The organism is Paenibacillus sp. E222 (assembly GCF_013401555.1).
Classification (GTDB): domain Bacteria; phylum Bacillota; class Bacilli; order Paenibacillales; family Paenibacillaceae; genus Paenibacillus.
Genome location: NZ_CP058552.1, coordinates 3,690,456 through 3,748,126 on the forward strand (window position 1 = coordinate 3,690,456; position 57,671 = coordinate 3,748,126).

Genomic DNA, 57,671 nt, shown 5'->3' on the forward strand with positions numbered 1-57,671 from the left:
TTGAGAGCGGATTGTTCTCGCTGGATGGCTATCAGATGCGTGTCGTGGAAGAACATCTGGACATGATTCAGTCTGCCCTTGCGCTGTTCCGTAAGGAAGATGGGTATATCTGCTGGGCTGAAGAGAGCGAAGACGAGACAACCTTATCGATCATGCCGCGTACCGTGAAGGAAATTCTGAACGAGCGTGTGTTCAATACAGGCATTCCAATTGTCTTCTCATCCGCAACGTTATCTGTGGACAGTTCATTCCGTTATGTGGCAGACAGTCTGGGGATTGATGATTTTGTATCGTTCTCGGTGGCTTCTCCATATGATTACGCGGACAAAATGCAGATGAAGATTACCGATGAAACCGTACCTGGTCACCCGGAAAATGAAAATCGGTTGCGTGACGCCGTGACGCTGCTTCAGGAGAGTGGGGGTCGTGCCCTGATTCTGTTCCGTACGATGGAAGAGCTGCGTGCATTCAAGCAGGACATCGTTCATGTGCCTGAGGCTCAAGGGTTACGCTTTATGTATGAAGGAGATCGGGAGATTAGTGACCTGATCGCGGCGTTCCAGCAGGATGAGGAAAGTGTGCTGTGCTCCGTCAATCTGTGGGAAGGACTGGATGTTCCAGGACCGTCATTATCCAATGTCATGATCTGGTCGCTCCCGTATCCACCACAGGACCCTGTATTCAATGCAAAACGCACAGCGTCAGCTGCACCTTATGAAGAGATCGATCTTCCGTATATGCTCTTGCGTGTGAAGCAAGGTCTCGGACGTCTGATTCGGACAAGCACGGATTCCGGTTCTGCGGTCATTCTCGATGAATCGCTGCATACGAAAAAGGAAGCCAAAGACCGCATTGCGGCTCTGCTTCCCGAAGGTGTAGAATGGACAACCCTGACACACTAATGACTGAATTCTAAATCATACAAAATCGTACTAAATCCTACATGTACATTGGATTATACGTTCTAACCGGGCCGAAATGGCTCCCATCAGAAAAAAGCTCTTGTTCTCTGCGGATGCACCATCCGTATGTGAGCAAGAGCTTATTTTTTATTGTGATGGTTCCTGCAATGTACTTCTATTCTCTTTTTTTGAGGAATTTACCCTCACTCCACATCGCTCCAACATTCTAACGAATCTACCGCACTTTATTAGGGTGATAATGAAGAGATGTAAATTCTAACGAATCTCAGTAACGTTATTCCGACCGAAAATGGCTTTCAACCTGGAAATCGACCCGAATATGGAAAAATAACGTCGCTATGATTCGTTACACGTCAGACCTGCGCAAATAGGAGTGAATAGCGTGTCTCAGGTTCATTAGAAGCAATGAGCGCTAAATGAACACTACATGAGTGAGTACTAAATGAATGCTCATAAGGGGAGGGCCTCTGTCAAGCTTATAACTTATGGGTTCATGACTTTTGGGACATGGAAGCCCCTTTTTGATGTGTACAGATTTATGCTGTGTTAAAAAATACCCATACTCAAATACCGTTCCCCGGTATCAGGCGCAATGCAGAGCACCCGGTGCCCCGGCCCCAGTTCCTTCGCGATGCGAAGGGAGGCCCACACCGAAGCACCAGAGGAAGGGCCGAGCAGCAGCCCTTCCCGGGCAGCAAGCTGCCGCATCGTATCCAGTGCATCCTCATCGGACACTTGGATTATGGCATCCCACACGTCGGTATTCAGAATGTCCGGAATGAACCCCGGACTTGTACCGACGAGCTTGTGGGGTCCGGGCTCGCCGCCGGACAGCACAGGTGAACCTTTTGGCTCTACCGCATAGATACGAATGTCCGGCAGCTGCTTGCGCAGTTCTTCTCCCGTTCCGGTGATCGTACCGCCTGTTCCCGCCGTGGCGATAAAGGCGTCCAGCTTGCCTTCCATCTGCTGCATAATTTCGGGAGCCGTGGTGATCCGGTGAATATCCGGGTTTGCCTGATTCTCGAATTGTTGGGGAATGAAGCTTCCCGGAATGTCGGCCTGGAGCTCTTTGGCCTTGCGAATCGCGCCAGGCATCCGTTCCGCAGCAGGGGTAAGTACGACTTCTGCGCCATAGGCTTTCAGGATGTTGATGCGTTCCTTAGACATGTTGTCCGGCATGATCAGAATAGCCTTATATCCTTTGGCAGCAGCATTCATCGCCAGACCGATGCCAGTATTGCCGCTGGTTGGTTCGATAATGGTTGCGCCGGGAAGCAGCAGGCCTGCCCGTTCAGCCTGAACGATCAGGTTATAGGCGGCACGGTCTTTGACGCTTCCGCTGGGATTGAAATATTCCAGCTTGACGTATACGTCAGCGGAATCACTGCCTGTAAGTCTGTTCAGTCTGACGGCAGGTGTCTGGCCGATCAGTTCGGTAACATCTGCGGCAATGCCTGTATGTGCGGGTGGTTGATTTTTAATTAAATGCAAATTCAAGTCCATGAAGTACAACTCCTTGATTGATAAGACGTTAAAAGCAATTCCAATGAACAAGACTGTCCGCCATTAATGGCAGGCAGGCTTGTTTGCTTATAGAATCCATTTTCATTGCTAGTCTGAACGGAATGTCCAGACAAGTCTATTCTATCTTAATGAACGCACCCTCCCGGGGTCAACCTGTTTCGATTAGGCAGAAGGGTGGGGAGTCTGAGAAGTAAGCGAACGAAGTGGACTAAGAAATGTGAATTCAAACGATAACGGGTACATTAAGCAGATGAATCAGCTATAACGGCTGGGTCAAATCCATATCCAGATGCCGACTAAGCTCTTTTTTGACTTCATTCCGCGCAAACGTCCACAGCATATAGAACCGCTGCAAATATCCTCTGCACAGATACTGGGTCTCGATTCCATCGACTTGCCGCTTCTCCTCCAGAACCTTGACACCACGAGTTCTCATCTGTTTGCGAAGCGTCAGCATTTCCTTGAGTACATCATTCTGAATGCGGGTTAGAGACAGAATGTAGACCTCTGGCATTTTCAGCTGCAACGTATCCAGTGTGCGAATATCCCGTTCAAGCACATCCAGCAGCAGGGTGCGTACAACCATGCTTTTAATCAATCGGTGGTCTTCATCCGCAGGGGATGGGGCGGAAGGGGATGATGACATACTTTCACTTCCTTAACCTTGAATTCGGACATGTTCTTATTTACAGAACGTATGTTCTTATATTATAATCAATATATGCAATGATGATACACAATACAACCGAGAAATATTGGAAGCAGTCCATAAGCGATTTATGCTGAGATTTGAGGAGGTGAAATAGGGACAAGCCTTCTCCAAAATAAGGTATAATTTTTGGGTTTTGCAGGAAACCTAAGGGCATAAAGAAATCGACTTAATGCATCAGAGGAAGAGATGAAGAGCTAGAGCGCTTTTAGACCGTTGGTACTAGCGAAGGTTATGAAGGAATGCGAAAGTGTTGCAACAAAAAAGCCCCTGCCTTGGGTGGCGGGGCTAGATGATCTGCCGAACCAGACGGCAGAGTTGTATATGAGCATGAAGCGGTTAAGCCAGATACTGAGGCTTCTCATAAAGAGCCTCTTTTTCCAGAATCACTTTGTAAGGTCTTTCCTTACCCTTCAGCGAAGGGCCAATCGTAGTCAGCGGTACGGCCGGTTTGTGGAAACGATCTTCTTCCTTGGGTTCCGGAACCGGTCGTGATGATTCGGGCGCAGAACTGAGGCGTACTTTTTTGTCGCTGCCCCAGCGCTTGCTTATTTTTTTCGTTTCCGGTTTCATTCCGGTTCGCCTCCTAACAAATCGTTGATGGCGTTAAACAGATGACGGTTCTCCAAATCCATCTGCTGAAATATCGCCTCATCCGCTTCAATATGTCCAATAATATGAACTGTGATTACATACCTCTTGGCTACAGGATAGCATAGCAGATACTCTTTCTCAAGGTAGTCGTCGTAGAGATTGATCTTGATTTTGTTCTCCAGGTAAGAATCAATAACCAGAATTCGCTTCGGATCATCGGGCGGTTTGTCGTCGTTGGCGGACAAGTTATATTTTCTCCCCGGTTCCCCAACATTACCACATAATTGTTCAATATGACCACTGTCATCTGTACGGTATATGGCAGTCCCGCGCACGGCAAATGGAGGAAGGGAGACAAATGCACTTCGAAGTGCATCGCTCATTCGCTCCAGCATAACTGCATCTGCTTTGCGGGTACGCAGTAACTCCCTGAAGAATCGCAGCAGCTTGAGCAACTGCAACCGGGCTTCGCCCTCAGACCTTTTGTGTTTCTCAATGATTTGTTCCACTTCGGGATCGCTCCATCGTCCCTGTTCTTCGATGCTGTCGGCGATTTTGGAACAGGCCACCGAGACGGCTGGCGCCCATTTCCCATCTGAACGAATTTCGTAAACCAGCGGATTTAAACCTAGTAGATCGGTGGGCATCCGCAGCCCTTCAACTTTTGTGGCATCCTTGATGTCCGTAATATCTTCAGGGAGAATGAAAAAAATACGCTTTCGTCCTAGCCGACCCATAAACAAACCCATTTCCAGCATTGTATTATCACGGACAGAGGCATAGTACTTCCCGCGAATTTTAGATATATCATCCGGATGAAAAATAAAAATGGCAAAGTCAGTCGTACGCACTTCTGTTTCCAGATCGTCCATGGTATAACTGCTTGGATTAAAAACTCCGGAGTACCAAGGGGTAACTTCGGCCGAGAAACGCAAGTTTTCGTGTACTGCGGCTGCAATCGGCTTCGCTTCCAGCGAGCAGCCAATAAAGACTCTTGGCTTTAACGTTTTCATCAATCCGCCTCGCTTAAACGGTAGTGGGAATCAATTGTTATATTATACCATAAACAGCAGAGTAAGTCTGGAAACGTTTATCTGGACCAAGAAAGCCGATTACATCTGCTATAGTGTATGTGCAAGAGGGGAATGATTCCTTTAAAATCCGCGGAAAAATAAAAAATGGACCCAAATTGTCACAGTTGGGTGACTGGACAGTTATATTTGGAAGCTTCAGTCATAGAATGAAGGAGCAGGTAGCACCATTAGGTAGAGAAGCTTGTCCTGGTGTGGCTGTTTGACGGCTCAAGCAGGCCAGAGTGCGCTTTTTGCGCATTTTTGAAGGATCTGCTGTTTCGACCCAATCACATCGGTGTTATATAATAGAAGAACAAGCAAGTTAGCTTAGATTTTTAAACTGAATTGAACATTACACATGTCTATATAAGGTGAACTAAATTTTTACACGAGAACGTAGAGTGCAGAACCCGTCTGGAGAAGCGAAGCGCTCGCCTAAAAGCTTTCTGAAAGAAAGCTGCTTCGAAAGCATAAGCTATTCAACGAATTTTCTCCTTTGGAAAAGGGAATCAAAAAATCCGGGGATAACAGCGATCGAAAGAGGGTACTGCAATCGAAGTGGTTAAGTGTAAAGTTTATATGGTCTTATGCAAGGTGTAATATTCATCAGTTTAATTGGCACAGCTAACCACCAACAGATAGAAAGGATCAGGATACCATGAGTTCCCGAAGGATAATCTCCCCAAGGACGATCTGGAAACGTTACGATCTCTCTTACACTTAGCGCCCCTTGTAGAGTACATCACCGTAAAGAAAAAAAACGGCTGACTCTGCGAAAGAGGGGATTGGAATGAATACTATTCGAAGGACAAATACGATGATTTCTTCCAGGCTTGCCTTTTGCAGGGTACGGTCGGTGCAAACCAACCTTTACAAACTGCGAGGGAACCTGAATGAAGAGAACATCGTTAACCTTACAACAAGTTAAGACAGAGGCGGGAAAGTTCGCCATTATGCTGCTCGGAACATTTATTTTGGCATTTGCCTACTATCACATTAATTTTCAGAATCATTTATCGGAGGGCGGATTTGTCGGTCTGGCCCTGCTTGGAAAGTACGCGACAGGCTTATCACCTGCGATCGGTATGCTGCTGCTGGATATTCCAGTCATGATTCTGGCCTGGTTCATCAAGGGCTGGAAGTTCATGATTCAGGCGCTGCTGGGTGTGGCCGCATTCTCATTGTTCTATGACGGGTTTGAGCGGTACTCCACCCTGGTCATTCCGTTTCACGGTAATCTGTGGATTCCGGCAGTCCTGTCCGGTGTTATCACGGGCGTGGGAGCTGGTATGGTGCTTCGATTCGGAGGCGCGACAGGTGGAGATGACATTCTGGCGGTGCTCATTAGCCGTTGGAAGGGCTGGAAGCTGGGAACGGTTTTCTTTGTCAGCGATGCGTTTGTACTCGGATTGTCGCTTTTCTTTCTACCGGTAAAAGAAACTTTATATACCATTCTGGCCGTATGGATTGCCAGTAAAGTCATTACGTACATGGTCAGTTTCCCGGCTCGCCGGACAGTTACGACCTCAGCTGTGAAGCTGCCTGTATCGACTGCAGCCAAAGTAGTCAGCGGTGCCTCACAACGAGCTCCGGTGGCTAGAGGGGTTTCGCATTAAACGTAAAGATCCCCCTATTCGTAATGAATGTTGTTCGAGTAAGGTGGGCTTGCCTCATACCAAACACAAAGCCCTTTTGCATGCTTGATGGGAATTATTCCATTAGCGGCGAAAGGGCTTTTTTGCTTGCCTTAAGTAAAAAATTGACGTGTACATTTACGATATATCCTATTTTAGAACAGATTTACTCAAGTTTTAGAACAGATCACTCAAGGCTTGATGGAAGAGGCAATTTGTCCATCTTCATTATGGATAATAGCTCGAATGTTCTGTTTTTCACTCTTTTCTTTGGCAGCATCTACAGCCTCTGCTTTGGTTCGGAACGTAGCCAGAGATTTGGATTGACCTTCTTCCTTGATGGCCCAGCCTGAATCGGTAGGAACGACATGAATATTATCATGGCTTTTGGAAGAAGAGACAGGTTCGGAATGACGGCGTGGAGAGGAAGATTTTCCATGGTCCGATTTGCTGTCTGATGAAGATTTGGTAGTCTGCTTCGAACTTTTCGATGTGGGATGATTCTCATCCCATTCTTCCGCTTTGGCAGTAGCGATTGCAATGGAGCGTCCTTCCTCGTAACCGTCATCCAGCAGTGCATTGGCGATTTCAATGGCCTTATCTCTGACACGAGGCTCCAGATTTTTCATGGAAACGGGATAATCCTGTTTGTTCCACGGCATATTGATTCCCTCCTGTACAATATAAGTTATTTGTATATTACCCTTTACCCGGATGAATAAACGATTATTTGTGGAGAACCCTTAAGCGGATGGTATAGTTTTGGTGCATTATACCGTTCAAATTCTTAGTGCTTTTCTATACTTTTATGTGGATGAGGAGTATAATACTTCCAAGCTTGAAAAGTACAGATAGAAGCACATTAGGAAATAGATAAGGAGTTTTACATATGTTTAGTTTGAGCCTAGCCATTCCTATGTTATTTACCATGCTTATTCATGCGGCTGACAGTCTGTCCTATGCGCTGCGTCTTGGGGGATTGCGTACTCGCAGAATCGCGCTGGCCTTGTCCCTGTCCGGAATTTTGCTGCTGGTGTCGCGTACCTCCAATATGGCCCAAGGGCCGATGGTAGGCAATCTCGTGGATACAGCGACGAATGGAGGGAACCCACACTTTGCAGCGCAACTGCACTGGCTGATGGGCGCGGCTACGGTTGGAACAGCCTTGGCGATTATAAGTTTTCCAACGATGGTCAAGCTCGCTTCCCGAATGGTCGTTCATTTTGAGGAGGCAGGATCAATTCCTTCGATGGTTCGAGGTCTGCTAAAACGCAGCAAGATCAAAAACGCGATGTATTATATTACTCCACCATCATGGAAAATGGCAAAACTGTTGGTACACAACGGAATGCCGAGACGTCTTATGACGTTGAACATAGCGGTGACAGCAATCTATACGACTGGAGTCCTGTCCAGTCTGTACGCTGCGTATCTTTATCCAGGGCAGGCTGTAGCTGCTTCGCAATCCACCGGACTCATTAATGGAGTAGCGACCATTTTGTTAACCATCCTGATTGATCCTCGTATTTCGCTGCTTAGCGACAAATCTCTGCGTGGTGAAATTCGGCTGAATCGAATGAATCAGATTTATGGCTGTATGCTTGTATCCCGTTTATTTGGCACATTGCTGGCTCAGTTGTTATTGATTCCATTTGCTTACTGGATCGGCTGGATTGTGAGTATGATGTGATAGAGTAGGAATGCAAAAGTCAAAAGAGGATCTCGGAATTACTCCGATAATCTGTACTTTCGCATCTGAATCCATTCAAGAAAGGGTAGGATCACCATGGAGAGCCCTAGTAAGGAGAGAAGCAGAAGACTGGGTTCTTCATGCATCCAATGGTCTATAGCAACAGCGATAAGAATAAAGAATGTCAGTAGAAAATACCCCAGCTTCGAGCTCTGTTCCGTAATTTTTCTACCCAATTCCTCGTCTTCACGAACATGATCTTGATCTGCCTTTGTTCCCCATGTCACGGTTGACATGAAAAGCATCATGATTGCCCCAAGTGTTACCATTTCGCCGAGTCCAACGGATTTCCCAAAAGCTGTCCGATATATCACCATTCCAAGCACAAGAAGTGCCGATAAACCTGTAATTCCTATTATCCAGTTTCTTGACCTCATCAGGATTTTCTCCTCTCATACATAAATAACTGTTCAATCGTGACCTCCAGTGCTTCTGAGATAGCAAAAGCCAGTGGTAAACTGGGGTCATACTTGTTGTTTTCAATAGCATTAATCGTCTGTCTGCTGACATCACACTGTTCGGCAAGTTTGCCTTGTGAAATGTCTTTCAGCTCACGCAGTACTTTTATCCGATTTTGCATCCACAAACCTCACTTTACATGGCACGATGAACTCAATTGTGTCAAGAACTCTTTACACCTGGATTTTATATGACTGATCATTCGTATGTCAAGAACTCTTTACATCCCAGCGGAGAATGGGCAAAATATACAACCAAAAGAGCAACGGAAAATTTCCGCTGCTCTTTAAGGTAATTCTATGTGAATGTTATCTTATCTTATTTAAACAGTACAGCGTATTCGGCATATCCTTCTTTTTCAAGGTCTTCTTTGGGTACAAAACGAAGGGCAGCGGAATTGATGCAATAACGCATTCCACCAGCTTCGGCAGGGCCGTCGTTGAACAGGTGACCCAGATGGGAATCTCCTTCACGACTTCTCACTTCAGTACGAATCATGAAGTGGCTGAGATCCGTTTTTTCCTTCACATTGTAGTCCCGCAGTGGACGGGTGAAGCTTGGCCAGCCGCAGCCGGAATCGTATTTGTCGGTGGAACTGAACAGTGGCTCACCGGATACGATGTCCACGTAAATTCCGTCACCATGGTGATCCCAGAATTCGTTATGAAACGCAGGTTCAGTTGCGTTGTTCTGGGTAACTTCATATTGCAGCGGCGTCAGACGCTCTTTCAGGCCGTCTTTATCCACTTTGCCGGACCAGTTGCGTTCGATAAAGTCTTCACGTCCAGAACCTTTACGGTACCGTTTATAGTGAGCAGGGTTTTTGTGATGGTAACCTTGGTGATGCTCCTCTGCTTCATAGAACGTTTTCGCTGGCAAAATCGGTGTGAAGATTGGTTTGTCAAAACGTCCGCTTTGTGCCAAAGCTGCTTTGGAAGCTTCTGCGATCTGGCGTTGTTCTTCACTGTGATAGAAGATGGCCGTCTGATAAGATGATCCACGGTCATGGAATTGTCCACCCGTATCCGTTGGGTCGATCTGTTGCCAGAACAATTCAACGAGTTTCTCATATGGGAAGATGGCAGGGTCGAACGTAATTTGAACGGCCTCTACGTGACCTGTCGTTTCCGAGCAGACCTCCTCATATGTTGGGTTCTCCGTATGTCCTCCTGTATATCCCGATACAATCTTATGAATACCGGGTAGTTCCTCGAAGGGGGATACCATACACCAGAAGCACCCGCCTGCAAAAGTTGCTTTTTCACTAGTATGTTGTTCCATGCTATAGTCACTCCATTTCTGATGAAGAATGATATTTTGGCTTACTCTTCTATTATATCCCGAATTGGCAAGCCAACCAAGCAGGATCGTAAAGAGGATGAATCTGAACAGTGTCTGACTATTCCGAATTAGACTTTTTTACGAGAGCGCAAGCGAAACAAGAACAATATTATCGTCATGAACACGAGATAACCGGAAAGGATTAACAGGCTCACCCAGATTGATGATTCTGCTTGTGAACCCGCATAGGCAAAAACAAAAATAGCAGGCAATTTGCCAATCGCTGTCGCAACCATGAACACCCAGAATGGGGTGTAGGTGATGCCTGCATAGATATTAACCGCCATTTGGGGAACGATGGGCAGCAGTCGCATAGACATGATACCCATGAAGGGATGAGCTTCCATCCATGTTGTGAATCGATTCAAAACCCGAATGCGTTCGAGATAGGATCTGGCCTGATTTCTAAATATCGTTCTTGCTCCAGTGTATACAAGCAGTGCAGCAAGCGTAGTGCCAAGCCAGCATATCCAGGCTGCTGTTGCGGTACCGTAACTATAGCCAAAGGCAATAATGACGATTTTGTACGGAATTACGGGTACAAGAGCAAACAACATTGCCATGGCGAGTAAAAGTGGTATGGACTGATGCAGATCGGTCCAGGCCAGCAGTTCATATCTGTAAATAAACGTGACTCCGGCAAGTAAAACATATAGGAGGAGCCATAACCATTTTCGCAAAATCCCAAACGCTCCTTTCAGACCAGGAAGGGCTTATCGTTTCCCAATCCGTATTGCTATCTCTCTAAAGTTTACCACGTTCACCCAAAGGATGGACAATTCGTGCTGGTTCTAGCTGCAATCACTGGCATGTTGGTGTCTGAAGGGTTACACTATAGGACGTAGAAATATAGAACTCATCTGAAGGTGGAATGATCATAATGGAAACAACCAAGCGAACCCGTGCTGCGATCATCGGACTCGGAGATATTGCGCGCAAAGTATATTTGCCGCTGTTGACTGCCCACGCGAACGTGGAAATTACGGGGATTATGAACCGTTCTCCCGAGCCGGTCAAGGAAATACAGCATACTTATAGATTAAACAATGGAACAACGGATATGAAAGAATTGTTGTCCTGGGATCTGGATGCAGTGTTTGTACATACAGCGACAGAAGCTCATTTTGACATCGTTATGCAATGTTTGGAGCGGGGGCTGGCAGTATACGTGGACAAACCGCTGTCTTATACGTTGCGGGAGTCGGAAGAAATGACCGCGTTTGCGGAAGCACAGGGTCTTCTTTTGGCGGTAGGTTTTAACCGGAGATTTGCACCGTTGTATCAAAATGCGAAGGAATGGATGCAGGCTGGACAGGGTTTTGAATCGCTGACAGTTACTAAACATCGGACAGGTATTCAGGATCGTCCATCTGCGGAAACCATCTATGATGATCTGATTCATATCCTTGACCTAATGTTATGGTATTCGGATCACAATGTGCATCTGCTCCATCAATGGATACGTAAAAATGACCTGGACCGACTGTTGCATGCGGCTGGATCAGCCAAGCTGGGCAGAACGGCATATGGGAGATTCGATATGGTACGCCAAGCAGGAGCGGATCTGGAGAAGCTTGAGTTGTATGGCGGGGGAAGATCGGTAGAAGTGCTGAACATGGAAATAGCGAAGTATGAGGAACGCGGTGCTCAAGAACGCAAGGAAACCTTTGGCAGCTGGGAAAGTATTTTGACCCGAAGAGGATTCACGGGAGCGATTGATCAATTTTTGGAAAATCTTGAAACCCCGGATGACTGTGCCATCAGTGCAAGTCATGTCATGGACAGTCATGACCTGGCTGAACAGCTTATCCGCAGTTAATCTTGAAGAAGGTCGTGCGGGAGTGTGATTGAAGCCTTCCGCACCAATGATTCATTAAACGATATTGGAGGAAGTATAATACCATGGATGAATATGAAAAAGAACGCAACAAACAGATTGAGGAAGCTGTAATTGAGACGTATAAACAGGAAGAGGAAATGATGATTCTGGTATTTGCCCAGTGGTGTGTCAATCATGGACTTGATCCGGAAGAGATGTACCAGCAAGCCTACCCGGAACAACTGAGCAACGAGCGTTTGCAGCAGGTGCTGAAGCTAGTTGTATCCAAGGAGGAAGCCGGTGACATTCCGGACGACACTGTATTGGGCGTGTTATCCATGTTTGGCAATGAAGATCTGGCTATGGTTGTATCCGAGGCGATTGCCGCGCGCAAATAAGTTTCGGTTACGGATAATACGTATACGTATTAATGAAGCGATTACATCTGTTCCCGGTGAATGACGCGGAATTCTTTGGGCGACATGCCGAACCGGGAGCGGAATACCCTGTGGAAATACGTATAATTGTTAAAGCCGGAAGATTCGGCTACATGTTCGAGTGTCATTGGACTAAAAATGATCCGTTCCCTGGCCATGTTCAGTCGTACATCCAGTGTATATTGCATAATACTTTTACCAAACGCTTCTTTGAAGAGATGAACTCCCCTTGAAACACTGATTCCAATATGGGTAGCTATATCTTCAAGCTTGAATAGAGAAGAAGCGTTTTCCTCGATGTAACTTTTAATCTCATATGCCACATAGTTGGTATTAGTAATCGTCGGATGCTCCGAGAGCATACGATCCACTTCAAGACAAAGAATTCGCATATAATAACTGGCGATTTCTGGGTAAGGATTGGAAATACGGCGCTGCTCCAGTACGAGCTGACGAAACAGGGTAAGCAGGCTTTCGGTCAGCTGCACCTTGATCCGGTTCGGCCTCTTGTGATGTTTCCACCACTCATCCACCCAGTCCCCATTGAAGAAAATATGGTAATCACCACTCTCCACAAGTCGTTCGCCCATCGGATTTTGCTCTTTGTCTATTCTCAGTTCATATGGCTCATCTGGACTAAACAGAAGCAGATCACCCGCATCAACAAGCGACATCTCGCCGTCTATACGGGCTCGGCAACGTCCGTCCGTCTGGAGCCTCATCAAGTAATTCTTTACTCCCTCAGGATGCAAGCCTATATAAGGTTTGCGATGAAACGAGAAGCCTGCTGTAAGAACCTGGCAGGAATAATCAGTCGGCATTGGCATACTCCTTGCAATTTGAAAATTATGACCAGATAGTTCATGTTTCGATCATATTATTCATTTTAATTGATGCCGAAACGGAATACCATAGTATTAAATTCAAGTGCAACACGTAAGCGCAAAACCTTCAATTACAAATATGCAAGTTACAGGTTCTCACCATTCATAAGGAGATGAACATCACTGTGGAGAAAATGAAAGCGGGCATTATTGGTTGCGGTAACATTAGCGCCATTTATCTAGAGAATTTAAAAGATAATCCTCTCATTGAAGTGGTGGCTGTTGCGGATTTGATCCGTGAACGGGCACAAGAACGAGCTGATGAATTCAATATCGCAAACGTTTACAATGTAGATGAGTTGCTGCAAGATAAGGAGATTGAGCTTGTGCTAAACCTCACGGTTCCTGGCAGTCATGCCCTGACTGATCTGGCTGTGCTTGAAGCAGGCAAACATGTGTATGCCGAGAAACCGTTGGCCATTTCTCTTGAGGATGGTCGCAAGGTAATTGAACTGGCTGAGGAAAAAGGATTGTATGTTGGTTCAGCACCGGATACGTTCCTTGGATCAGGCATTCAGACTGCCCGCAAGGCTATTGAAGAAGGACTGATCGGCAAACCGATTGCGGCAACGTCATTCTTCATGGGTGGAGGGCCGGAGGCTTGGCATCCAAATCCGGAGTTCTTTTATGTCGCTGGTGGCGGACCGATGTTCGATATGGGGCCTTACTATTTGACCGCGCTGATCACCCTCCTTGGACCGATTCGCAGAATCAGTTCTTCAGCAGGTGTACAGATCACAGATCGCGTTATTGGTTCCGGGCCGAAGGAAGGTACACCTCTTGAAGTACAGACGCCAACACATCTGGCAGGAACGATTGATTTTGAGGAAGGTGCCATTGCAACAATGATCACCAGCTTCGATATCCGGGGTGCTTCGGATTTGCCACGGATTGAAATCTACGGTACCGAAGGCACGATGAGCATACCGGACCCCAACTTTTTTAACGGGGAAGTGAAGCTGCGCAGATTCGGTCAGGACACATGGGAGACAGTGACGCCTGCTTTTGAAAGCAGACAGAACGAGCGCGGAATCGGCGTTACCGAAATGGTTGAATCCATTCGAGCCGGACGCGAACACAAGGCCAGTGGCAAGCTCGCCTACCATGTGCTTGAAGCTATGCATGCGTTCCAGCGCTCCTCGCTTGAGGGCAAACACATTCAACTGGAGAGCACTTATCAAGCAGCAGCAGAAAACAATACAGATGAAAATCAGTCAGAGGCTGTACAGTCACACTAATTGATTTCGAAGTGAGGTGAGCCGGTAGATGTTGAAGGTTGGATTACAGCTATATACGGTACGTGATGAACTGGAGCGCGATTTCAAAGGCACACTCGCCAAGGTTGCAGAGCTTGGATATCAAGGCGTTGAGTTCCACAACTTTTACGGGCATAGTCCTGAAGAAGTAAGGGGCATTCTGGATGAATTCGGTCTGGAGATTGTGGGTACACATGTTCAGTACAATAGTCTGCTTGAGGATCTCGATGGGGTGATCGCTTATCACAAAGCCATCGGAAACAAAAATCTGATTGTCCCTTACCTGTCGGAAGAACAACGGCAATGGGATAACGTATTTGCTTCCCTCAATGAGATTGGTGAAAAGTGTGCAGCGCAGGACATGGTGTTAATGTATCACAATCATGATTTTGAATTTACAGAGCAGGTTGAGGGTCAGCCGGCGTTATACGCGATGTATGATACCGTAACCGCTTCCCATCTGCAAGTGGAGCTGGATTCGTGTTGGGCTCACGCCGCAGGATACCCGCCAACGGAAGTCATCGCGAAGTATGCGGGACGTCTGCCGCTGGTTCACTGGAAAGACATGCGTCGTTCAGAAGGCCAAGTCCTGACAGTGGAATTCGGCCAAGGCGAGGTAGATCTGGGGGCTGTAGCTATAGCGTCAGATCAGGCGGGAGCCGAGTGGCTTGTTGTGGAACAGGATGTATGTCAGAATCCTCCACTGCAAAGCATCGAGAGCAGTATGAACTGGATTAGAAAATATGCCGCTAATGGAGGACTTGTTCATGTCTAAAGTACTTAATATCGCCATCGTTGGTTGTGGCGGAATCGCCAAAGGTAAACATATGCCCAGCCTGTCCAAACAATCTCAGGGCCGTATGGTCGCTTTCTGCGACATTGTGAAAGAACGTGCAGAGGAGGCAGCAGCCGAATTCGGTGCTGAGGGAGCCAAAGTATATACGGATTATCACGAGATGCTGAAGGATGAGAGCATTGATGTGGTACACGTGTGTACACCAAATGACTCCCACTCCGTGATCACGGTCGCTTCCCTAGAGGCGGGCAAACATGTAATGTGTGAAAAGCCAATGGCGAAGACGTCTGCACAAGCGCAAGCTATGCTGGAAGCCGCACAACGTACAGGCAAAAAGCTGTCCATTGCGTATCAGAACCGATTCCGCAATGACAGCCAATACCTGAAACAAATGTGTGAAGAAGGCGAGCTGGGCGATATTTATTTCGGTAAGGCGATTGCACTTCGCCGCCGTGCTGTGCCTACCTGGGGTGTGTTCCTTGATGAGGAAAAGCAGGGTGGAGGACCGTTGATTGATATCGGTACACATGCGCTGGACCTGACTCTTTGGCTGATGGATAATTACAAACCGAAGAGTGTAATGGGATCAACGTTCCACAAGCTGGGTCAACGTGAGAATGCGGCCAATGCTTTTGGGCCGTGGGACCCGGAACAATTCAAGGTAGAGGATTCTGCATTCGGCTTTGTGACGATGGAGAATGGGGCTACAATTATTATCGAATCCAGCTGGGCGCTGAACGTTGCTGAATTTGGCGAAGCCAAAACACTGCTTTGTGGAACAGAAGGTGGCGCGGATATGCAGGATGGTCTGCGTATCAATGGCGAGAAACGCAGCCGTCTGTTTGAAACCAAGGTAGATCTGGACGCAGGCGGAGTCGCTTTTTATTCCGGTAGTGCAGAAAATGAAGCGGATCGTGAAGCTAGAATGTGGCTTGAAGCGATCATAGAAGACAAGGATCCAGTTGTAAAACCTGAACAAGCCATCGTGGTTACTCAGATTCTTGAAGCGATCTACGAGTCTGCTCAGACAGGCAAAGCGGTTTATTTCGACTAAACCGACCGGATGTCATTTCCAATGAAATAACCAGTATTCTTACGTTTAATTTCAGGATAGAATAGCTCTTGATTTTCCACAATAACGATACAATCATGTGATCTGAACGGTATTTTTATGCAGTTCATTGTTCATAAAACCAGCAAATAATATGATATTTAATCTAGGGAGGAATCGCACTTGAAACTCGGCGTATTTTTGGTACTATTCGGAGGACGTAAATTGGAGGATGCACTTGACTATGTTGCATCCAAAGGCTTGAAAGCAGTAGAAATCGGAACTGGTGGACATCCCGGAAATGCTCATTGCAAACCGGATGAGCTTCTGAGCAATCCAACAGCATTGAAAAATTTCAAAAATGCAGTAGAATCCCGTGGTCTGACTATCAGCGCATTGAGCTGTCACGGTAACCCGCTCCATCCACAAAAGGATATTGCGAAAGGATTCCACGATGATTTCGTTAAGACAGTAGAACTGGCTGAGAAACTGGAAGTGCCTGTTGTAAATACATTCTCTGGTTGTCCGGGAGACCATGAGGATGCCAAATATCCGAACTGGCCTGTTGCACCATGGCCGAATGACTTCCAGGAAGTTCTTAAATGGCAATGGGACAACAAAGTTATCCCTTACTGGACAGAGTGGGGCAAGTTCGCTGCAGATCACAATGTGAAAGTGGGACTGGAGCTGCACGGTGGATTTTCCGTGCATACACCAGCGACCTTGCTGAGACTGCGTGAAGCAGCAGGCGAAGTGATTGGCGCCAACCTGGATCCAAGCCACATGTGGTGGCAAGGTATTGATCCGGTGCAAGCGATCCACATTCTGGGACGTGAAGGCGCGATTCATCACTTCCATGCGAAAGATACAACTATTGATCCAATTAACGTGAATAAATATGGTGTAACAGATATGCAGGATTATACAAACATGCTTGATCGTGCTTGGCAATTCCGCTCGGTCGGTTATGGTCACGATAACAAAACTTGGGCTGATATTATTAGCGCTCTGCGTCTGGTTGGATATGATTATGTCGTAAGTATTGAACACGAAGATGGTCTGATGTCGGTAGAAGAAGGATTCTCTAAAGCTGTGCAAAATCTCCAACAAGTATTGATTGAAGAACCGCTGGGAGATATGTGGTGGGTTTAGAGTTACACTAGGGGGAAATTGAATATGATTAACGTCACCATTTGGAATGAATTTGTCCATGAGAAAATTCACGATGAAGTAAGGGAAGTCTACCCTGACGGTTTGCACATGGCGTTGGCAAACGGACTGGGAGGCGAAGGCTTCGCCATTCGCACTGCAACACTAGATCAGCCTGAGCACGGATTAAGTGATGAGGTGCTGAATTCTACAGATGTGCTTATATGGTGGGGACATATGGCGCATGATCGTGTGAGCGACGAGATTACACAGAAGGTTGCACAGCGGGTCCTGGATGGTATGGGGTTGATTGTGCTGCACTCTGGTCACTTCTCTAAGCCATTCAAAGCGCTGATGGGCACAAGTTGTGATCTGAAATGGCGTGAAGCCAATGAGCAGGAGATTATCTGGTGTGTGAATCCGTCTCATCCAATTGCTGAGGGCATCAATAGCAAAATAATTCTGGAAAAAGAAGAGATGTACGGGGAATTCTTCGATATTCCAGTGCCGGATGAGCTGGTGTTTGTAAGCAATTTCCAAGGCGGAGAGGTATTCCGGAGCGGATGTACGTTCCTCCGCGGTTCGGGAAAAATCTTCTATTTCCGTCCAGGTCATGAAACATACCCGACCTTCTACAATCCGGAAATTTTAAAAGTGATCAGCAATGGTGTGAAGTGGGCATATCCTACGCGTAACGTTAAGCCGGAATATGGCTTCAGCGAACCTGTAAGATCACTTGGTAACGTGCTGGTTTAAGCTGCAAATTGGCTGTGTGAACGCATAAAATAAATGATATACCAAAGAACCTTTCTCCAAGTCAAGTATGACTGAGGCAGCAAGGTTTTTTTGGTTAATAAAAGGAACTTTTTGGGTAAGATAGCTACATGGGAGTTAGACGATATTTTCCCATGGTTCCGCTGTCCCATGTGATGTATACTGAGTTGTATCATCGAAGTTGGGTTATGCCTCTAAAATTTTAACTTTTTAGCGGCAGACGTTTTCTTTGAGACTTAAATATGTTATTATGAAATATACTAACTAAACGTAAGTTGAGTGATCTCTAAAGAGGTGATTAATGTGGAAGGCCAAGATCTGCGGATGTGTCCGCGCTTTGAGACGGCGTTTTCTTTCTTGGGTAAGCGCTGGAACGGTCTGATTATTCAAACGTTGATGAGTGGTTCGAAGCGATTCAAGGATATCTCCAACCTGATTCCATCGATGAGTGATAAGATGTTGTCAGAACGGATGAAAGATCTGGAAAGCGAAGGAATTCTGATCCGTCATGTCTATCCGGAGACGCCAGTTCGTATTGAATATGAACTGACAGAGAAAGGCAAGGCGCTACAGCCCGTTATGAATCAAATTCAAGACTGGGCAGAGCAGTGGGTTGAGTAGTAACAGCTTCCCCGGCTCAAACTAAAGGAACTGTTGGCATAAAGGCTCTTGGTTTCCAGTGGAAATCAGGAGTTTTTGTCTTCAGGGTTCTGCACATGTTGTCGCGAGTTGTAGTATAATTGTAAATAAAATGGCCGCAGGCGGCCGGAGCGAGGAGGCCACTTGTCATGAGAGAAGAAAGCTTATCCCGTGAAGTACGCTACGGCAAGCAAGATATTGCAGAACTTGAGAGCGCATCCATCCAGGTACATTTAATCTACAAAAAAGCTGCGGAGCTATTTAAACGAACTTCATATTCCCCGTCGGTTAAGGATGATGATGTTGCAGGAGAGAAGACTCATTCTACGAATAGCAATGGTCAGGGAACGGCTCCGGCGGTGCTGCAAAAATGGATTCAGACAGCAAGAGGCTGGAAGTGTATCGGATGTGAATTGAGACAACCCGATTCCAACGGGGGTCAGGCTGAAGCCACCCTTCATGAAGAACGTATGTATCTGGATGTGGGCGAAGGTCGTTTTGTTCAAGCGGAGATGCTGATTCAGGCGATTGTATGGTCACAGTATGAGAAGATCCGCCTGTTTGCGCCCTGGCTGGGTGATGACACCTTCTACACTGTGCAGGAGCTGGATGTGATTGCCCGTTATATTGTACCTACCTATTTCTCCGAACGACCGCTGCATGAGCAGGGCAAGGTATCCAAGGTACACCAGTCATCTGGTCAGATTCCGCTCTATCAGGAATATGTGGATGCACCTTCGTTCTGTGTGCAGGTGGACGGTGGTTTACTTGAAGGGCGTTTGCTGACAGGCGTTTATGTGTCGGAGGAACAGTTCTTTGGGCTCAATCCGTATCTGAAGGATGGAGACGGAGGCCGTACCTACATGCAGGCTTGTGTCCAGTAACGATGCTACTCCAAAGACCTTAATGATAATTAGGAGCCAAAGGGCCTGCTTGCAGGCTCTTTGTGCTGTACAAACCAGTTATGGACGCTGCTGGATGAAAAGTAACGGCATTGACACTTTTTTTGCATGAATTTTGTGCCATAATAGAGGTTATGGACAACAGGGTGAATGATTTTACGCAGGGTGGTGTTACCTACATGAAGAAGAGAATCCCCGGTTACATAGGTATATGTCTGCTTATTCTGGTTATATTAGCCGGGTGTAGCGAGACACAGCCTTCCGAACAGCCAATCGTCAAAGAGACCGAATCGCAGAATACAATTACTGTGGCAGTGGATGGCAGTACCTTTTTGCCTGACGCAACGAAGTCCATTAAGAGAGATTTTAGTGAAGGTCTGACGCTCAAGAAAGCACTGTTGAACAGTGGACTTGTCGATTTTACAGCAGATGGCAAGCGGATCCAATCCGTAGGGGAAGTTTCGCTGGACTCCTCACTTAGCTGGGCAGTCAAACTGAATGGCAAGGATATTGACCCGGAAAATTGGGATATGGAGCTTCATGTCAAAGATGAAGTGATCATATATGTAAAAGCCGCTGACAGTGGGGGAGACGATGTTGTTTATCAAACAACATTGCTCAAGGTGAGCGGTGGAAATATTATGCCGAATCTCAATCGTCAATATGCCGGGGTGTATGTTCAGGAATGTACGGTGCGTGATGTATTAAAGTCCAGTGGCATTGTGAGAATGTCGGAGAACAACAAATTTGTCGTTTCAGTCGAAAATGTGACTCCCCGGATGAACCAACGCTGGATGATCATGGTGAATGACAAGGAACTGATGGAAAACGGTTTGGACATGAAGTTGAATCCTCGTGATGCAGTAAAGCTGGAGTTGACTACTGTATCTTAAGCATAACAAAAGCCCAATCTTCGTCTCGGAAGAAGGGCTTTTTTTTATCTGCATATCAGGTGAATATCAGACGGGGAAAGCGTCAGATTCGGCAAATCTCGTTAGGACACAGTTCACAGTGACAGATGCCCTGGAGCATGTGCAGATCCTTGATGACAATCATGCCGTTGTCGTATTCTATGGCGTCTTTTTTACGCAGATCGCTTAACATACGGTTGACACTTTCACGGGTTGCTCCAATCATATTGGACAGATCTGTGTGTGTTATTTTTTTATGAATCATGACATGCTCTCCATGAGGCTCGCCATAGGAATTGGACAATCGAATTAGCGTGGAGCAGAGAGCGCCCGGTTTGCCATATAACATCAGATCACGGAATTTGGTTTGGGTTAACCGGTGATGAATACCCATCCATTTCATAAAGTCTATCGCAAAGTCACAATGCTGGCAGATCAGCATCTCCAGGTCTTTATGCTCCAGTACACCGATCTCACTGTCCTCCAGTACTTCCGCCGAAAAGCTGTGTTTCGATCCGAAGAACGGATCAGCCTGCCCAATCATATCTCCGGATTGATACATGTACATAATCAGTTCTTTGCCTTCATCCGTGGATTTGGTGATCTGAGCACGGCCCCGTTTCATATAATAAAGTTTGTCAGAGACATCTCCTTCCCAATACAGATGGGTGCCTTCCGGATAGGTTCTGTCCTTCATCGTTACGAGCAGATGGTTGAAATTCGCTTCCGAGAAACAGTTGGTATTTCCGCGTTTTTCCAGTACACTCAGTTGTTCTCTCATAAGTCTATCTCCCCTTTGTGTCCATCGGGCGGCCTTCTGCAGCTTGGACTGGCCCCCGTGGTTCGCCGCAAACCGTTGCCGTCCTGATCAGGGTCATCTCTCGGCCGGGAAGGACGGTACAAATTGCGGTGGTTCAATTTTTAAGTTCAGTATATACCTTATCTTGCTGTTTGAGGGGCATGGAAAGGGGGCAAAAATGGCGAAATTTCAAACATTGTGATTAAATTCACTTTCGGAAGGGGAGGATGAATCTGACAGCCCTATAGTTTAAATAGGAAGTGTAAATGGCTAAGTGAAAGACAGTAAAAAACTTAAATTAAATTTGTTATACTTTGTGAAAAAAATCACATAATTAACTCTTTCCCCATGATACGATGTGAATGTAAAGAAGAGAGACAAACCAATACGAAACCTTTAGGAGGATGAGGGAGATGGCTGTAAAGAACGAAGTCGCCCCAGTAAAAGAACCGACAGCAGGTCAGTATATTCAAACGTTAATTGACAAAGCGAATAAAGCACATGCAGCATTCATGTCCATGGATCAGAAACAGATTGACCGCATCGTGCAAGCGATGGCGCTGGCAGGTCTGGACAAACATATGATGCTCGCCAAGATGGCCGTGGAAGAAACAGGCCGGGGTGTGTATGAGGATAAAATCACCAAAAATATATTTGCAACCGAATATGTGTATCATAGCATCAAATATGACAAAACAGTAGGGGTTATTGAAGATAACGAATACGAAAGCTTCCAGAAAATTGCGGAGCCTGTCGGTATCATCATGGGGATTACCCCGGTAACCAATCCAACATCCACCACGATGTTCAAAGCACTGATTTCCATCAAAACGCGTAACCCGATCATCTTCGGTTTCCACCCATCTGCACAGAACTGTAGCCGGGAAGCTGCCAAAATCCTGCTTGATGCTGCGGTGAAGCATGGTGCTCCAGCGGATTGTATCCAGTGGATTGATGATCCTTCCATGGATCGCACAAACGCGCTGATGAATCATAACGATGTGGCGCTCATTCTGGCAACAGGCGGATCAGGCATGGTGCGGGCGGCATACAGCTGTGGTAAACCGGCACTGGGCGTAGGGCCAGGGAACGTACCTTGCTTTATTGAGAAAAGCGCAGATATCAATCAAGCGGTAACGGATTTGATTTTGTCCAAATCGTTCGATAACGGCATGATCTGTGCCTCCGAGCAAGCAGTCATTATCGAAGAACCGATCTTCGATCAGGTGAAAAAGAAAATGATCGCGAACGGCTGTTACTTCGTGAACAAGGATGAGGCCGCAAAATTGACCGCAGGTGCGATTAATGCTGAGAAATGTGCGGTGAACCCGGCGATTGTTGGTCAATCTGCAGTCAGTATTGCGCAAATGTGCGGTATCGAGGTCCCTGCTGGCACCAAAATTCTCGTAGCCGAGATAGAAGGGGTAGGCACGAAGTTCCCATTGTCGGCTGAGAAACTAAGTCCAGTACTGGCTTGCTACAAAGTGAAAACGGCAGCTGAAGGGATTGAGCGCGCAGCGGAAGTGGTTGCTTTTGGCGGCATGGGTCACTCCTCCGTTATTCATTCGACGAACGAAGAAGTCATTGGCAAATTCGCAGATCGCCTGCAAACCGGCCGGATTATCGTCAATTCTCCATCCACACACGGCGCCATCGGTGACATCTACAACACCAACATGCCGTCACTGACATTGGGCTGCGGATCGTATGGACGTAACTCGACTTCTTCCAACGTAACCGCTGTGAACTTAATCAACGTGAAAAGGGTGGCTCGCCGTACCGTGAATATGCAGTGGTTCAAAGTGCCGAATAAAGTCTACTTCGAAAAAGGTGCAACACAGTATCTTGCCAAAATGCCGGACATCACACGCGTAGCCATTATTACGGATGCGATGATGGTCAAACTCGGCTATGTAGAAAAAGTGGAGCACTATCTGCGTCAACGTCAAATGCCGGTAGCGATTGAAGTGTTCTCTGATGTCGAACCCGATCCGTCCACAACAACGGTAGACCGCGGTACGGAAATGATGCGCCGCTTCCAGCCAGACTGCATTATCGCACTCGGCGGGGGATCACCGATGGATGCTGCCAAAGCGATGTGGCTGTTCTATGAATATCCTGACACAGATTTCAACGATTTGAAGCAAAAATTCATGGATATCCGCAAACGGATTTACAAATATCCACGTCTCGGCGTGAAAGCGAAATTCGTAGCGATCCCGACAACCTCGGGCACAGGTTCGGAAGTAACATCGTTCGCGGTCATCACGGACAAAAATCAAGGCAATACGAAATATCCACTGGCAGACTACGAGTTAACACCAGACGTAGCCATCGTAGACCCGGAATTCGTATACTCTCTGCCTAGAACCGCTGTTGCGGATACAGGTATGGACGTATTGACTCACGCCATCGAAGCATATGTATCCGTCATGGCGAATGATTACACGGATGGACTCGCGATCAAAGCGATTCAACTGGTATTCCAGTATCTCGAGCAATCGGCGCTGCAAGGTGACAAATTGGCTCGTGAGAAAATGCATAATGCTTCGACGATTGCCGGTATGGCTTTTGCCAACGCATTCCTGGGCATTAACCACAGCTTGGCACACAAATGGGGTGGTCAGTACCACACCGCACATGGACGTACCAATGCGATCCTGATGCCACACGTCATTCGCTACAATGCGAAAAAACCGACGAAGTTTGCATCGTTCCCGAAATATTCGCACTTTGTGGCAGATGAGCGTTATGCCGAAATTGCCCGCATTCTGGGATTGCCTGCACGTACGACAGAAGAAGGGGTTACCAGCCTCATCAATGCCATTCGCAAACTGAACAAAACATTGGGGATTGAAGAGTCGTTCCAGGAAATCGGATTCGATGCCAAAGACTTTGAGGCACATGTCGATTATCTGGCAGACCGCGCATTCGAGGACCAATGTACAACAGCCAATCCAAAACTGCCGCTGGTGACTGAACTGGCAGATGTATACCGCAATGCTTTCTACGGCAAGTTTGAATAACAACTAAAGCAGCAGCAGGATTTAGGCAGGTATAGTCAGGGTTCCCCGAAAGGGGAGCCCCGATTGCCGTCTTTTCTGTAAAAGGTTACACGGAATTCGTGATGTTACTTTTAGAACCAGGTAGTCACACCATAACGGAGAGGGCAGAAAAAACTGAAGAAGCGAAGCGTTCGCTTTTAAGCACGATTTCAACCTTCTATGCTATATAGTTTGGACCATACATGTACACGATAACGGAGAGGAGAGAAAAAACCTGAAGAAGCGATAGCGCTCGCCTTTATCCCCGGATTTTACCTTTTATAAAGGGAATCAACAAAATCTGGGGGTAACAGCGATCGGAAGGTTGTTCTATCCTCGGAGTGGCTAGTGTACATATCCTTTCGTTCAAATTATATTGTTCAATCCGGGAAATCGGATTTGAACAGCGATCGGAAGTTGTTCTGCCCGCGCAGTGGATAAGTGTGAATAATTTAGGGTTCAACTTGATACAGCACAGGTGAAGTGAGGATGGTCACAAACTTTGTGATAAAAATCACAGATGATGAAAGAACGAAGACGTATACTGAAAATGTAAGAAAAACATTCATCCGCGGTTCCGGTTCCCAAGTAGAGAGAACATGTTCCGGTTTACATGTGAAATTTATCACATTAATCGCGGCTCTGGGCACAGATGAGACGAGTGAAGCATCCTGTCATGTGTCCGGAAATCCAAATTTGTGGAGGGATTACTATGTCGGTGATCGAAAAAGATGTCAAACAACAAACAGGTTGGAGAAACTTTACCAAAGGAACATGGACGAAATCCGTAGATGTGAATGATTTTCTGGCACGCAACTTATCACCTTACTATGGCGACGAAGCATTTCTTGCAGGTGCAACTCAGAATACGAAAGAGTTATGGGATATCGTTTCTGATCTGACCAAAAAAGAGCGCGATAACGGCGGGGTACTCGATGTTGACGTAAATACGCCAGCGACGATTGTTTCTCACCAACCAGGTTATCTGGATAAATCCAAAGAGCAGATTGTTGGTGTTCAAACAGATGCTCCATTCAAACGTTCCATTCAGCCATTCGGTGGAATTCGCATGATGATTGATGCTTGTGAAGCTTATGGTTTTGAAATGCCTCAAGGCGTCATTGATATATTTACGAACATCCGCAAAACACATAACCAGGGCGTATTTGATGCTTACACATCTGAAATGCGTGCAGCACGTAAAGCAGGGATTATTACCGGTCTGCCTGATGCTTACGGCCGTGGCCGGATCATCGGTGACTATCGCCGGGTAGCTCTGTATGGTGTGGACTTCCTGATTCGAAATAAAAAAGGCGAACTGAATGCACTTGAAGTCGACGTGATTGATGAAGATGTCATTCGCCTGCGTGAAGAACTGTCCGAACAGATTCGTGCATTGCAAGAATTGAAACAACTGGGTGAAATGCACGGTTTCGATATTTCCTTGCCAGCCACAACCGCGAAAGAAGCGTTCCAATGGCTCTACTTTGGTTACCTGGCTGCGATCAAAGAGCAAAACGGTGCGGCGATGTCCTTGGGACGTGTTTCTTCGTTCCTTGATATTTACATCGAACGTGATTTGCAAGAAGGTTTGCTAACTGAAGAACAGGCTCAAGAACTGGTTGACCATTTTGTTATGAAACTGCGGATCGTCAAATTCCTGCGTACACCGGATTATAATGAATTGTTCAGTGGAGACCCAACATGGGTAACGGAATCCATCGGTGGCATGTCCGTAAATGGAGAGACCCGTGTTACGAAAAACAGCTTCCGTTTCCTGCACACCCTGAACAACCTTGGTCCTGCACCTGAGCCGAACCTTACGGTACTTTGGTCCACCAAGCTTCCGGAAGCGTTCAAACAATACTGTACCAAAGTATCCATCGAAACGAGTTCCATCCAGTATGAAAATGATGATCTGATGCGTCCGATCTACGGAGACGATTATGGTATTGCTTGCTGCGTATCTGCGATGAAGATCGGGAAACAAATGCAGTTCTTCGGCGCTCGTGCCAACCTCGCAAAAGCATTGCTGTATGCAATCAATGGTGGTCGTGACGAGAAATCGGGAGCACAGGTTGGACCTGAATATCCGGCGATTACAAGCGAAGTGCTGGATTACAATGAAGTGATGAAACGTTTCAAACCGATGATGGAATGGCTCGCCAAACTGTATATGAACTCACTCAACGTTATTCACTACATGCATGACAAATACAGCTATGAGCGTATTGAAATGGCCCTGCATGACCGCGATATCGTACGTACGATGGCTTGTGGTATCGCTGGTCTCTCGGTTGCAGCAGACTCTCTGAGTGCAATCAAATATGCCAAAGTTAAACCGATCCGCAACGAACAAGGCATCGCAATTGATTTTGAAATTGAAGGTGAATTCCCTTGTTACGGTAACAATGAGGACAGTGTCGACAGCATCGCTGTTGAATTGGTTGAAAGCTTCATGGGCATGATTCGCAAACACAAAGCGTATCGTAATGCGATCCCAACACAGTCTGTACTGACGATCACATCGAACGTGGTTTACGGCAAGAAAACAGGTACAACACCGGATGGCCGTAAAGCAGGCGAACCGTTTGCACCAGGAGCGAACCCAATGCATGGTCGTGACAAAAAAGGTGCACTGGCATCCCTTGGCTCAGTAGCCAAACTGCCGTACGAACACAGCCTTGACGGGATCTCTAATACATTCTCCATCGTGCCTAAAGCACTCGGAAAAGAGTCAGACACACGTAAATCCAATCTGGTTGCCATGATGGACGGTTACTTTGGTCAAGGGGCACACCATCTGAACGTGAACGTATTTGATCGTCAGCAGTTGATTGACGCGATGGATCACCCGGAAAACTATCCGCAGCTGACAGTACGGGTATCCGGTTACGCGGTTAACTTCATCAAACTGACACGTGAGCAACAACTCGATGTCATTAACCGGACCTTCCACGGTTCGATGTAACTCAGGCTTAACTTAACGGTTCAAAGGAGAAGAATCTTCATATTAAACGCACAGCGGATGCGATACAGAAAGGAAGAGGCAGCATGGTTAATGGACATATTCATTCACTCGAAACTTTCGGGACGGTTGACGGCCCAGGCATCCGCTTCGTGCTTTTTATGCAAGGATGTCTGCTCAAATGCCAGTATTGTCACAATCCGGATACATGGGCACTGGATGGTGGCAGGGAAATGAGCGTGGAGGAGGTATTGGCTGAAATCGAGCCATACCTGTCCTACTATCGCAGTTCCGGCGGAGGACTTACGGTATCCGGTGGGGAGCCAACATTACAGGCTCATTTTGTAGCAGAAGTTTTCAAAGAAGCGAAACGCCGCTGGGGATTGCATACTACGCTGGACAGCAACGGTTTTAATGAACCTGATCGGATTCATGATTTGTTGGATAACACAGACCTGGTTTTGTTGGATCTGAAGCACATCAATGATGAGAAACATATCAAGCTGACAGGCAAATCCAACGAGAGAACATTGCGCACCGCACAGTGGTTATCGGACAATGGACGAAAAATGTGGATTCGCCACGTGTATGTGCCAGGGATTCACAATGAGGAAGAAGACTTGCTCAATCTGGGGCGGTTTATTGGAACGCTAAATGGAGTCGAGAAGTTCGAAATCCTGCCTTATCATCAGATGGGTATTTACAAATGGCAGGCGATGGGGAAGGCCTATCCGCTGGATGGCGTTCCTTCTCCAAGTGATGAGGAAGTGCAGCGGGCGTATCGTTTGATTGAACAAGGTCGTGCGGAAACAGCGGGTATGACTTGCTCCAAAAAGTAACTACAGTTGTATACAGTTCTTCCAACCAAGCAGTCTTTGCGAACATGTTTCGCAGGGGCTGTTTTTTTGCTGTTATCGATTGTAAATGCATGATTATTTGTCCAGTGAAGGATTTTATCCCTCCATTGATGAATTGTCATCCTTACGATGTAAGCTACAACTTTTTATAATCAGAGTGTAAAGCCAAATGCTCAATATCTTGAGGAGGGTCATACGAATGAAAAAAGGAATGACATTACTGCTTTCATTATTACTTATCACATCATGGACATTGGCAGGTTGTTCGAGCTCAAGTAACGAACCACAACAGGGAGCAGGCAATGCGCCTGAGGAGACAAGCAAGGAACCGGTTGAGATGCTTCTCCGTCACACCCAGGTGGGGGCCGACAAACAAAAAAGGCTGGCCATTCTGCAGGACGTTGTAGCCAAAGTGGAGAGCGAAGTACCCAACCTGACCTTTACACTGGACGGAGTTGAATCCGATGTAAACCGCAAGGAGAAACTTCGTGGAGAGATGGCAGCGGGCAATCCGCCGGATATCTTCGAATTGTTCGGTAGTCCGGATTCTAAAGTATATGCTAAAGAGGGCATGTTGTTGGATCTCACACCGATCTTGCAAGAGCTGGGCATCCAGGACCAATTTTCATCACTTGAACCATTTACCTATGAAGGCAAAGTGTACGGACTGCCTATTGGTGGATCGGGTGAAGGATTCTTCTACAATAAAGAGTATTTTGCACAAAAGGGTTGGAAAGCGCCTTCAACAATGGCTGAACTGGATAATATGCTCGCTGAGATCAAAGCTGACGGCAAGGTTCCACTCGCTTCTGCTTCCAAAGCAGGCTGGGTTCCACTCATGTTAACGAACCATCTGTGGTCCCGTTACGCTGGTCCTGATATTACGGCGAAGTTTGCAACAGGCGAAGCCAAGTGGACTGATCCAGGCGTTGTTGCAGGATTTGCGAAGCATAAGGAATGGGTGGATAAAGGTTACTTCAAAAAGGTGAGCTTGGCTTTGAATATGCTGAATATACAACTCAATTTACGAGTGGTGAAGCGATTCTGATGTACGACGGAACATGGAAATCATCCGTATTTAAGGAAGGACAGAGCGGTGAATCGCTCATCGGCAAGGTTGGTTTTTTCAATATGCCTCCGGTAGAGAATGGTGCAGGAGATCAAACAGCCTTGATGCGTGACGTCAATAACGGATACGGCTTCTCCGCAGCGGTTGCGGATGATCCTCAGAAGCTGGCAGCGGTTAAAGCCTTTATCAAAAACTTCTACAACGAAGATATGCAAGTGCGTGGACTCGTAGAAGATGGTGTGTTACCAGCCATGAAACTGGATGAAAAAGTGCTGACAGACAGCATCACCGACGATTTGATGAAAGAAATTGTAGCTGTTCTGAATGCGTCCCAGACTTCATTCCCGGCATTTGATGCGCTCGTTCAGGCTGATGTAACGACAGAGATCAGCAATCTGCAAATTCAGAAGCTGATTGGTGGACAAACGACGCCAGAGAAGATGGCCGAAGAATTGCAAAAGGTTCAGGAAGAGGCCAATGCTTCAGTAGAATAAACAATACACGATCATTCAAGCAAAGAAACGTAACTGCTAACACCATGCTGGTTTACCCCGGTTGGAACTCTGCCGGGGTAAAACCCTTGGTCCTTTCTAAAGAATTACACTGCTGAGGAATCTGCTCTATACATGAGCATAAGAAGTTGAAGTCACTGAAGGAGGTAGATCATGAACACTTCACTCCGCAGCCCGCTGATCTATACGTTGTTTGTGTTGCCTGCACTGATCTTGTTTATCATGTTTTTCCTGTATCCTATCGGCAGTTCACTCTATTACAGTCTGACCAGTTGGAATGGGGTATCCGCAGAGCCGCGTTTTGTGGGACTGTCCAATTATGCAAAGGCATTGACAGATGAACGTTTTTGGATTTCAACTCGCAATAACGGTTTCTTTATCGCATTTTCCGTTTTGATCCAGGTACCTATCATTGTGCTGTTTTCCCTGCTCATAGCGAACGTAAAGAAATTGAAGGGTTTGTACAAAACAGCCGTCTTTTTGCCGTCCATTATGTCAACGGCCGTCATCGGTATTCTGTGGGGCTTCATCTATGAGCCTAACATCGGCCTGCTGAATCAGTTACTTGAAACGGTAGGAATTTCGCCGGTCTATTGGCTGTCCGATAATCGGTTCGCAATGATATCCATTCTCGTAACCAATGCTTGGCAGTGGACGGGATTCTATATTGTTATGGTTTTGGCAGCCATTCTGGCTATTCCCAAGGATTTGGATGAAGCGGCAGCCATTGATGGTGCAACAGCCGTACAAAGAGCATTCAAAATTACATTGCCACTTATCAGACCTATCATTTCCGTCGTCATCATGCTGTCCATTGCGGGGGCGATGAAGGCAGCTGATATTGTTCTGGTTATGACCAAAGGTGGGCCTGCAGGCTCTACTGAAGTGCTTGCTACGTATATGATCAAATATGCGATTACCAATTTTAAATACGGCTATGGTAATACGATTGCGGTTCTGATCTTTGCTCTGACGCTTGTGCTCACCGCGGTATATCAGTTGCTGGTGGCGAGACGCAACGAAAGGGTGGAATATTGATGGCAAAGAGCATAAAAGGCAGTATACCTCATGTTTTGTTGATGCTGTATCTACTTGCAATTCTGTTTCCCTTTTTATTCGTAATCTTTTCTTCATTTAAGCAGGATAACAATGAGATCGCACTGAATCCGTTCGGTCTGCCTTCCACATGGGTGTTTAATAACTACGTGGAGGCTTGGGTAAATGCCAAGATTGGAACGTATTTCTGGAACAGTATGTACATTTCGGTCTTGTCCTCAGTTGGAACCATTATACTTGGTGCCATGTTTGCTTTTGCTATAACGCGGATGAGACATCGCAAATGGAGCATGTTTCTGTACAGTCTCATTCTGGCGGGTATGCTGATTCCAAACAATGCGCTCATGCTGCCGATTTACTTGCTTGTCCGCAAGCTCGGCATTCTGGATACTCATCTGGCGCTGATCATTCCTTATGTTGCGAATGCAATTCCGTTCACGATTATTATTTTGGCAGCCTTTATGCGGTCGCTCCCTGGAGAAATTGAGGAAGCCGCTGTTATGGATGGGTTGAGGGCTCCGGGTATCTTTGCTAGAATAGTGATACCCCTTACAGTTCCAGCCATTGTTACGGTGTTTATCGTGAATTTCCTCGGCAACTGGAACGAATTTTTACTCGCCAACTATTTCTTATCCACTGATAAACTGCGTACATTGCCCGTCGGCATGGTCCAGTTTCGTGATCAGTATCAAATGAATTATGCCCAGATGTCAGCAGGCATTGTATATAGTGTTGTACCGGTTGTTGTAATCTACGCCATATTGCAGGAGAAAATCATTGAAGGTGTAACGGCAGGTAGTGTTAAAGGTTAATTAACGATGCGTTATATAGGGAGAACGGGAAATGAACTTGCGGATGAAGCTGGCCATGGCATTTCTGTTGCTCATCATTGTACCGATGTGCACGCTTGGAATCGGCATGTTCTTGGTCACATCACATACGATTGAGAAAAAATACAATCAGCAGTCTGAATATGCACTCCAGGCGATTAGCTATAATATCGAGAATGTTTTTCAGCAGATCAACAATGTCACGGACAATGGCATCGCCACATCGGTATTCCAGATGGCTTTGAACGCCAAAGATCCGAGCAAACAGGATCTTGGAATCGGTAATCAATTGTCGCTGAATGCCAGTCAGCGTAATTTCCGTTCCCTTTTATACAACTACCCATTCATCAGTTATGCCTTCTTGTATGATTTGCGTCCGCGTTCGTCCCAGGACAACCAGATTGTCTCTATATTTACGAAGGAAAATTTTCAAGCACTACCTTTTCAACAATTTAAGGTTCATCCAATATTCAAAGAAATCCAGGAGCTCAACGGCGTGCCCAAATGGCTGGCCCCTCTGGAATATCCTGAACTGACGGGCGTAGAGCCTGTCTTTACTCAGATTCGGTTAGTCAAGGAACTTAGTTATTTTCAGAATATTGGGGTCCTTGTCGTTCAGATTAAAAAAGGGGAGATGGACCGCATCTTCCGCCATCTGCAGATAAGTGATTCTGCACAGGATACTTCGTTCCTGCTGATCAATGAAGAGGGTCTGATCGTATACGATCCTTCCGGACGCTACAGCGGAGAGAAGATGGAGAATCTGGGTGTGCGATCTGGAATTTACGGACCGGGATTCAGCAGCACCAGAGCAGTGTTCGATGGCAGTGAAAGCATCATTTCACAATATCATCTGAAAAACTATAACTGGAGTCTGGTCAGTGTTGCTTCATGGGAAGCATTATCCGCAGAGACGAATGTGTTCGCAGGCTGGTCGATTATTATCATTCTGCTGTGTCTGCTTGCTGCGATGGTTTTCAATGTGTTCTTCATGAACCGGATTACCGGCAATATTGCGGTGCTCGTACGATTCATGAGACGTGTAGATGACGGGGATTTTAATGCCCGGGTCGAAGGAAGTGGCTTTGACGAGATGCAGTTGCTCGCCCAAGGATTCAATGAATTGCTGGATCGGATCGGAGGTCTGTTCCGACGTGTGCGTGCAGAGCAGGAACAGAAGGCCAAGGCAGAACTGCGCGTACTTCAAGCCCAGATCAAACCTCATTTTCTATTTAATACGCTGGAATCTATTAACGGACTAGCCATGAGGGGAGAAGGGCGTAAAGTAAGTGAAATGGTGACACGTCTTGGCAATATGCTGCGGATCAGTATCCAGGATCAGGAGGAGATTTCGCTCAGTGAGGAGCTAAGGCACTTGCAGAGTTATCTTGAGATCCAGCATTACAGGTTCAGTGATTTGTTCCGGTATGAGATCGACATTCCGTCTCATCTGTACACATCTTCCATACTCAAGCTTACTCTCCAACCCCTTGTGGAAAATAGTATTCAGCACGGGTTCGAGGGAATTGAATATCAGGGTGTACTTCGGATCAGTGCATTTGTGGAAAGGAATAACTTGGTGCTGCGAGTTGAGGATAATGGTATCGGTATTCCCCAGGAAATGTTGGCTCGATTCGAATACATGGCAGAAGACCCGCCTGAATACATCATGGCTGAGGGAACGAAGCAGCTGTCTTCAATGGCAGAGCGTCGAGGGCTGGGTTTAAGAAGTGTTGCAGATCGGATAAGGATTCAATATGGGGCCGGATACGGAGTGTTTATATGTTCTTCTCCGGGACATGGCACGATCATTCAATGTATTATTCCACAATATGAGCAGGGGGAAGATGAATGAATCTAACCGCGTTGTTGGTTGACGATGAGCTGCCGATTTTGGAGAATTTGAGTTTTATTTTGCCATGGGAAGACATGGGCATTGAAATTGTAGGTACGGCCAGAAGCGGGTCCGAAGCACTGGATAAAGTTGCAGAATGTCACCCTGACATCATGTTATGTGATATTCGCATGCCATCTATGGATGGTCTGGAACTGATTCAAATATTACGTGAGCAAGGTGAAACTTGCGAGATTATTTTGCTGACAGGATATCAGCAGTTCGAGTATGCTCGTACAGCCATTCGTCACAATGTCCATGATTACATATGCAAGCCAATCGATTATCTGGATCTGGAACAGAAATTACGTGAGCTGGCTAGTCAGATTCAGAAGAAACGGTTGGAAGTGGAGGCCGAACGCCACCGCAAATCGGAGATGGAAGTATGGGTAAGGCACAAACATATCATTGACCTGATACGAAAAGAGGAAGATTCATTATATTCTTCCCCTCCTTCTTCCCCCGAACCACAGGCATCTTCGTTACGATATATCCTGCTGCTTATCGATGTGTCGGGTTATTTTAAACATTCGATCGGATGGTCTGGGGCTCGGCATCAAAGCTGGCATGGAATGATCCGTTCCAAACTTAGGGAGATTACAGACCGGATTTGTGCAGGAACTCTGCTGATTTCGGCCCGTAAGGGAGAATGGTGCATGTTGGTGGAGGCGTCAGATGAATGGAGACTGCGAGCAGATGCACTGGCTCAACAGGTTCAGTTGGAACTAGATATGACATTTGAGATAGGTTCAGGCATGAAGACAAGGGTCATTCAGGATGTTATGCCTGTGAAACTGGATGATCAGATGGCTGAGCGATACCGGCACTGTCAGCGATTACTAATCATGAATGATTCTAATCAGCGCAGCGATGCGCTGGAACAAGAATCTGCTGAGCACTCTATGATGTCATCCAAAGAACCTTCCAGCAGGACAACAATGTGGATTACAAAAGAGGATTTGGACTTGATCACCCGCTGGATCAGACAGGGAAATAAACAAGGATTGATAGACCTGCTAGTGAGGCTCAAACATCGAATGAGCGAGCATAAGAGTACGCTGGATGGCGTAGCCGAAAATAGTCTGCGTTTTCTGCTGGTACATATGCTTCGTGAATTGCGCGAAGTACATGTCATGGCTGAACAGGACGAAATACACTTCTGGAGTGCATTGCATTCAGCAACCTCCATCAAGGAATTAATCGAACTGGCAGAGGCACTTGCTTATGTTTGTCATGACAAGAAAAGTGTTCCTCGCCCTTCTGTGTCTGAGTTGATCAGTTCTGCGTGCGAGTATATGAACGCCAGACTGGAATGTGATCTGGGCATTGATGAGGTAGCTGACTGGCTGGGGATCAGTCCGGGTTATTTTTGTCAGCTGTTCAAAAACCAGATGGGTGTAACCTTTGTTGAATATATGACCCATAAGCGGATGGAGAGTGCAGCTTTATTATTGAGTACCACGGAATGGAGTATTACAGCCATTGGAGAAGCGACGGGGTATAAGGAGCGGCGATATTTCTCCAAAGTATTTCATAAACATTTTCACATGAAACCATCCGAATTCAGGTCGAACCAAAGAGCAGGTTCATAATGGGGAGGAAAGCATGCGTATGAATTCGATCGATCAGCTTTCGTTGGAACAGCGGGTAGGACAGCTGTTTATGTGTGGATTCCATGGACAGCATGCGGATGAACAGATCAATCAATTGATCCATGATTATCATGTTGGAGGCGTCATCTATTTCAGACGGAATGTGGAAAGCGTAGACCAGTTAAAACGACTGTCTGCCGACTTGCAAGCGATCGCGGCTGAAGCCGGAGATTTACCCCTGATGATCTCCGTGGATCAGGAGGGCGGGATGGTGGCCCGGATTGACCAAGAGGGAGTGACCCAGGTACCTGGAAACATGGCGCTTGGAGCTACGGGGAATCCCGACTATACCTTGGAATGTGCGCAAATTCTAGGTCATGAGTTAAAAAGCATCGGTATCGATATGAACCTCGCTCCAGTGTTGGATGTGAATAATAACGTTCTTAACCCGGTCATCGGCGTGCGCTCCTATGGCGAGAATGCGGAGAGTGTAGCTGCTCATGGTGCCGCAGCCATCAAAGGGTATCAATCCCGAGGTGTTGCTGCGACAGCCAAACATTTTCCGGGACATGGAGATACAGCGGTGGATTCACATCTGGGTATGGTCACTGTACCTCACGACCGGAACAGACTGGATCAGGTGGAGCTTCTGCCGTTCCATCGCGCTATTGAGGCCGGAGTGGATGCTATCATGACTGCTCACGTCATCTTCCCGGCAATTGAACCGGAGCCGATTCCAGCTACATTGTCCCGTAAAGTATTGACGGGGCTGTTACGCGAAGAAATGGGCTTTGACGGCATTATTATTACAGACTGTCTGGAAATGCATGCGATAGCCAAGCCATATGGTGTGGCCGAGGCAGCCGTTCTTGCCGTTGAGGCAGGTGCTGATCTAATTCTGGTCAGTCACACACTGCAAGATCAAATCTCTGCTGTGGAAGCTGTTGTGGAAGCCGTTCGTACTGGACGAGTGGATGAAGCCACCATTAACCAGGCATTGGAACGTATTATTTCATGGAAGGCAGCACGTTGTGGTCAGTGGGAGCATACGTTTGTCTCCATGGAAGAGGATGATGCTGTGTCGAATGGATCTGATGAGGACGGGATCACGTTCTCAACAAAAGTGAAAGATGAATCATCAAGGTCGCTGGCCTCCATCGAATCCAGGCTGGATGAGATTGCTTCCAATAGCATTACTGTAGTTCAGAATGATGGATTGCTTCCCTTAGACCCTGAAAAGAATGTGTATGTCATCTGGCCGGAGGTTGTGCAACGCACAGAAGTGGATGAACCATGGTCTCACACAGATTCGCTTGGTGTGGCGTTATCGCAGCTGAGAAGCGGAGTTCGGGAGCACAAAATAACGACACAGCCCACTTATGATGAAGCGGACAAGATCCTAAAGGATGTGTCGGAGGAAGATCAAATCATCGTATGTACGTACACTTCCGCAGGCCATCTTCCGAAAGGGCAACATTATTTGGTTCAAAAACTTAGTGAGAAGCATTCCCTGATTGTCGTTGCTCTGCGTAATCCATATGATCTATTGGAGATTCCAAAGCCGGGAAGTTACGTATGTACCTACGAGAACACTCCTGCAGTGGTTCGCGCATTGTCCCACGTCTTAACAGGTGAATTGCAGCCAACCGGACGCTTGCCCGTTAGTTTGCGTTAGCACGTTCGAAATCTCTTAATCTCTAAATCTCTCTGTGGCATGGTGCTTATTCAACCATGTTCTGGAGGGTTTTTTTATTGGAATTTGTGGCTGGTTTTTAAACTGGCTTCACTCCAAAACGAAAGTTTAATAGATAACTATTTTCATAGTATTTTCGCTCGATTAAAAGTTTACAATCGTTATCAAATATTTTTAGCAACTTTTCCCGGTAGTAAGCGTCTAATAGTATGACTTTTTGAGGGGGATATTTATAAAATGGGAGCAGAAGGAGCCAAAGAAAAAGAATGAATTTGAAGAAGAAATTATCCGTACTTACCGCTTTAGCTGTATTCCAAGCGTTTGCAGCGATTCCAGCGAATGCACTGGCAGCCGATCAAAGCGATACAACAACAGTGAATACAGCCAATGTTAAATCCGTGGAGGTTGTGAAGAAAGAACAAACGATCGCGGAATCGGATGTAAAGTCCGGGTCAGATTCAAAACAGTCTGATAACAATGAAGTCGAAGGAACAAACCCGGTGACCAATGAACCAACAGGTACAGACGTTACTCCGGTTGACCCTGTTATAGATCCTGCTGATGAAGAGGATGCGGGAGAGGAAACAACTGTTCCAACAGCTCCAGTTGAGGTTGAGCAACCATCTACAAGCGGTCAATCTGTAGCCGGAAGTAAAGGCGGAGATCTGACACTTTATATGAACAGCAACAAAATGGTGCAAGACGGCAAAACCTATCTTGCCGGACAGCCGATGGCTGTTAAAAATGGCGTATCTTATGTAGCGATCCGCGCACTGGTTGATCGGGTTGGTTATGAAGTGAAATATGATAATACAACCAAAGAAACCATTATTATTAGTGGCGAAGATGAGCTTCGCTTCAAAACGAATAGTAGCGTTTACACAGTTAACGGTGAATCCAGAACGATGAAGGGCCCTGCCTATCAACAAAAAAATACGTTCATGGTGCCACTGACGTCGATTACTCAGGCACTCAACATTACTTATAAAGTGAATCAGTCTGCGAAGACTGTAGTACTGAACCTGAATACCAAACCGGTAGCCAGCTTCACGGTACCAAAAGAGATTTTTGTAGGAGACACGGTGACATACAACACTAAATCCAGCTCTCCCAAGGGATTGGACATCGTCGACGAGCGCTGGACTGGTCGTCAGGATTCGTTTGACCAACCAGGTACATATACGGTAACGTATGCTGTCCAGGATTCGAGCGGGCAATGGAGTGATCCGTATTCTGTTACGATTCAGGTACAGAAACCCAATCTTCCTCCTGTAGCGATGTTTATGACGGACAAGGAAGAATACAAAATGGGTGAAAAGATCACGTACATTGATCAAAGCACCGATGACGAAAATGCTATTGTGAAAACTGAATGGGAAAACAATGCTCTGGCATTCTTTGTTCCGGGACCGAAAACAGTAACGATTACGGTTACGGACAAACATGGTGCTAGTAACAGTTATACCAAGAATGTCAATATCACCAATGAAACACTGTATACTATCTCTGATTTTAATCAGTTGTTCACGCCGGTAGGTGACAAGTTCAGCTTCAACGGCAGTGAAGTTCCTGCCATGGAGAAAGTTCCGTACACTTATTACGATGAACAAAGTGTGCTGATTCGCAGTAACAGCCCGGAAACCGTTAATTCGGAAGGGATTGTGTACAAAGAGACTTCAATCGGTCAGACCCGTTTCATGATTCACCATGTAAATAACACCGGCAAAAACGTGAAAATGTACGTTGTTGCTACGAATAATAATATGTATGCAGCAACATTAGAGCAGCAAAATATGGGCTTCGCAGGTCCTTCGCCATTCGCAACAGTAGCCGGAAGATTATCAATTGAACGTTGGTTCCAGTCTATGCAAGATGGCACTGGAAAATTGAATGTTGTACTGCAGCCAGGAGAAAGCAAATTGATTCTTACTGAACTCAATGCTCTTCCCATGAAGCAAGGGCAAGTTATTTCGCTGTATTCTGATGTTTTCAGCGACTACAGGCTGGATTACAACATTATCATGATCGAAGAAAATAAAGATCCGATGGCCGTATGGTCCACACTGCCTGTTCTGGATCGTGATGGTGTACACAACCGTGGAACGTATCCGAATGCAACACGTGTCATTACGTATGACCAAGAAGTAGGTTCGAAGCCTGCTCGTCTGCCGCTTGGGGATAATGCAAGTGACCCGAATCTGGTCGGCACAGACCCTATGGCCTATACGGAAGCTTCTAACGCGGGTAACTTCGGCGTACTTTACAAAATTACACTGAACAATGTGGCTCCGCGCACACTGATCTCATTCAACCCTCGTGGTGGTAGATACTCGGGTGTGGCACTCGTTAATGGTCAGGTTGTGCAGATTTCGAATAGCAGTAAATCCTTAAGTGCACCAAATGAACAAAGTGTACTCTATCGCACAGGTTCGTACGGCGAAGCTGTAACGATTGTGTTCTCGGCGGCACCAGGAAGCAACCTTCCTGTCAACTTGCTGTTCACACCGCTTCCGACAGAGAAGTAATTACTTCTCCTGTCACCAGGAACGGACGGTTTGGAGTGAAAGTTAATATGCTATATATCCTGTCACCCCAAAAGTCGCCCGAAGGATTAAACTTCTGAACCGTCAGAAGAAAGAGCTGTCCCAAGTCATGCAAGTGACGGGGGCAGCTCTTTTTTAGTTCAGCTTGTAATTAGCGGTATCTAAGCGCTTTCGTTGACTATGAACTTCATTTAAGGCATTATTAGAAGTATATAAATCAAGCATAAGTATCAGCATTTTGCATATTTTGATTCCACACGCTAACGGGTACAATACCTAGACAATTAGAACCACTCCGATCTAGGGATTGCTGGATTGCAGTCGCTCTTTGGATGTATGCAGAATGCTCGTATGACAGGAGGTGTTTTAGGTCATGCTGTCGACAGAACAGATTATTACTACCATGTCCTCGCAGGGGCTCCGCATTACGGATCAGCGGAAAACACTGGCCCGGTTATTTGCCGAATCCCCTGGGTATTTAACACCCAAGGACGTCTATGAATATATGGGGAAAACCTACAGCGGACTGAGTTTTGACACGGTGTACCGGAATTTGCGTGTCATGCAGGAATTGGGTGTGCTGGAACAGGTCATCTTTGAAGATGGGGTGAAGTTCAGAGCACATTGCAGCGAGGATCACCATCATCACCATATGATTTGTCTGAAATGCCAGAAGACATATCCCATCGTTTTTTGCCCGATGCAGCTTGCAGATGCGCCAGAGCAATTCCAGGTTGTCGATCATAAATTTGAAGTTTTCGGGTACTGTAAGGACTGTGTAGAATATATGCCAGCCAAAGTGTCATCCGGACATCAGCACACTCACGGGAAGCACTGACGATGAAGTTATCCCGCAGACTGGTTCAGGCTCCCATTCGGGTGTATCGCAGCTATATCTCTCCATTGAAGCCGCCGACATGTCGTTTCTATCCTACCTGCTCGGCTTACGCGATGGAGGCGATTGAGGTGCACGGTGCGTTCAAAGGATCGCTGCTTGCGGCAAAGCGTATTGCGAAATGCCATCCGTTTCATCCAGGCGGAGTGGATCTGGTGCCGCCGAAGGCTGAAAAGTCTGTGATGGTATCGGATTAACGATTCAATGGTCGTTTTGCCGGTTTGAGTTGATTTAAGATTGCTGTCCACTTGACAAAGGAGGCAGTATTTCAGTATATTTTTCGTATAATGATTTCCAGTGAAGGGATAAGTACAGACACACCCCCAGTGCAGAGAGCCGGATGAGCTGAGAACCGGTCTGGGAGGAGGATGGAATATGGTCCCGGAGGAACCTCTTTCGAGCGTGCAGACGTTGATTAGAACGGCTGTCGTAAGGCTGAGGCGTGATCCAGCGTTAATGGGCGGTCGAAGGACCGGCAGAGCCTGTGGTTTGCGAAAAGCACGGGGAATTTGGGTGGTAACACGTGAGAGCAACTCTCGTCCCATATAGGGACGGGAGTTTTTTGTGTTCTTTTTTAGGCAAAAGCAATGAAAAAGCAGGACCATATGAAGGAGGAGAAGTCATCTATGGCTGATCAAAAAACATTTTATCTGACAACACCGATTTATTATCCGAGTGACAAACTGCATATCGGGCACGCCTACACGACTGTGGCAGGAGATGCGATGGTTCGTTACAAGCGTCTACGCGGTTATGATGCTCACTATCTGACAGGAACCGATGAACATGGGCAGAAGATTGAGCGCAAGGCACAAGAGAAAGGACAGTCACCACAAGCCTTTATAGACGACATCGTAGTTGGCATCAAGGAACTGTGGAACAAACTGGACATTTCCAATGACGACTTCATTCGTACGACGGAAGAGCGCCACAAAACAGTGGTTCAGGATATCTTTGACCGTTTGCTGAAACAAGGGGATATCTACAAGGGTGAGTACGAAGGCTGGTACAGTATCCCGGATGAGACCTATTACACGGAAACCCAACTGGTGGATGTGGAGAAGAATGACAAAGGCGAGATTATCTCGGCTAAAAGTCCGGATAGCGGACATCCGGTGGAGCTGGTCAAAGAAGAATCCTACTTCTTCCGGATGAGCAAGTATGCTGATCGTTTGCTGAAATATTATGAAGAGAATCCGGGTTTTATTCAGCCGGAGTCCCGCAAAAATGAAATGATCAACAACTTCATCAAGCCAGGTCTGGAAGACTTGGCCGTATCCCGGACCACTTTCGAATGGGGCGTCAAAGTTAAAGGCGATCCGAAACACGTTGTATACGTATGGATTGATGCCTTATCCAACTATATTACAGCTCTGGGTTATGGATCATCCGACGAAACACTTTACAACAAATTCTGGCCAGCAGACGTGCATCTGGTAGGTAAAGAAATTGTTCGTTTCCATACGATTTACTGGCCGATTATGCTGATGGCACTGGATCTGCCTTTACCGAAGAAAGTATTCGCTCATGGTTGGCTGTTGATGAAAGACGGCAAAATGTCCAAATCAAAAGGCAATGTTGTTGACCCGGTAACTCTGATTGACCGTTATGGTTTGGATGCACTGCGTTATTACCTGCTGCGTGAAGTTCCATTTGGTTCAGATGGTACGTTTACTCCAGAAAGCTTTGTAGAACGTGTGAACTCCGACCTGGCCAATGACCTTGGAAACCTGTTGAACCGTACGGTAGCCATGGTGGACAAATATTTCGAAGGTAAAGCGCCTGAGTTTACTTCCGGTGTGACTGAATTTGATGCTTCTCTTGAAGAAGCGGGTCTTGCTGCTGTGGAGAAAGTAGAGCAAGCCATGGAAAATCTGCAATTTTCCGTAGCGTTGACAGCGATCAGCCAGTTTGTGAGCCGCAGCAACAAATACATTGACGAGACTCAGCCTTGGGCTCTGGCTCGTGATGAAGCAAAACGCAATGAACTGGCATCGGTAATGTCACATTTAATTGAAAGCTTGCGGATCGCTTCCATCCTCTTGCAACCGTTCCTGACACGTGCTCCGCGCAAAATCTGGGAACAACTCGGCATCCAGGAAGGTGAACTGACGGCTTGGGATTCAGCGAAGCAATGGGGCGTTATTCCGGCTGGCAACGCTTTGCAGAAGGGTGATCCGATCTTCCCACGTCTGGACTCTGAACAGGAGATTGCTTATATTGCTGAAGCAATGACTGGGGGCAAAAAAGTTGAAGCGCAGCCTGAGGCAGCTCAAGCTGATGCTGGAGGCTCTTCTGAACCCGCTCAACCCGTCACAGCACCAGAAGGCAAAGAAGAGATCGGTATTGATGATTTCGCCAAAGTGGAACTGCGTGTCGCTCAAGTCATTGCCTGTGAACCGGTCAAGAAAGCTGATAAATTGCTGAAGTTGCAGCTGGATCTGGGCTATGAGCAACGTCAGGTTGTATCGGGAATCGCGAAGTTTTATTCACCTGAAGATATGGTTGGACGCAAAGTCATCTGTGTGACGAACCTCAAGCCTGTGAAATTGCGCGGTGAACTGTCCCAGGGCATGATTCTGGCCGCATCCCATGGTGACCAGCTTACACTGGCAACGGTACCGGACAATATGCCTAATGGCGCACAAGTGAAATAGGGTTTTGACTGTGTAATCAAGAAATTGATTTATATTGTTGTAATAGAAGGTGGCTCGATGAGAATCGGGTCACTTTTTATTTTGGGATGACATCGCATCTAAGACGAAGAAAACAAGCATATACTGTTATGAACTCCGTGCTCAAGGAAAGAATGAATAGGACAGAGCGGCTTGACAAGTTCGAGCAGGTTACCTATAATTCTTTCAGTAATGTTTACGATTAAGAGATGCGGAGTGAATACTAGTGAAACTTTATTATGGAAGAAATTCAGACCAGGTAAACCGGACTTTAGCGACAGGTAGAAGAAGGCATATGAAATGGTTGCTTAGTGGTCTGCTTGTTCTTAGTTTGCTCATATTGTCGGCATGCGGTCAGAATAATTCGGAGAATGCCAAGCTGGTGGAAGGCAAAGTGAATGTGATCACGAGCTTCTATCCTGTCTATGCGTTTACGGCCACAATTGGCGGAGAAGATGCAAATGTCATTAATTTGCTGCCAACAGGTGTTGAACCACATGACTGGACGCCAAAAAGTCAAGATATTGTAAATACATCCAAAGCCCAGTTATTTCTATACAATGGTGCAGGACTGGAAGGATGGGTCCCCAACTTCCTGAAGTCACTGAATAGCGATACCAAGGTGAAGTCAGTTGCAGTAAGTGAAGGGGTTACTCTATTGACTGCTGAAGGTGATGATGGACACGGTCATGGTGAAGAACAGGTGGATGAACATAGCGACGAACATGCAGATGAAGCGAACGCAGAGGACATTGCAGACCATCATGTGGACCCACATACATGGGTAAGTCCAAAATCGGCAATGGTAATGGCCGAGAATATCAAAAACAGCCTGGTTGAAGTAGACCCTGCACATAAAGAAGGATATGAACAACGCTACGAAGAGCTGCGGACCAAGCTGGAAGCACTGGATCAGCACTTTACGGATGAATTGTCCAACGTACCGAACAAGGAAATTGTCGTATCACACCAAGCCTTTGGGTACCTTGCACGTGATTATGGGTTGACCCAGCATGCTATTATGGGACTTTCTCCAGATGCGGAGCCCACAGGTCAAGATATTGTGAAATTAGCCAAGTTGGTGAAGGATGAAGGGATTAAATACATTTTCTTCGAAGAGCTGGTGTCTGATAAACTGGCGAAAACCCTTGCTAATGAAGCGGGTGTAGAGACCATGGTATTGAATCCGGTAGAAGGTTTAACCAAAGAACAGGCGACCAACGGGGATGATTATTTCACCCTGATGGAGAAAAATTTGCAAAATCTGCTGATCGCATTAAAATAAGATAGACTGAAGGATTCGTTTGCAATCCTTATATATAATGAAGGGCGGCTTTGCCATGCAGCAAATCATGCCATTGTGTCATGATCCAATCATAGAGATCGAGAAACTATCATTTTCCTACGGAGACCAGCGAGTAATTGAAAATCTTGATTTTATGGTCCAGGAAAGGGATTTTGTCGGGATTATCGGTTCAAACGGGGCGGGCAAAACGACATTACTGCGGATGTTGGTTGGACTATTACCTCCAGCCGAGGGAGATATCAAGCTATTCGGACAGTCGATCCGCCGTTTTAAAGATTGGGAACGGATTGGTTATGTTCCGCAAAAAAATGCGTTTAACCCATTGTTCCCTGCGACGGTACGGGAAGTCGTGATGTCCGGCTTGTACAACAACAAGAATATGTTCCGCCGCATGTCTCGTAAATGTCAGCAGCAGTGCACAGATGCCCTGCAAGTGATGCGGATCGAGGATCTAGCGAACAAACGAATTGGACAACTGTCCGGCGGACAGCAACAGCGTGTATTTTTGGCACGGGCGCTTATTAATCACCCTGATCTGTTGATTCTGGATGAACCGACGGTGGGCATTGATGCGGAATCCCAGGCCAGCTTTTTCGAACTGATTACCCATATGCATGAACATCACCGGATGACATTCCTGATGGTATCACATGATATGGATCGGATGGAGAGTTATCTCGGTTCCAAAGCAGCGGTGACGAACGGAAAGATTCATTTCCATGTTCGTCACTCCCATGAGGTGGAAGACTGTGCCGAGACTAATTTGCAGCATACCACCACCCAGGTTCGTTAGACGCGAGTGCGCAACCAGATTAGAGCAAGGCCGAAGGAGTCGTGTGTGTTTTGGAAATATTAATGAGTGATTTTTTTCAGCGGGCGCTGGCGGGTGGATTGCTAATCGGCATCACCGCACCGTTGATCGGATTGTTTCTGGTGCTGCGCCGTTTATCCATGATCGGGGATACCCTGTCACATGTAACGATTGCGGGGGTTGCACTCGGATTCCTGATTGAAGTGTATCCGATTGCGGTGGGACTTATTTTTGCCGTGCTCGCATCATTTGCGATAGAGAAACTTCGCAAGGCTTACAAAAGTTACGCCGAGTTATCGATTGCGATTATCATGTCCGGTGGAGTAGCGCTGGCTTCGTTGTTCTTCACACTGGGCAAAGGATACAATACAGATGTTATGAGTTACCTGTTCGGCAGTATTTATACACTAGACTCCACGGATTTGAAGCTGGTTGGTGTGGTCACGCTGATCGTGGTCATCGTTGTAGCGCTGTTACATAAGGAGTTTTTCCTGCTCAGCTTTGAAGAGGATGCCGCAGCGGTTACCGGATTGCCCGTGAAAGTGCTTAACATGTTGATTACCGTGATGACAGCTCTTGTTATTAGTACGGCGATCAAAATCGTCGGCGCATTGCTAGTATCCGCATTGCTGACCATTCCGGTAGCTGTCAGCTTGCTAATGGCACGAAGTTTCAAATCGGCGATTATATTGTCCGTGGTCATTGGCGAAATTGCTGTGGTCATTGGACTGGTTGTGGCCGGGATCTGGAACCTTGCACCGGGAGCAACGATTGTACTTTTGCTTATCATGATGCTGATTCTTACGATGATTGGAAAAAAAGGGTTCCGAGCCTGAGTCTGAACGTGAGCAAGTGAGCCCCAGGGAAGGGAGACATCCGCTTCATGCCTGATGTTAATGTGTGGCTGGCTTTTGTAGCAGGATTAGCTTCGTTTATATCGCCATGCTGTCTTCCGCTGTATCCTTCGTATCTTTCCTACATTACGGGGATGACGGTACAACGGTTGAAGGATGAACGCAATCAGCGTGAAGTTCGCTTCAAGACATTGACTCACACGCTGGCGTTTATTTTGGGCTTCTCGGCTGTGTTTTATTCGCTCGGGCTGGGAGCCGGATTATTTGGTCAATTTTTCAATGATAACCGTGATCTTATTCGTCAATTATCCGCAATCTTGATTATGTTAATGGGTTTATTTTTGCTTGGTTTGTTCAAACCTCAGTTTCTGATGAAAGAGCGCAAGCTGGATATGAAATGGAAACCAGCGGGTTACTTGGGCTCATTTATTTTTGGCATTGGTTTCTCGGCAGGCTGGTCGCCTTGTATTGGACCGATTTTGACTGCTATCATCGCGATGGCTGCGAGCGAACCAACCACCTGGTTGGCTTTGATTACGGGTTACACGGCCGGATTTGCGTTACCGTTCTTCATTCTGGCCTTTTTCATCGGTTCTACACGCTGGATCTTGCGTTATTCCAATATCATGATGAAAGCCGGGGGCGCATTAATGTTGTTCCTCGGCGTGCTGTTATTCACGGATCAGATGACGAAAATCACGATCTGGCTACAGCAAATTACACCAGACTGGATGATTATCTAGCGCAGAGTAACGACGCTTTTTGTTTTACTCAATTGTTATTTTAAATATGAACAAAGCAGGCTACATGGGAACCAGAACAATTCTGGGACCATGTAACCTGCTTTTTTAATCAATGGCTCTTATCAAAAGTTGCTAATGCCGGCTCTACGCTTAGGTGAAGTAATCAATGTTGGCCAGTGGAAAATGCTCAAAAATGCGCTCGGTTATAAACTCGCGCAGGGCATCCTGCTGATCATCCTTATACACATATTTATATTGTCCCCAGCGGCCCCATTTCATTTTCCGCTTTTCGATATCCATCTCCAGCTTGGTTTTGGGGTATCGCTTCTCGATGGTGGCTTTTGCTGTTTTGGTGAAACGATGCTGGATCATTTCAAAGGTTAGATCCTTGGTTGCTTCTTCGGGAAGTGTGACGGCAAGCTTTTGTAAAAGCTCACTATATCCTTCTTCCCATCCGTCGTACCAAATAATTGGGGCAATAATGAATCCGAGCGGATAACCGGCATGAGCTATTTTGCCTGCAGCTTCAATCCGCTCTTCAAACCGTGAGGTGGCTGGCTCAAAATTTTTGATCACATAATCGGAATTCACACTGAAACGGATACGAGTGTGTCCGTTATGTTTGATGTCTAATAATGGATCGACATGATGATATTTGGTTACAAAGCGAAGTCGCCCATGCTCCTCATCCGCCATAAAACGAATCAGGTCACCGAGATTTCCCGTAATATGCTCCAGACCTACGGGATCGGATGTACACGCTGCTTCAAAACGGGTAAGTTCAGGTGCACGTTCCTCAATGTATCCCTTGGCAGCCTCAATGATCTCTTCGGTGTTTACATAGACACGTACATAGGGCTTGGCCCCAAGTGTTGTTTGAAGATAACAATAATGACAGTGGCCCATACAGCCTGTGGAGATGGGAATGGCATATTCGGCGGAAGGCTTCGATTGGTCAAACTTGAGTGTTTTACGCACGCCGACGACAAGGGTACGCTTCGCCATTCGGTACTTTTCCTGTTCCGTTTCACCAGGGAGATTGGTAATTCGATTGTGGGATGTCGTCATCTGATATGGGATATCTTTAGAAGTAACCCATTCCATAATTCGTTTGCCTTTCTCATATTCCAGCGCACCGGGTTCAAAATACACCAAATCGGGAATAAAGGGTTTAGTGCCTTTTGCTTTGCGAACGGGTGGATGCGCTACACTTGTACTCACGAGATCACTCCTTTCATTACGGAACCTTGCTTAGTTTGCCTCGTTTCGGGAGAAGTCACCCTTGCCAATACTTGCGTAATGGTAACGGATTTGAACCCTGAGAAGCATTTAAAGGACAGGAAATAGTGAATGAATTGTGTTGGACTTGCCAATGCGTATTGATAACATGTATCATTATAAGATAGGGACCAGGCAAGAATATTGTCGGTCAGAGAGAAGAGAGGGAAGCAGATGCCAACGCCCAGTATGGAAGATTATTTGGAGCGTATATACAAATTAATTGATGAAAAGGGCTATGCTCGTGTGTCTGATATAGCTGAAGGTTTGGAAGTACATCCTTCATCGGTGACGAAGATGATCCAAAAGCTGGACAAAGACGAGTACCTGATCTATGAGAAGTACCGCGGGCTGGTACTTACGCCAAAAGGCAAAAAGATGGGCAAACGACTGATGGAGCGCCATCATCTGCTTGAACAATTTTTGACGACGATTGGTGTCCAAGAGGAAAATATATACCAGGATGTTGAAGGAATTGAACACCATCTGAGCTGGGATTCCATTACCTGCATCGAATCTTTGGTTGAATATTTCCGCCAAGATGAGAATCGACTGCGTGATCTTAAAAGTATTCAGGAAGTCATGAGCAATACAGAATCCTAAGCCTTCAAAAGCCAGACTCGCCTGGAAAATCACAATGAATATCCAATCAAAATCAGAGGATGCACCTGCCGCTAAAACGGTAGGTTGCGTCCTTTTGCTTTTTCTTGACCAAAATTTGGCGATTATTCGCAACTTAACAATCATTAGGAGCGTCTATTAAACTAGCAGAATTTGCCGCGAATTTATAATTATTATGGAGGATTGCACTGATGAAGCTTCGTAAAGGATTGATCCTGCTGCTCATTTTTGTTCTGGGTTTACAAACCTCGGGACTGACGGCGCAGGCAGCTAGTCAAAAGGAAATTGTCATTTATTTGGATGGTCAACGTTTGGAATCGGATGTCTCACCTTACATTTTGCCCAAGGTAAATGTAACGATGGTTCCTCTGCGTGTGATTAGCGAAGGACTGGGTGCATCTGTGCTTTGGTCACAGGCTACGCGTACAGTTACAATCAAGAAATCCGATTCAGTCATTACGATGACGAGTGGACGCCAGCAGGCAACAGTGGACAGTACCGTGGTTGATCTTGATGCATCGGTCGAACTGAAGCAAGGTCGTGTCATGGTACCGATTCGATTCGTCAGTGAGAACTTGGGGATTCAGGTCACCTGGAACCAGTCTGAGCAGACGATTAATCTGACCACAGGTAATGCCCCTAATCCTAATCCAGTAACACCAGCAGAGCCTGGAGGGACAGGAACTACGCCAAATACGGATGAGATGCGAGGAGCCTGGATTTCAACGGTAAACGGCGACTGGCCTTCATCTAGTGCCAAAGGAAATGTGGAGAAACAAAAGCTGGAGTTCATTCAGCAGCTTGATACGTTGAAGGATATGGGAATGAATGCTGTATTTGTTCAAGTGCGAGCGAATGGGGATGCGATCTATCCATCAGGTCTTGTACCGTGGAATAGTGTGCTGACAGGTACACAAGGGAAAGACCCCGGATATGATCCACTTGCATTTATGATCGAGGAAGCTCACAAACGGGGTCTTGAGTTCCATGCCTGGTTCAACCCGTTCCGGGCTACCAATTCGGCAACGACAACCGGGCTTGCTGCCAACCATGTATCCAAGCTTCACCCGGACTGGATTGTTAACGCATCAGGCAAGCTGTATATCAACCCAGGCATCCCGGAAGCGAGACAGCATATTATTGACTCCATTATGGAAGTGGTTAATCAGTATGATGTTGATGGCGTACATTTGGATGATTATTTCTATCCTTCCAATGTAACGTTTAATGATGATGCGGCTTTCAAAGCATACAACACCTTGAATACGAGTGACCGTGCAGAATGGCGCCGGGACAACATCAATCAATTCGTCAAGCAGCTTGGAGAGAACATCCACAAGGTGAAAGCTGGCGTTGAATATGGCATTAGCCCATTTGGTGTATGGCGTAATAAATCAGTTGATATGACAGGTTCTGATACAAAGGCAGGAGTAACCGCTTATGACAGCATGAATGCGGATGTGCGGACATGGATTAAGCAGGAGTGGATTGACTATGTTGCACCCCAAGTGTACTGGAGCATGACACTAAGCGCAGCACGATATGACAAGGTGGTTGACTGGTGGGCTAATGAAGTAGCTAATACGGATGTGAAATTGTATATTGGTCACTCGCCTTATAAGCTCGGCACACCGGAAATCGGGTGGCAGACATCACAGGAAATCATTGATCAGCTTATGTATAATGAGAAATATGACACGGTGAAAGGGGACATTTTCTTCAGCTCACAGTACCTGACGAAAAATCCGCTCGGCTTGATCGCCAAATTAAAAGCTTATTATGGATTGTAAAACAATTTAACGTCATATGACCAACCCCTGTTCTCATACAGTGGCAGTAGTAGCATGGACTGCCTGGAGAACGGGGGTTTTATTTGTGTTGATTAATGGAGTATTTGAAGGTGGCGGCGTTAAGGGGATTTCGCTGGCTGGCGCCGTAAAGGGTGCGGAGGATCAAGGTGTTGAGTTCAATCGCGTAGCGGGCACGTCATCGGGCTCCATCGTAGCTGCTTTGCTGGCCGCGGGCTATTCGGCGGAAGAGATGAAAGTCATTATCGAGAATACGCCGTTTGCTTCGTTGCTGCGACGTTCTCCCCTATTTGATACCAAGTGGATCGGACCCGCAGCGAGGCTGTTTTTGAAGAAAGGGTTATATTCTGGGGAAGCACTGGAATGCTGGATTCGGGATATGCTGAAAAAAAAGGGAGTGCGGACGTTTGCTGATTTGCCTCCAGGTAAGTTGCTAATCATTGCATCGGACATTTCCAACGGCACTATTTTGGTGCTTCCAGATGATATCAAACGATTCGGAATTGATCCTTCGAAACTGGAAGTAGCCAAGGCTGTACGTATGAGTTGCAGTATCCCCTATTTTTTCGACCCGGTTGCCATTCGCAGATCCCCGATCCTGTCCAAAGGATTACGCTTTGCGGACCAGTTTGTTTACATCGTCGACGGAGCATTGCTGAGCAATTTTCCACTCTGGTTGTTTGATGGAGAGCGTACAGAACGTGGAGGAGATCTCATCCCTGTAGTCGGTTTTAAAATGGTTGGCAAAATCGAAGGAGAGCCAGCTAAAATCAGAGGGCCTCTAAGTATGCTTCAGGCATTGGTTGAAACGATGCTTACTGCTCATGACGAGCGATATATCGAACAGGTTAATCGTTTCCGAACTGTGAAAATTCCTACCCTTGGAATTAAACCTACAGAATTTAACCTTTCCGTACAGGACAGTACTGCTTTATATCAATCTGGGGTCACTGCTGGTACTGAATTTTTCAGTGGATGGAATACCAAGATATACAGTGAACAGCTGGACAAACAGAAACGAGAGTTAAGAAAGAAACAGGCGGAGACCCCACCGCTGACTCCTGTATAAAAATGAAAAAGCAATTCTCCGCATGTTTGGAGAATTGCTTTTCTGTGTATTTCACCGATATTGGTGCTTTAGTGATACTTAGGTACGTCCTCATCACTTTTACCCTTTTGTCCCTGAATCACTTGGAAAGGATAATCCTTGCGTTTTTTGGTAGAACCGCTACTTTTTCGAGTGCTAGACTGCGCATTAACTTTAGCCATGGTTTTAGCCGATGGTTTAATCTTCGGTGACGATGCCTTGCGTGCCCAACGGCGGGGCGGATATTTATAGAGCAGGAACACAACTCCGAACACGACGAGGGGGATGATAATTTGAGATAAACCTCCACTTCCCAGCCTAGCCAAGATTCCAATAGCAGCGAGTGCAATGAACGTCCAAAATAGGATTGCCTGCTTGTTCATATCATTCACCCTTTCACAGGATCAAGTGTTGCAACAGGAACTTCCGACGTGGCGGATACGTTTGCGAGTTTGGCATCCAATTCACGCATACGGTTAAACGAAGCAATGGATACTTCTACCTGTTCATTCGTTGGCTCTTTGGTTGTCAGCAATTGCAGCCACAGCCCCGGGTATCCGAGATAACGAAGTACAGGGATGTCACGTACCGAGTTGGTCAACTTCAACAATTCGAATGAAATACCGAGTACGACTGGCAACAACAGCAGCCGCTGTCCCATACGCTCCCAGAGGTTATCGTATGTGAAGAGCGAGTACAAAAATACGCCAATAATGACAGTTAACATAATAAAACTACTTCCGCAGCGGTAGTGCAGACGGCTATACTTCTGCACATTCTCTGGTGTAAGCTCTTCTCCGGCTTCATGAGCACTAATGACTTTGTGTTCTGCACCATGGTATTGGAACAGCCGTTTAATCATCGGTGTCTGGGAAATCAGCCACAGATAGGCAAGCAACAGAATCAGCTTAATTCCGCCTTCCAGTAAATTATGCAAAAACTGATTGTCGAATGCATTTTTGAAAAGAAAATTCTCAATAACAACCGGCAACAAGGTAAGCACTATTTTACCAAAGAGGAACGAAAGGATAGCTACTGCGGTGACGCCGATAATCATGCTAAGGCTCCAACCTGAGCCTTCTTTTTCTTTTTGCTTTGCTTTTTCTTCAGGTTCCAGTTCATCATCAGCGTATGCGTCAGCAGAATAATTGAGGTGTTTGCTTCCTTTGACGCTCGAATCTATAATGCTGACAATCCCGCGCAGTAGTGGAATCCGCCGCAATTTCATGACCCAGGACTTGTCTTGCTTGGGAACTTCCAGATACGTAATTTCGCCGTCTTTTCTTCGCACAGCTGTAACGTTGACATGTTTACCGCCGAACATTACGCCCTCAATGACAGCTTGCCCCCCGTAGCTGACAGGCTTGGATTGTTGAGGCAAATTATTCACCTTCCTATTCTGTTCTCGGCCTTCATGGTCGAAGGCAGTTTAATAACCCTATTGTATCGAATTTTGAGAGCAATTTCTAGTTTACGAGTCGATCCATTGATGATGTTGTTATCTTTGTCCTTATTTGTACATACTACCCGATAGAGTTAGGACGAAAATGGAGATTTATTCGCAATTTTGCAAACTGAACATGAAGGAGAATTTTGATGACTGAATACACGGGTGAACGCACATCCCATAAGGAAAATCGACGTGCTGACAAAGGGGAGGAAAAGGACCGCGGGAAACGTCCTACCCAGCGACAAGGCCAGTCACATTATTTCACCAAACCGTTCCCATTTGCAGTGGAGCTAGGTTTCTTCGCAGGTTTTATCTGGGGAGGTTTGCATTGGCTGTCTTATCTGCTTCATTTTACGATTGTGCCACTGGGATTTCTGGCTGAACCGTTTTTCAAGCACAATTTTATCTATACTGCAGCTGGGCATTTGACCGGCTGGCTATTTTTTATTGTCTTTTCGGTCCTCACCTCCCTGATTTACACGTTCACTTTGAAAAAATGGAAAGGACCGATTCCAGGCATGGGATACGGGATTTTATGGTGGCTCATTATCTTTGTTCTGGTAGGTCCCAAACTGGATATGGTGAAGCCTTTAAACCGCTTAACCTGGGATTCGATTATTACCGAATTTTGCTTCTTTTTGTTGTGGGGACTGTTTATTGGCTACACCGTAGCCATGGAGTTTACGGATGAACGGAAACGTGAGCCAGAGAAAGCGGGAGCATAGCCGCAAAAAAGCTTCTCAATCCGGCAATGGCTGTGTTAAAATAGCAGATGGTTATTTGCAGAAAGGGTGGAGCAGCTATGAAACGGATTGTTGTAATCAATGGCCCGAACCTGAACATGCTCGGTGTACGTGAACCCGGCATCTATGGAACGCTTAGTCTGAAGGATATTGAAGACAAAATTCGCAGACAGGCGGAGGAGCTTGGTGTCTCCATCGCTTTTTATCAATCCAATCACGAAGGGGACATCATTGATCGCATTCATGCAGCGATGGGCGATGCAGACGGAATCATGCTGAATGCCGGAGCACTGACCCATTACAGCTATGCTGTGCGTGATGCCATCAATGCCGTAAAAGTTCCTACAGTAGAAGTACATCTATCCAACATTCATGCACGCGAAGCATTCAGACATCATTCAGTAATTGCTGCAGAAACAATCGGGCAAATTGCCGGATTTGGCGAAGTAAGCTATGAACTGGGGCTGCTGGCTCTCGTGCGTCATCTGGACAAACAAACCTGAGCCGGGGACCCGGGAATGTGAGAGAAAGAAGGGTAACCGATGGAAAACAAACGAGTAAATAAGTTGCGTGAGGCCATGCATAAACATGAACTCACAGCTATGCTGATTACAAATCCGATTAACCGTCGTTATATGACGGGTTTTACAGGTTCAGCAGGATATGTGCTGATTACGGAACAGGAAGCTTATCTGCTTACCGATTTCCGTTACATGACACAGGCGCCGCAACAAGCCAAAGGATTTACCGTTGTGGAACATGGACCAAAACCGTTGGAATCCGTACGCGAATTGCTTGCATCGGCAAACATCAAACAGGTCGGCTTTGAGCAGGATCATGTCACCTATGGTACGCATACTGCTTATGCTGAAGCGCTTCAGTCCATTGAATTGAAAGCTGTATCCGGTATAGTGGAGCAACTTCGCATGTTCAAGGACGAAGATGAGATCGCTGTAATGCAAAGAGCTGCGGATCTGGCAGATGCAACATTCAGTCACGTTTTGCAATTCGCAAAAGCGGGTATGACTGAACGTGAAGTGGATTTGGAGATGGAGTTTTTCATGCGCAAACATGGAGCAACTTCCTCTTCGTTCGACACCATTGTGGCATCGGGTGAACGTTCTGCTATGCCTCACGGTGTAGCAAGTGGCAAAGTCATCGGACAAAATGAGTTAATTACATTTGACTTTGGTGCTCTTTTGGATGGATACTGTTCAGATCTGACACGTACCATCGCAACAGGCACACCTGTACCTGAACTGCGTAAAATTTACGATATCGTACTGGAAGCCCAGTTACATACGCTGGCGAACCTGAAACCGGGCATGACCGGACGGGAAGCAGATGCATTGGCACGTGATATCATTGCAGGACACGGATATGGAGAGCAATTTGGACACAGCACAGGCCACGGTCTGGGTATGGAAGTCCATGAGGCTCCTCGTTTGTCCAAGCTTAGCGACGATGTATTGAAACCGGGCATGGTGGTAACCGTTGAACCGGGTATCTACATTGACGGCCTTGGCGGCGTGCGTATCGAGGATGACGTGGTGATTACCGAGACAGGTATTCACATTTTGACGAATTCGGACAAGAAGTTCACCGTAATCGGCTAAATTACAGCCAACGGTGATATAAGACGATTTTTAATTTATAGGTACAGGTTATTGCTGATTGTTATGGACCATTGCAAAAGTAGTGAAGGGAGCGGAATCGATTCTGAAGAAGCGAAGCGCTCGCCTTTGTCTCCTCATTTTAAACCCTATTAAAGTCTAATCGGGAAAATAAGGAGACAACAGCGATCGGAAGAACGATCCGAACCCGTAACGGTCACGTTGCACATGATCATCAATTCAGAATGAACCCACCTTTAAATTAACGCATCGTCTTATATCACCTACTTTTCAACCATATCAGGAGGGATTTTTTGTGATTTCAGTAAACGATTTTAAAACAGGCTTGACCGTACAAGTAGACAACGACATCTATACCGTACTTGATTTCCAACATGTTAAACCAGGTAAAGGCGCTGCCTTCGTACGTTCCAAACTGAAAAACCTGCGCAACGGTAACACCGTTGAGAAAACATTCCGTGCAGGTGAAACCATTGGACGTGCCATCATCGAAAACCGTGGCGTATCCTACCTGTATGCTAGTGGTACAGAGCACACGTTCATGGACAACGAAACTTATGATCAGTTCACACTGACAAGCGACCAATTGGAATGGGAATTGAACTTCCTCAAAGAAAACATGAACGTAAAAATCGTTAGCTACCAAGGTGAAATCCTCGGAATCGACTTGCCTACAAGCGTAGAGTTGAAAGTTATCGAAACAGAGCCAAGCGTAAAAGGTAACACGGCACAAGGCGCTACTAAAAACGCAAAAGTGGAAACTGGCTTGAACGTACAAGTGCCATTGTTCATTAACGAAGGCGATGTTCTGCTGATCGATACTCGTGAAGGTAAATACTCTTCCCGCGCGTAACGTTCGCATAATGTAAGCTTAATAAAGCGTTAATTCAACCCTTTGCCGTTTCTCTGGCAAAGGGTTTTTTCGAAAAAAGATTAGCCTATCAGACGCTTTCGTAATATACTGGGTTAAAGTCATTTTTCGGAGAGAATAATGACGGTGGACATCAATTATGCATACTGCACAAGGTAGGGAGTGGATTTGCGTTGTCATTGTACGTCATGAAATTTGGGGGCAGCTCGGTCGGAGATACAGAGCGCATGAAGCGTGTAGCCGGACGTGTTGTAGAAAAAGCGGATGAAGGACATCAGTGTGTAGTCGTGGTTTCGGCCATGGGGGATACCACGGATGATCTGATTGATCAGGCGAAACAGCTGAACAGTGAACTGCCTGCACGTGAGATGGATATGCTTTTGACTACGGGAGAACAGATCTCGATTTCATTGTTATCCATGGCGATTCAGGCACTAGGACGCAAAGCCATTTCATTTACAGGCTGGCAAGCGGGATTCCGGACAGAGCCGGTACACGGCAAAGCACGGATTAACGATATTCATCCGGAACGGGTGAATGAGGCGCTGGCTGAGGGCAACATTGTAATCGTTGCAGGTTTCCAGGGAATGACGGAAGACGGCGAGATTACGACACTTGGCCGCGGGGGATCGGATACAACAGCAGTAGCCTTGGCAGCAGCTATTAAGGCGGATGCTTGTGAGATTTACACGGATGTAGATGGTATCTATTCCACCGATCCGCGGATCGTGAAGGTTGCACGCAAGCTTAAGGAAATTTCGTACGACGAGATGCTGGAACTGGCCAACCTGGGAGCAGCGGTATTGCATCCGCGTGCTGTTGAATACGCGAAGCATTCCGGTGTGCCTTTGATTGTAAGATCCAGCTTTAACCATAATGAAGGAACGGTTGTGAAGGAGGAAGCAACAATGGAACAAGGCGTGGTAGTTAGTGGAATTGCCTATGACAAAAATGTGGCTCGCATCAGTATTCTGGGTGTACCAGACGTACCGGGGGTTCTCGCTGAAGTGTTTGGTGCCCTTGCATCAGAACAGCTGGATGTCGACATTATCGTTCAGAGTGGTGTGATGGACGGTAAAGCAGACTTCTCGTTCTCTGTTGCGCTGTCTGACCGGGAGAACGCACTGCGTGTCATTGAAGCCCTCCATAGCCGCCTGCCTTACCGTGAAGTTACTTCTGAAGAAGACCTGGTGAAAGTCTCCATCGTTGGCGCAGGCATGGTTAGCCATCCGGGTGTTGCTGCGAAGATGTTCAAAGTCATCTCGGGCGAAGGCGTGAGCATCAAGATGGTCAGCACTTCCGAGATCAAGGTATCCTGTGTTATTGACGGAGAGAAGCTTCATGACGTAATTAAGGCGCTGCATACAGCATATGATCTGGATACGGCTGAGCAGGCAGTCATTGGCGGAC

The 57,671-nt window shown here is 46.5% G+C and carries 51 protein-coding genes and 1 pseudogene (2 of these 52 cut by a window edge); 38 read left to right on the top strand and 14 right to left on the bottom strand.

Going from position 1 to position 57,671, the window contains the following annotated elements; all coding sequences use genetic code 11:
* Positions 1-902, top strand: partial view of an ATP-dependent DNA helicase gene (locus HW560_RS16585; protein ID WP_109998580.1) — the end only. Its footprint begins 1,081 nt before the window's first position; only the last 902 of its 1,983 coding nucleotides appear in the window; the start codon falls outside the window, past its left edge; its stop codon occupies positions 900-902.
* Positions 903-1,469: 567 nt separating this feature from the next.
* On the opposite strand, the gene cysK is transcribed toward HW560_RS16585, so the two are convergent.
* From cysK to HW560_RS16605, 4 genes are all read right to left on the bottom strand, one after another.
* Positions 1,470-2,429, bottom strand: a complete 960-nt coding sequence (gene cysK, locus HW560_RS16590) for a cysteine synthase A (RefSeq protein WP_208642733.1) — start codon at positions 2,427-2,429, stop codon at positions 1,470-1,472.
* A gap of 280 nt (positions 2,430-2,709) precedes the next feature.
* Positions 2,710-3,096 (bottom strand): YhjD family protein, encoded by a 387-nt coding sequence (locus tag HW560_RS16595; protein WP_064636668.1) that lies wholly within the window; start codon positions 3,094-3,096, stop codon positions 2,710-2,712.
* A 402-nt stretch (positions 3,097-3,498) separates the two neighbouring features.
* Complete coding sequence (locus HW560_RS16600) at positions 3,499-3,732, bottom strand: hypothetical protein (protein ID WP_063565650.1); 234 nt, start codon at positions 3,730-3,732, stop codon at positions 3,499-3,501.
* Positions 3,729-4,766 carry a nucleotide-binding protein gene (locus HW560_RS16605; RefSeq protein ID WP_109998579.1) on the bottom strand — a complete coding sequence of 346 codons (1,038 nt, stop codon included), beginning with the start codon at positions 4,764-4,766 and terminating at the stop codon, positions 3,729-3,731. Before HW560_RS16605 ends, HW560_RS16600 begins: the two co-directional genes overlap by 4 nt.
* A gap of 953 nt (positions 4,767-5,719) precedes the next feature.
* On the opposite strand from HW560_RS16605, the gene HW560_RS16610 reads away from it, so the two are divergent.
* Positions 5,720-6,442 carry a YitT family protein gene (locus HW560_RS16610; protein WP_053784366.1) on the top strand — a complete coding sequence of 241 codons (723 nt, stop codon included), beginning with the start codon at positions 5,720-5,722 and terminating at the stop codon, positions 6,440-6,442.
* A gap of 209 nt (positions 6,443-6,651) precedes the next feature.
* On the opposite strand, the gene HW560_RS16615 is transcribed toward HW560_RS16610, so the two are convergent.
* Positions 6,652-7,122 (bottom strand): DUF2188 domain-containing protein, encoded by a 471-nt coding sequence (locus HW560_RS16615; protein ID WP_090900920.1) that lies wholly within the window; start codon positions 7,120-7,122, stop codon positions 6,652-6,654.
* A gap of 227 nt (positions 7,123-7,349) precedes the next feature.
* Here HW560_RS16615 and HW560_RS16620 point away from each other — a divergent pair, with 227 nt between their 5' ends.
* The gene (locus tag HW560_RS16620) at positions 7,350-8,150 is read left to right on the top strand and encodes a lipid II flippase Amj family protein (RefSeq protein WP_179263976.1); all 801 of its coding nucleotides are present in this window, start codon (positions 7,350-7,352) and stop codon (positions 8,148-8,150) included.
* A gap of 38 nt (positions 8,151-8,188) precedes the next feature.
* Here the strand turns inward: HW560_RS16620 and HW560_RS16625 are convergent, their stop codons facing one another.
* From HW560_RS16625 to HW560_RS16640, 4 genes are all read right to left on the bottom strand, one after another.
* The gene (locus tag HW560_RS16625) at positions 8,189-8,587 is read right to left on the bottom strand and encodes a hypothetical protein (protein ID WP_090900915.1); all 399 of its coding nucleotides are present in this window, start codon (positions 8,585-8,587) and stop codon (positions 8,189-8,191) included.
* Positions 8,587-8,790: a helix-turn-helix transcriptional regulator gene (locus tag HW560_RS16630; protein WP_090900912.1), complete on the bottom strand. Its 204-nt coding sequence runs from the start codon at positions 8,788-8,790 to the stop codon at positions 8,587-8,589. Before HW560_RS16630 ends, HW560_RS16625 begins: the two co-directional genes overlap by 1 nt.
* 197 nt (positions 8,791-8,987) lie before the next feature.
* Entirely contained in the window at positions 8,988-9,950 is a 963-nt protein-coding gene (gene msrA / locus HW560_RS16635; RefSeq protein WP_090900909.1) for a peptide-methionine (S)-S-oxide reductase MsrA, read from the bottom strand.
* Positions 9,951-10,078: 128 nt separating this feature from the next.
* Positions 10,079-10,690 (bottom strand): TVP38/TMEM64 family protein, encoded by a 612-nt coding sequence (locus HW560_RS16640; RefSeq protein ID WP_179263978.1) that lies wholly within the window; start codon positions 10,688-10,690, stop codon positions 10,079-10,081.
* A 200-nt stretch (positions 10,691-10,890) separates the two neighbouring features.
* Here HW560_RS16640 and HW560_RS16645 point away from each other — a divergent pair, with 200 nt between their 5' ends.
* Positions 10,891-11,829, top strand: coding sequence for a Gfo/Idh/MocA family protein (locus tag HW560_RS16645; RefSeq protein WP_179263980.1), 939 nt, complete (start codon positions 10,891-10,893; stop codon positions 11,827-11,829).
* A gap of 83 nt (positions 11,830-11,912) precedes the next feature.
* Positions 11,913-12,227 (top strand): hypothetical protein, encoded by a 315-nt coding sequence (locus HW560_RS16650; protein ID WP_090900900.1) that lies wholly within the window; start codon positions 11,913-11,915, stop codon positions 12,225-12,227.
* Positions 12,228-12,268: 41 nt separating this feature from the next.
* Here the strand turns inward: HW560_RS16650 and HW560_RS16655 are convergent, their stop codons facing one another.
* Complete coding sequence (locus HW560_RS16655) at positions 12,269-13,087, bottom strand: AraC family transcriptional regulator (protein ID WP_179263982.1); 819 nt, start codon at positions 13,085-13,087, stop codon at positions 12,269-12,271.
* Positions 13,088-13,275: 188 nt separating this feature from the next.
* On the opposite strand from HW560_RS16655, the gene HW560_RS16660 reads away from it, so the two are divergent.
* The 8 genes from HW560_RS16660 to HW560_RS16695 all read left to right on the top strand — a co-directional run bounded on the left by HW560_RS16660 (position 13,276) and on the right by HW560_RS16695 (position 20,610).
* Complete coding sequence (locus HW560_RS16660) at positions 13,276-14,388, top strand: Gfo/Idh/MocA family protein (protein WP_179263984.1); 1,113 nt, start codon at positions 13,276-13,278, stop codon at positions 14,386-14,388.
* Between the two features lie 28 nt (positions 14,389-14,416).
* Positions 14,417-15,181, top strand: a complete 765-nt coding sequence (locus HW560_RS16665; RefSeq protein WP_090900894.1) for a sugar phosphate isomerase/epimerase family protein — start codon at positions 14,417-14,419, stop codon at positions 15,179-15,181.
* Positions 15,174-16,256: a Gfo/Idh/MocA family protein gene (locus tag HW560_RS16670; protein ID WP_109998569.1), complete on the top strand. Its 1,083-nt coding sequence runs from the start codon at positions 15,174-15,176 to the stop codon at positions 16,254-16,256. Before HW560_RS16665 ends, HW560_RS16670 begins: the two co-directional genes overlap by 8 nt.
* 180 nt (positions 16,257-16,436) lie before the next feature.
* On the top strand, positions 16,437-17,405 hold the full coding sequence (locus HW560_RS16675) for a sugar phosphate isomerase/epimerase family protein (protein ID WP_024631039.1): 969 nt from the start codon (positions 16,437-16,439) through the stop codon (positions 17,403-17,405).
* A gap of 24 nt (positions 17,406-17,429) precedes the next feature.
* Complete coding sequence (locus tag HW560_RS16680) at positions 17,430-18,158, top strand: ThuA domain-containing protein (protein ID WP_090900888.1); 729 nt, start codon at positions 17,430-17,432, stop codon at positions 18,156-18,158.
* Between the two features lie 342 nt (positions 18,159-18,500).
* Positions 18,501-18,797 (top strand): winged helix-turn-helix transcriptional regulator, encoded by a 297-nt coding sequence (locus tag HW560_RS16685; protein ID WP_148661829.1) that lies wholly within the window; start codon positions 18,501-18,503, stop codon positions 18,795-18,797.
* 167 nt (positions 18,798-18,964) lie between these two features.
* Positions 18,965-19,699, top strand: a complete 735-nt coding sequence (locus tag HW560_RS16690) for a hypothetical protein (RefSeq protein WP_090900885.1) — start codon at positions 18,965-18,967, stop codon at positions 19,697-19,699.
* Between the two features lie 197 nt (positions 19,700-19,896).
* On the top strand, positions 19,897-20,610 hold the full coding sequence (locus tag HW560_RS16695) for a hypothetical protein (RefSeq protein WP_090900882.1): 714 nt from the start codon (positions 19,897-19,899) through the stop codon (positions 20,608-20,610).
* Between the two features lie 82 nt (positions 20,611-20,692).
* Here the strand turns inward: HW560_RS16695 and HW560_RS16700 are convergent, their stop codons facing one another.
* Positions 20,693-21,409: a Crp/Fnr family transcriptional regulator gene (locus HW560_RS16700; RefSeq protein WP_076291848.1), complete on the bottom strand. Its 717-nt coding sequence runs from the start codon at positions 21,407-21,409 to the stop codon at positions 20,693-20,695.
* Between the two features lie 431 nt (positions 21,410-21,840).
* On the opposite strand from HW560_RS16700, the gene adhE reads away from it, so the two are divergent.
* The 17 genes and pseudogenes from adhE (at position 21,841) to HW560_RS16785 (ending at position 46,769) form a co-directional block, all read left to right on the top strand.
* Positions 21,841-24,453: a bifunctional acetaldehyde-CoA/alcohol dehydrogenase gene (gene adhE / locus HW560_RS16705; protein ID WP_090900879.1), complete on the top strand. Its 2,613-nt coding sequence runs from the start codon at positions 21,841-21,843 to the stop codon at positions 24,451-24,453.
* Between the two features lie 730 nt (positions 24,454-25,183).
* Positions 25,184-27,442 carry a formate C-acetyltransferase gene (gene pflB, locus HW560_RS16710; protein WP_090900876.1) on the top strand — a complete coding sequence of 753 codons (2,259 nt, stop codon included), beginning with the start codon at positions 25,184-25,186 and terminating at the stop codon, positions 27,440-27,442.
* A gap of 83 nt (positions 27,443-27,525) precedes the next feature.
* On the top strand, positions 27,526-28,278 hold the full coding sequence (gene pflA, locus HW560_RS16715) for a pyruvate formate-lyase-activating protein (protein ID WP_179263986.1): 753 nt from the start codon (positions 27,526-27,528) through the stop codon (positions 28,276-28,278).
* Positions 28,279-28,495: 217 nt separating this feature from the next.
* Positions 28,496-29,859: pseudogene (locus HW560_RS16720) on the top strand (extracellular solute-binding protein).
* Positions 29,860-30,030: 171 nt separating this feature from the next.
* On the top strand, positions 30,031-30,915 hold the full coding sequence (locus HW560_RS16725) for a carbohydrate ABC transporter permease (protein WP_090900868.1): 885 nt from the start codon (positions 30,031-30,033) through the stop codon (positions 30,913-30,915).
* Complete coding sequence (locus HW560_RS16730) at positions 30,915-31,745, top strand: carbohydrate ABC transporter permease (RefSeq protein ID WP_090900865.1); 831 nt, start codon at positions 30,915-30,917, stop codon at positions 31,743-31,745. The genes HW560_RS16725 and HW560_RS16730 overlap by 1 nt, the downstream gene beginning before the upstream one ends.
* A gap of 31 nt (positions 31,746-31,776) precedes the next feature.
* Positions 31,777-33,618: a cache domain-containing sensor histidine kinase gene (locus tag HW560_RS16735; RefSeq protein ID WP_179263988.1), complete on the top strand. Its 1,842-nt coding sequence runs from the start codon at positions 31,777-31,779 to the stop codon at positions 33,616-33,618.
* Positions 33,615-35,249, top strand: a complete 1,635-nt coding sequence (locus HW560_RS16740; RefSeq protein WP_090900859.1) for a response regulator — start codon at positions 33,615-33,617, stop codon at positions 35,247-35,249. Before HW560_RS16735 ends, HW560_RS16740 begins: the two co-directional genes overlap by 4 nt.
* Before the next feature lie 13 nt (positions 35,250-35,262).
* Positions 35,263-36,924: a beta-N-acetylhexosaminidase gene (nagZ, locus tag HW560_RS16745; RefSeq protein ID WP_090900856.1), complete on the top strand. Its 1,662-nt coding sequence runs from the start codon at positions 35,263-35,265 to the stop codon at positions 36,922-36,924.
* Between the two features lie 284 nt (positions 36,925-37,208).
* Positions 37,209-39,467, top strand: a complete 2,259-nt coding sequence (locus tag HW560_RS16750; RefSeq protein ID WP_090900853.1) for a stalk domain-containing protein — start codon at positions 37,209-37,211, stop codon at positions 39,465-39,467.
* A 391-nt stretch (positions 39,468-39,858) separates the two neighbouring features.
* Positions 39,859-40,323 (top strand): Fur family transcriptional regulator, encoded by a 465-nt coding sequence (locus HW560_RS16755; protein ID WP_090900850.1) that lies wholly within the window; start codon positions 39,859-39,861, stop codon positions 40,321-40,323.
* A gap of 2 nt (positions 40,324-40,325) precedes the next feature.
* Complete coding sequence (yidD, locus tag HW560_RS16760) at positions 40,326-40,577, top strand: membrane protein insertion efficiency factor YidD (protein WP_024631022.1); 252 nt, start codon at positions 40,326-40,328, stop codon at positions 40,575-40,577.
* 429 nt (positions 40,578-41,006) lie between these two features.
* Positions 41,007-43,037, top strand: a complete 2,031-nt coding sequence (gene metG / locus HW560_RS16765; protein WP_371129141.1) for a methionine--tRNA ligase — start codon at positions 41,007-41,009, stop codon at positions 43,035-43,037.
* Between the two features lie 313 nt (positions 43,038-43,350).
* Positions 43,351-44,340 carry a metal ABC transporter solute-binding protein, Zn/Mn family gene (locus HW560_RS16770; protein WP_090900847.1) on the top strand — a complete coding sequence of 330 codons (990 nt, stop codon included), beginning with the start codon at positions 43,351-43,353 and terminating at the stop codon, positions 44,338-44,340.
* A 55-nt stretch (positions 44,341-44,395) separates the two neighbouring features.
* Positions 44,396-45,154, top strand: coding sequence for a metal ABC transporter ATP-binding protein (locus HW560_RS16775; RefSeq protein ID WP_053784393.1), 759 nt, complete (start codon positions 44,396-44,398; stop codon positions 45,152-45,154).
* A gap of 50 nt (positions 45,155-45,204) precedes the next feature.
* Complete coding sequence (locus tag HW560_RS16780) at positions 45,205-46,008, top strand: metal ABC transporter permease (protein WP_090900844.1); 804 nt, start codon at positions 45,205-45,207, stop codon at positions 46,006-46,008.
* Between the two features lie 47 nt (positions 46,009-46,055).
* Complete coding sequence (locus HW560_RS16785; protein WP_090900841.1) at positions 46,056-46,769, top strand: cytochrome c biogenesis CcdA family protein; 714 nt, start codon at positions 46,056-46,058, stop codon at positions 46,767-46,769.
* Positions 46,770-46,919: 150 nt separating this feature from the next.
* Here the strand turns inward: HW560_RS16785 and splB are convergent, their stop codons facing one another.
* The gene (gene splB / locus HW560_RS16790) at positions 46,920-47,990 is read right to left on the bottom strand and encodes a spore photoproduct lyase (protein WP_090900838.1); all 1,071 of its coding nucleotides are present in this window, start codon (positions 47,988-47,990) and stop codon (positions 46,920-46,922) included.
* A 231-nt stretch (positions 47,991-48,221) separates the two neighbouring features.
* On the opposite strand from splB, the gene mntR reads away from it, so the two are divergent.
* The 3 genes from mntR to HW560_RS16805 all read left to right on the top strand — a co-directional run bounded on the left by mntR (position 48,222) and on the right by HW560_RS16805 (position 51,545).
* Positions 48,222-48,650, top strand: a complete 429-nt coding sequence (gene mntR, locus HW560_RS16795) for a transcriptional regulator MntR (RefSeq protein ID WP_090900835.1) — start codon at positions 48,222-48,224, stop codon at positions 48,648-48,650.
* A gap of 209 nt (positions 48,651-48,859) precedes the next feature.
* Positions 48,860-50,458 (top strand): family 10 glycosylhydrolase, encoded by a 1,599-nt coding sequence (locus HW560_RS16800; RefSeq protein ID WP_179263990.1) that lies wholly within the window; start codon positions 48,860-48,862, stop codon positions 50,456-50,458.
* An 85-nt stretch (positions 50,459-50,543) separates the two neighbouring features.
* Positions 50,544-51,545, top strand: a complete 1,002-nt coding sequence (locus HW560_RS16805; protein WP_179263992.1) for a patatin-like phospholipase family protein — start codon at positions 50,544-50,546, stop codon at positions 51,543-51,545.
* Positions 51,546-51,613: 68 nt separating this feature from the next.
* On the opposite strand, the gene HW560_RS16810 is transcribed toward HW560_RS16805, so the two are convergent.
* Together HW560_RS16810 and HW560_RS16815 are read right to left on the bottom strand one after the other, a co-directional pair.
* Positions 51,614-51,946 (bottom strand): hypothetical protein, encoded by a 333-nt coding sequence (locus tag HW560_RS16810; RefSeq protein ID WP_090900826.1) that lies wholly within the window; start codon positions 51,944-51,946, stop codon positions 51,614-51,616.
* A 5-nt stretch (positions 51,947-51,951) separates the two neighbouring features.
* The gene (locus HW560_RS16815) at positions 51,952-52,944 is read right to left on the bottom strand and encodes a DUF1385 domain-containing protein (RefSeq protein WP_090900822.1); all 993 of its coding nucleotides are present in this window, start codon (positions 52,942-52,944) and stop codon (positions 51,952-51,954) included.
* Positions 52,945-53,159: 215 nt separating this feature from the next.
* Between HW560_RS16815 and HW560_RS16820 the strand changes: the two genes are divergently transcribed.
* The 5 genes from HW560_RS16820 to HW560_RS16840 all read left to right on the top strand — a co-directional run.
* Positions 53,160-53,738, top strand: a complete 579-nt coding sequence (locus HW560_RS16820) for a YqhR family membrane protein (protein ID WP_090900819.1) — start codon at positions 53,160-53,162, stop codon at positions 53,736-53,738.
* A 77-nt stretch (positions 53,739-53,815) separates the two neighbouring features.
* Positions 53,816-54,259, top strand: a complete 444-nt coding sequence (gene aroQ, locus HW560_RS16825; RefSeq protein ID WP_076291868.1) for a type II 3-dehydroquinate dehydratase — start codon at positions 53,816-53,818, stop codon at positions 54,257-54,259.
* A gap of 39 nt (positions 54,260-54,298) precedes the next feature.
* Positions 54,299-55,372, top strand: a complete 1,074-nt coding sequence (locus tag HW560_RS16830; RefSeq protein WP_179263994.1) for a M24 family metallopeptidase — start codon at positions 54,299-54,301, stop codon at positions 55,370-55,372.
* Between the two features lie 313 nt (positions 55,373-55,685).
* On the top strand, positions 55,686-56,243 hold the full coding sequence (gene efp, locus HW560_RS16835; RefSeq protein WP_024631007.1) for an elongation factor P: 558 nt from the start codon (positions 55,686-55,688) through the stop codon (positions 56,241-56,243).
* A gap of 191 nt (positions 56,244-56,434) precedes the next feature.
* Positions 56,435-57,671 carry the 5' portion of an aspartate kinase gene (locus HW560_RS16840; RefSeq protein WP_090900813.1) on the top strand. It continues 17 nt past the right edge of the window, so only the first 1,237 of its 1,254 coding nucleotides appear in the window; it begins with the start codon at positions 56,435-56,437; its stop codon lies beyond the right edge, outside the window.

Excerpts from the sequence above, each read along its gene's own strand:
- HW560_RS16600 (WP_063565650.1), bottom strand. The coding sequence starts at position 3,732 with ATGAAACCGGAAACGAAAAAAATAAGCAAGCGCTGGGGCAGCGACAAA.
- nagZ (WP_090900856.1), top strand. The coding sequence starts at position 35,263 with ATGCGTATGAATTCGATCGATCAGCTTTCGTTGGAACAGCGGGTAGGA.
- HW560_RS16830 (WP_179263994.1), top strand. The coding sequence starts at position 54,299 with ATGGAAAACAAACGAGTAAATAAGTTGCGTGAGGCCATGCATAAACAT.
- msrA (WP_090900909.1), bottom strand. The coding sequence starts at position 9,950 with ATGGAACAACATACTAGTGAAAAAGCAACTTTTGCAGGCGGGTGCTTC.
- HW560_RS16800 (WP_179263990.1), top strand. The coding sequence starts at position 48,860 with ATGAAGCTTCGTAAAGGATTGATCCTGCTGCTCATTTTTGTTCTGGGT.
- pflB (WP_090900876.1), top strand. The coding sequence starts at position 25,184 with ATGTCGGTGATCGAAAAAGATGTCAAACAACAAACAGGTTGGAGAAAC.
- HW560_RS16610 (WP_053784366.1), top strand. The coding sequence starts at position 5,720 with ATGAAGAGAACATCGTTAACCTTACAACAAGTTAAGACAGAGGCGGGA.
- HW560_RS16695 (WP_090900882.1), top strand. The coding sequence starts at position 19,897 with ATGAAGAAGAGAATCCCCGGTTACATAGGTATATGTCTGCTTATTCTG.
- HW560_RS16740 (WP_090900859.1), top strand. The coding sequence starts at position 33,615 with ATGAATCTAACCGCGTTGTTGGTTGACGATGAGCTGCCGATTTTGGAG.
- HW560_RS16725 (WP_090900868.1), top strand. The coding sequence starts at position 30,031 with ATGAACACTTCACTCCGCAGCCCGCTGATCTATACGTTGTTTGTGTTG.
- yidD (WP_024631022.1), top strand. The coding sequence starts at position 40,326 with ATGAAGTTATCCCGCAGACTGGTTCAGGCTCCCATTCGGGTGTATCGC.
- HW560_RS16785 (WP_090900841.1), top strand. The coding sequence starts at position 46,056 with ATGCCTGATGTTAATGTGTGGCTGGCTTTTGTAGCAGGATTAGCTTCG.
- HW560_RS16655 (WP_179263982.1), bottom strand. The coding sequence starts at position 13,087 with ATGCCGACTGATTATTCCTGCCAGGTTCTTACAGCAGGCTTCTCGTTT.
- cysK (WP_208642733.1), bottom strand. The coding sequence starts at position 2,429 with ATGGACTTGAATTTGCATTTAATTAAAAATCAACCACCCGCACATACA.
- HW560_RS16690 (WP_090900885.1), top strand. The coding sequence starts at position 18,965 with ATGAGAGAAGAAAGCTTATCCCGTGAAGTACGCTACGGCAAGCAAGAT.
- HW560_RS16630 (WP_090900912.1), bottom strand. The coding sequence starts at position 8,790 with ATGCAAAATCGGATAAAAGTACTGCGTGAGCTGAAAGACATTTCACAA.
- HW560_RS16625 (WP_090900915.1), bottom strand. The coding sequence starts at position 8,587 with ATGAGGTCAAGAAACTGGATAATAGGAATTACAGGTTTATCGGCACTT.
- HW560_RS16605 (WP_109998579.1), bottom strand. The coding sequence starts at position 4,766 with ATGAAAACGTTAAAGCCAAGAGTCTTTATTGGCTGCTCGCTGGAAGCG.
- HW560_RS16685 (WP_148661829.1), top strand. The coding sequence starts at position 18,501 with ATGTGTCCGCGCTTTGAGACGGCGTTTTCTTTCTTGGGTAAGCGCTGG.
- HW560_RS16770 (WP_090900847.1), top strand. The coding sequence starts at position 43,351 with ATGAAATGGTTGCTTAGTGGTCTGCTTGTTCTTAGTTTGCTCATATTG.
- HW560_RS16700 (WP_076291848.1), bottom strand. The coding sequence starts at position 21,409 with ATGAGAGAACAACTGAGTGTACTGGAAAAACGCGGAAATACCAACTGT.
- HW560_RS16665 (WP_090900894.1), top strand. The coding sequence starts at position 14,417 with ATGTTGAAGGTTGGATTACAGCTATATACGGTACGTGATGAACTGGAG.
- HW560_RS16615 (WP_090900920.1), bottom strand. The coding sequence starts at position 7,122 with ATGCCGTGGAACAAACAGGATTATCCCGTTTCCATGAAAAATCTGGAG.
- HW560_RS16645 (WP_179263980.1), top strand. The coding sequence starts at position 10,891 with ATGGAAACAACCAAGCGAACCCGTGCTGCGATCATCGGACTCGGAGAT.
- adhE (WP_090900879.1), top strand. The coding sequence starts at position 21,841 with ATGGCTGTAAAGAACGAAGTCGCCCCAGTAAAAGAACCGACAGCAGGT.
- HW560_RS16750 (WP_090900853.1), top strand. The coding sequence starts at position 37,209 with ATGAATTTGAAGAAGAAATTATCCGTACTTACCGCTTTAGCTGTATTC.
- HW560_RS16730 (WP_090900865.1), top strand. The coding sequence starts at position 30,915 with ATGGCAAAGAGCATAAAAGGCAGTATACCTCATGTTTTGTTGATGCTG.
- HW560_RS16595 (WP_064636668.1), bottom strand. The coding sequence starts at position 3,096 with ATGTCATCATCCCCTTCCGCCCCATCCCCTGCGGATGAAGACCACCGA.
- aroQ (WP_076291868.1), top strand. The coding sequence starts at position 53,816 with ATGAAACGGATTGTTGTAATCAATGGCCCGAACCTGAACATGCTCGGT.
- HW560_RS16735 (WP_179263988.1), top strand. The coding sequence starts at position 31,777 with ATGAACTTGCGGATGAAGCTGGCCATGGCATTTCTGTTGCTCATCATT.
- HW560_RS16775 (WP_053784393.1), top strand. The coding sequence starts at position 44,396 with ATGCAGCAAATCATGCCATTGTGTCATGATCCAATCATAGAGATCGAG.
- HW560_RS16755 (WP_090900850.1), top strand. The coding sequence starts at position 39,859 with ATGCTGTCGACAGAACAGATTATTACTACCATGTCCTCGCAGGGGCTC.
- mntR (WP_090900835.1), top strand. The coding sequence starts at position 48,222 with ATGCCAACGCCCAGTATGGAAGATTATTTGGAGCGTATATACAAATTA.
- HW560_RS16810 (WP_090900826.1), bottom strand. The coding sequence starts at position 51,946 with ATGAACAAGCAGGCAATCCTATTTTGGACGTTCATTGCACTCGCTGCT.
- HW560_RS16670 (WP_109998569.1), top strand. The coding sequence starts at position 15,174 with ATGTCTAAAGTACTTAATATCGCCATCGTTGGTTGTGGCGGAATCGCC.
- metG (WP_371129141.1), top strand. The coding sequence starts at position 41,007 with ATGGCTGATCAAAAAACATTTTATCTGACAACACCGATTTATTATCCG.
- HW560_RS16620 (WP_179263976.1), top strand. The coding sequence starts at position 7,350 with ATGTTTAGTTTGAGCCTAGCCATTCCTATGTTATTTACCATGCTTATT.
- HW560_RS16650 (WP_090900900.1), top strand. The coding sequence starts at position 11,913 with ATGGATGAATATGAAAAAGAACGCAACAAACAGATTGAGGAAGCTGTA.
- HW560_RS16820 (WP_090900819.1), top strand. The coding sequence starts at position 53,160 with ATGACTGAATACACGGGTGAACGCACATCCCATAAGGAAAATCGACGT.
- pflA (WP_179263986.1), top strand. The coding sequence starts at position 27,526 with ATGGTTAATGGACATATTCATTCACTCGAAACTTTCGGGACGGTTGAC.
- HW560_RS16680 (WP_090900888.1), top strand. The coding sequence starts at position 17,430 with ATGATTAACGTCACCATTTGGAATGAATTTGTCCATGAGAAAATTCAC.